This is a genomic window from Nocardiopsis sp. YSL2, from assembly GCF_030555055.1.
Taxonomy (GTDB): Bacteria; Actinomycetota; Actinomycetes; order Streptosporangiales; family Streptosporangiaceae; genus Nocardiopsis.
Genome location: NZ_JAMOAO010000001.1, coordinates 5,727,704 through 5,780,998, shown reverse-complemented (window position 1 = coordinate 5,780,998; position 53,295 = coordinate 5,727,704). Strand labels below are relative to the sequence as shown.

Here is a 53,295-nt window from a genome sequence, read left to right as displayed (position 1 = left end):
AGGAAGGGGTGAGCCCGGCCCACCAAAGACGCGGTCGACGCGGGGCACACCGGCATGTGCTCGATGCGCGCGCGGCCCGCGCACGAGGGCGCTCGCGAACACCCCGGAGGTGATCCGCACGCCTTCGACCCCACAGGGCCGCACCCCCGCGCGCTGCGGGCCGGCCGGGCGCACGCCGACGATCTCCCACGCGAGGGCCTCGGCCACACACGGCCCGCCGAACACACCAGGTGGCGTCGGCCCGCATCGCAGCGGAGTCCGCTGGTCCACCACCCGGGCGCTGACACAGACCAGGAGAGACAACGGGAGCCCCCGGGCTCCGGCTCCAGGGGCTCCACAGGACAACGGCGACCGGCCTACGCCGCACGCCGGAATCGGCACCGCGGCACTACTCCGGGCACGAGGTGTCCTCGGGTTCGAACTCCATCAGGTCCTGCACTGTCACGCCTTCAGGAAGGGCCTCATCGTGCTCCTTGAGTTCCTCGCCCTCGGGGATCTGGGCACTGGCCTGCGGTGCCTCGTCGGAGCTGCGCGGGTTCGCATGCGGCTCGGTGCGCGCCAGCTCGCGCGCCAGCGCCCCGACGGAGTTGCCCATCATCCGGCCCTCGAAGGTGCCCTCGCCCCGCAGCACCGGCTCGGATGAGCTGCGGCGCTCCTGGGCCGAGGCCACGCGCCCCCCGCTCTCGCCGTTGCCGACCACACCGTCATCGGCCGGGACCACCGAGTTGTTGTCCAGCCCCATCCACATGGCCGGTTGGGGTTCGTCGCCCGGCGTGCAGCGGGCCTCCTCCCAGTCGATGGCGATGACGTAGTCGTGGCCCACCTCCACGCGCGGCTCGTCCTGCGTTCCGATCGGCGTCAGGTTGTCCACGCCGCCGTTGAACACGAACCCCCACGCGGGGTACTCATACGTCTCCGGTGCCGGCCGCGCCGGGGCGGGCGCCGACCACAGGACCCGCTGCACGTCCAAGGAGACCGTGCGGCCGATCATTCCCTCCCCGCGCTCGACCTCGATCGGCTCCGGTTCGTGGATCTGTTCGTCCACGGCGCGCGCCAGGATCACATGGTCGGCGTTGGTCACCCAGTCCCGCGCGGTCTGGCCGGCCTTGCGGTAGGAGACGCTGGCGTTGGTCAGGGGGAGTTCGTCGGGGTCGGGCTCGTAGGTCGCGGCGTTGAAGGCGACGGTGGCCACACCCGCGCCCGCGGCGGTGAACACGCGGCTGCGCTTGCTGATACGGGGCATAGGGGGATCCTCCTGGCTGGTACGTGGTGTCGATCATGTCGCGGTTGTGCGCACCCGGCCCTGCTCCGCCGCCGATCTGCGCGCCTGGGCCCGGATCCAGGGCGGCCTTTGCACAGGAGCGCACGCGGCTCGGCAACAGCGGCGCCGAGCCGGGCCGGTCCACCGGGGTGAGCCTTCCGGCCCACGCGGTTCGGTGAGCACGTCCTGGAACACGAGGGTGTCGGCGCCGAGCGAGGACCCGTGCAAGGACCCGCAGGCGCAGCGCGGCCGACTCCACTTGCCGGCGACGTCGGGGCGAGATCTCCCCATCCCTGCGTCAAGGGGTCGCCGCGTTCGGAGATCAGCGCTTCTCATGACGGAGGCGTGGACCTAGCGTGCCGGGTATGACTGCTCATCTGTCCCATGGCGAACAACTCCTGGCGATCAACGGTGTCGAGCTGTGTGTGGAGACCTTCGGTGACCGTAAGGACCCGGCGATCGTACTGATCGCCGGGGCCTGTGCCTCGATGCTGTGGTGGGACGCCGACCTGTGCGAACGGATCGCCGCCCGGAACCGGTTCGTGGTCCGTTACGACCACCGCGACACCGGCCGCTCCACCTGCGACCCGCCGGGCCATCCGGGGTACTCGTTCACCGACCTGGTCCAGGACGTGCTCGGTATCCAGGACGCTCTGGGCATCGAGCGCGCCCATGTGGTCTGCCAGTCGATGTTCGGCCAGAGCGGGCTCATCCTCGGTGTGGACCACCCCGACCGGGTCGCGTCGCTGACGTTCGTCTCGAGTTCGACCGGCGCCGAGGGCCTGCCGCCGCCCTCCAGCGACCTGGCCATGCCAGCCCAACCGCGTTCCACCGACACCGCCGAGGTCGTGGAGTACGTGATCGCCGACGCCAGGGCCTGCGCGGGGGGATCGCCGTACTTCGACGAGGCCGCGATCCGGTCGTTGGTCGAACGTGACGTGGAGCGCGCCAGGAACTACGCTTCGACGCTGGCCAACCACTTCGCCATCGACCTCGGGGGGCCGTCCCGCGGCGGATTCGGCGACATCGCGGCGCCCACGCTCGTGGTCCACGGCGACCACGACCCGCTCCTGCCGCTGCCGCACGGCGAGGAACTGCGTGCGGCGGTGCCCGGGGCCGAGCTGCTGGTCCTGCGCGGGGCCGGTCACGACCTGCCCGAGCCGGTGTGGGGCGAGTTCGTCTCGGCCCTGGTCCGCCACACGCGGGGCGGACGTCCGTGAACCGGTTGCGGTCGGCGCTGTGGCTGCCGGAGCTCGAAGCGGGTGTAGGGCTGGACACGGTGCGCGGAGTGCTCCGCGAGGGCCCCGGGGTTCCCGATGGTGGGTGAGGTGTGCGGCTGCGCGGCCGATCCGGCCTGAGGTGGGGTCGTGGTGGCGGCGGCCCACGCGGCCTCCGGTCCGGGTGCGGACCGGAGGCCGGGGTGTGTCAGTCCAAGCAGAACTCGTTGCCCTCGGGGTCGGCCATCACGATGAATCCCGCGCTCAAGGGCGGGGCGGGTTCGTCGCGGCGCAGCCGCGACGCCCCCAGGGCCATGAGTCGTGTGCACTCGGCTTCCAGCGCCGCCATCCGCTCCTGGCCCTCCAGGCCCGGTGCCGCGCGCACGTCCAGGTGGAGGCGGTTCTTGACGACCTTGTCCTCGGGGACGTGCTGGAAGAAGATCCGCGGACCCTGCCCGTCGGGGTCCTCGATGGCCGACTTGGTGTTGCGCTGTTGCTGCGGTACTCCGATCCGGGCGAGGAAGTCGTCCCAGGCGGCCAGCGGGTCGTCTCCTTCGTGGATGAGGACGCCGGGCGGGCCCGGGTGGACGTAGCCCAGCGCGTCGCGCCAGAACGTGGACAGCGCCCTCGGGTCGTGGGCGTCGAAGGTGACCTGGATCTGGCGGCTCATCGGGCGGCTCCGTTCGCTGCGGTGTTCGTGTGCGGGCAGAGGTGCTGGTCGCAGTGGTCTGTGTCGGTGTCCATGGCTTCAATCTCCCCTTGAAACCGGACAGGATCGGTCCGCTATCGTTCCGAGGATGGGCGCTATGGACGCGGGGAGCGGTGAGGAGCGGGGGACCACCGAGCGGGTGCTGACCCTGCTGGGGTTGTTGCAGCGGCGCCGGGTGTGGACCGGCCCGGAGTTGGCCGACCGGCTCGGTGTCACCGCGCGCACGGTGCGGCGGGACGTGGAGCGGTTGCGTGCGCTGGGCTATCCGGTGCACGCGGACCAGGGGGTCGGGGGCGGCTACCGGCTCGGTCGGGGCCAGGACCTGCCGCCGTTGCTGTTGGACGATGAGGAGGCGATCTCCACGGCGGTCTCGCTGCTGGCCGGGGCCGGTGGTGCGGTGGCGGGGGCCGACGAGGCCGCGCTGCGGGCGCTGGCCAAGCTCGACCGGGTGTTGCCGTCCCGGTTGCGTGAGCAGGTGCGCACGCTCTCGGGGGCGGTGGAGTCCTTCGGGGGCGGCCGCACGCCGGTCGACGCCGCGGTGCTCATGACGCTGGCCCGGGCCTGTAGGGACCAGGTCGAGGCGGGCTTCGACTATCCGTGCGGGGAGGGGGTGCGGCGTCGGCGGGTGGAGCCCTACCGCCTGGTCGCCTCGGATCGGCGCTGGTACCTGTTGGCCTTCGATCTCGATCGTGATGACTGGCGCAGTTTCCGGGTCGATCGGATGAGCGGGGTGTCGGCCAGGACGTGGCGTTTTCGTCCGCGGACGGCGCCCGAGGCGGCGCCCTACGTGCAGGAGGGTGTGACGAGTCGGGTCTACCGGTACCAGGCGCGGTTCCTGGTGCATGCCGGGGCCGAGACGGTGCGCGCGCAGATTCCGGCGTCGGCGGCGGTCGTGCGGGGGCGGGGGAGTGGGCGCTGTGAGGTGGTCAGCGGTGCCGACGACCTGGACTTCGTCCTGATGCGCGTGGTCGTGTTGGGGCACGGTTTCGAGGTGCTGGATCCGCCGGAGCTGGCGCGGCGCTGCGATGTGCTGGCCGAGCGGTTGCGGGCGGCGGGTGCGTTGGGCGGGCCGCCGCGGGCGCACGAGTCGTGAGTCGTGCCCGCTCGGCCGGGGCGGGCGGTCGCGGTGGCGCGCGTCAGGCGGTGTGTGCGCGGGCCCGGGCGCGGTCGACGATCTGGGTGAGCCGGTGGTGGTGTGCGCCTGGCCAGTACACCCGACCGCAGGAGCGGCAGCGGGTGAAGGTGTCGTAGGTGGCGCGCGTGCCGGCTGCGAGTTCGCCCTGGACCTGCTGCTTGGTGGCCGGTTCGACCAGGCCGTTGCAGGCCAGGCAGCGGGTGAAGGGGGCCAGGGGCGGGTCGAAGCGGCGCAGGACCTCGTCGAGTTGGAGTTCGGGTTCGGTGTGGTGGACGTGGGCGCCCGCGGTTAGGCCGCGTCGGCACAGCAGTTCGCGGTCGCGGGTGAGCAGGACGCGTTGTTCCTCGTTGGCCAGGGTGACCAGGGCGTCGTCGTCGCGGTCGTTGTCGTAGGCGGTGTCCACGCCCAGCAGTCGCAGGCGGCGGGCGAGGGTGCCCAGGTGGACGTCGAGGAGGAACCGGGTGTGGTCGAAGGGTGTGTGCTGGGGGCGGGCGGGTGCGTCGATCTCGATGGTCTGGCCGTCGGTGGGGCGGTGGGCGGTGGTGACCTCGGTGCCGTCGGCGCGCAGGCGTCCGATCTCGGTGCGGGGCAGGCCCAGGGACTCGATGACGTGGCCGAGGGTGCTGGTGGCGTCGTGCTGGACGCGGACCTGGCTGCCGCGGTTGCGGGGCAGCAGGAAGAAGCGGAGTTCGGGTGCGAAGCGCAGTGTCAGGGTCACCTGATCCATCTCTTCAGGGTGCCATGGCGGGGGTGGGCGGGGCCAGCGAGGTCAGGGGCGTCCGGCGTCCTGCCAGGGGCCGATCTCGTCCGGGTCCGGTGCGGTGAGGTCGAGGGGGCGTCCAGGTCGTGGATCTCGTATTCGTGGTAGGGGATCCAGGTCGCTTCGGTGGGTGTGGTCTCGGTCGGCAGGCCCGGGGGTGTCCCCTTGGCTGTAGCGGGGAGAAGGAGCAGGGTTGGCTGGGCGGGCCGCCGCGGCCGCCGGGCCGGGGCGGTTCGGGTTCAGCGCGCCAGGAACTCGGCGAAGGTGGTGCTGCCGACCGTGCGGTCGGGGGCCAGGAGAGCGCCTTGGCGGCAGGCCGCCATGACCCGGCCCGGCGGCCGTACCGGGCGCACGCGCCGTGCCAGCCCCTGGGCGTCGAGGTAGGCGCGGGCCAGGTCCGGCAGGGTCTCCACCCGCGGTCCGCCCATGTCGGGGACCCGTCCGGCCGGAGGGCCCTGGGCGATCTGGGCCAGGCGCGCGGCGACTTCGCCGGTGTCGATGGGCTGGAGGGGGATGTCGGGGCAGGGTAGGACGGGCAGGCGGGCCATCCGGGAGCAGATCCCGTACACCAGGTCGTGGAACTGGGTGGTGCGCAGGACCGTCCAGCCCAGAGCGCCGGCTGCCAGGGCCTGCTCCACGGTGTGCTTGGTCCGGTAGTAGCCCAGCGGTACCCGGTCCACGCCCACGATCGAGATGTAGACCAGGTGGTCGACGCCCGCGCGGCGGGCGGCCCGGATCAGGTGGGCCGCCGCCTGGATGTCACCGCCCCTGGGCGAGGAGGCGCAGTGCACCACCGCTTCGGCGCCGTCCAGGGCCTCGGTGAGCCCGGTGCCCCGGCGCAGGTCGACGGCGTGGGCGCGGGGGTCGTCCGGGTCGGGGTGGCGGCTGAGGGTGCGGACGCGGTGTCCGGCCGCGCGCAGCCGTTCGACCACGGGACGGCCCAGTGTCCCTGTTCCGCCCGTGACGAGGATGCTCTTGGCCGCGGGAGCCGTGCGAGGTCCGTCGTCTGTCATGGGCCAACGCTAGCACCGGGTCCGTGGGCGGGCGTGGGCTCACACGCGGGCCAGGGGGACGTGCGGTCCGGGCGGTTGCCGCACGCGCACGGCCATGCCGGGTTCGACGGTGCCGCCGGCGCGGACGATGCCCATCACACCGCTGCGCCGTACCACGGTGCCCTGCTCGTCGCGGTAGGCGAGGTGCTTGAGCAGGCCGGGGGCGAAGGCGTCGATCTGGGTGCAGGGGTTGCGCAGCCCGGTCACCTCGATGACGGACTCGCCCGCACTGAGCAGGGTGCCGGTGGACAGGCCCAGCAGGTCGAGTCCGTGCGTGGTGATGTTCTCGCCGAGCTGTCCCGGGGCGAGGTCGTATCCGGCCTGGGCGAGGTCGTCGAAGAGTTCGACGTGGATGAGGTGGACCTGGCGCAGGTTGGGCCGGGTGGGGTCCTGGGCGACGCGGGAGCGGTGCTTGACCGTGGTGCCCATGTGCGCGTCACCCTCGACGCCCAGGCCGGTGAGCAGGCGGATGCTGGGCTGGGCGGGTTTGCTGAAGGTGTGGTGGGGGCCGGCGCTGACCGCGGTGACGAACGCCTGCATGGGCGGTGCTCCTGAGGGGCCGGGGACGGGCGCGGGGGTGCGGTGTGTGGCGGGGATCCAGCCTGCCAGGGCGGTGCGGTGCTCCTCGCCGCGGGGTCGGCCTCACAGCGACAGCAGGCGCGCCTTGGGGCGCTCGGTCCGGTGGGGGCGGCACCGCTCCGTATCCGCCGGAGTGAGGGGTGTGAGTCCGTCCGGGCCGGCCACGGCGATCCGGGGCGTGGGGGACCCCGCCGCCCCGTCGTGGAGCGCGCATACGGTGCGCGTCACCGGGCAGGGAACATGAGAACGCGGGCCACCAGCGCGTCCACCACCGTCCGGGGCGCGCCCGGAGACGGGACGTGGATCCAAGGCCCACTCCTGGGCACTGGTCGGGAGCGGTAGGGGCGCGGATGTGGCACCGGTGCATCAGTGGTGCCTGTGAAGCGATGACGAGGGGGAGCCATGGCTGGCACGCTCACCGGCCGCCGGGTCGCGATCCTGGCGGCGGACGGTGTGGAACAGGTCGAGCTCGTCGAGCCGAGGAAGGCGCTGGAGGGCGAGGGTGCGCGCACGGAGCTGGTCTCGCTGAACCGGGGCAGTATCCAGGCGATGAACGGCGACATCACTCCGGCCGACCGGTTCACCGTGGACCGGCGGGTGCTGGAGGCGCGGGTCGGCGATTACGACGCCCTGGTGGTGCCGGGCGGGACGGTCAACCCTGACCATCTGCGCAAGGACTCCGACGCGGTGGATTTCGTGCGCGGGTTCGTGGAGCAGGGCAAGCCGGTCGCCGCGATCTGCCACGGGCCCTGGGTGCTGGTGGAGGCGGACGTGGCGCGCGGGCGCACGCTGACCTCCTATCCGAGCCTGCGCACCGACCTGCGCAACGCCGGGGGCGTGGTGGTGGACGAGCAGGTGGTCACCGACCAGGGCGTGACCACCAGCCGCAGTCCCGACGACCTGCCGGCCTTCTGCGAGCGGATCGTGCGCGAGGTCGCCGACGCCTAGCGGGCGTGCGCGGCGGCGCGCGTCGCCGGTGTCCGCAACGCGTGTGGGGCGGCCGACACCGGGTGTCGGCCGCCCCACTTCGTGCGGTGCTCGGGGTGCTACTCCTGGTCGGGGTCCTCGGGGTGGGCGCGCAGGTTGAGCACGGCTGCGAGCAGGCCTCCCCACAGCACGACGATGAACACGATCATCATGGCGATGGCACTGGCGGACATCAGCGTCCCCCTTCCTCGTTCGTGGACGGGCCCGAAGCGGCCTCTTCGCGGGCGTCGCTCTCGGCCAGCTGGTCGGCGCGCTTCCAGGGGATGAGCGAGACGATGACACCGAAGACGATGGCGCCGATCACCACGCCCCATCCGGCGGTGAGCAGGAAGGGCATGCTGTAGCCCTCGTAGGGCTCGGCCAGTTCGGTGCGCAGGCTGTCCCACATCATGAAGCCCAGCAGCAGGGGCGTGATCACACCGAGGCACACGCGCCACCACAGCGCGAGCCGGATGGTGGAGGTGGCGTTGGCGTGGCGCTCGAAGTAGGGCAGCTTGCGCACGACCCAGCCGAAGACGATCACCATGACGAGTCCGGCCAGCGCGATGCCGTACTGGTTGATGAAGTGGTCGGCGGCGTCGAGCAGGTAGAGGCCCTCGTGGGTCGGGAAGAGCAGGACCGAGGCCAGGGCGGTGGCGCCGCCCACGGCGAGCACGGTCGGGACGCGGCCCAGACCGGTGCGGTCCTGCACGGCGGAGATGATCACCTGGACGATGCTGATCAGGGAGCTGAGCCCGGCCACCACGAGGGAGACGAAGAACAGCACGCCGAAGAGGCTGCCGGCCACCGGCAGGGTGGAGATGATCTGTGGGAAGGCGACGAAGGCCAGGCCGGGGCCGGCCTGGACGACGTCGTTGACGGCCACGTCGGCGGCGTTGGCCATGAAGCCCAGCGCGGCGAAGACACCGATGCCGGCCAGGAGCTCGAAGGAGCTGTTGGCCAGGCCCGCGGTGACGGCGGTGCCGGTCAGGTCGGCCTTGCGCTTGAGGTAGGACGCGTAGGTGACCATGATGGCGAAGCCGATGGACAGCGAGAAGAAGATCTGGCCGTAGGCCTGGATCCACACCTTTCCGCTGAGCATTTCGCTCCAGTCGGGGGTGAAGAGCGCGTTGAGGCCCTGGGCGGCTCCGTCGAGTGTCAGCGCCTGCACGACCATGATCAGGAACAGGACCACGAGCAGCGGGATGAAGATCTTGTTGGCCTTCTCCACGCCCTGGCGGATGCCCAGGGCCAGGATGGCCAGGACGATCACCCACACGCCCACCAGCGGCCAGGCCACTCCGGCGACGTAGCCGGAGACCATGCCGGGTGCGTCGCCGAGTTCCAGGAAGTCCCCGTAGAAGAACGCCTCGGGGTCCTCGCCCCACTGCTGTCCCACCGAGAAGAACGCGAAGCGCGCCGCCCAGGCGATGATGACCGCGTAGTAGACGGCGATGACGAAGCAGATGGCGACCTGCCACCAGCCGATGACCTCGGCGGGGCGGGTGATGCGCCGGTAGGACAGCGGTGCCGACGAGCGATAGCGATGCCCGATGGCGTATTCGAGGATGAGTAGAGGTATGCCCGCGGTCAGCAGGGCGATGAGGTAGGGCACGAGGAACGCGCCGCCGCCGTTGTCGTAGGCGATGTAGGGGAATCGCCAGATATTGCCCAGCCCGACGGCCGATCCGATGGCCGCCAGGAGGAATCCCGCGCGCGTCCCCCACTGCTCGCGAGGCTTATGGACCATGTTCAGGTCTCCTAAATCATCCCGTAGTTCGCGATCCGCACCGTAGCAGGAGTTGGCCTGAAGAGCATCGCTAGACTCGACGGGTTCGCAGGTTGACGCCTGGACGGAGGCTTTTCGCCTGTTGTGTCCAAGGCGGTGTGGTCGGGGCCGGATCAAGGCGGGCTTGGCGGGCGCCTTCAGCGGAGCTGCTCTCGGGCAGCGTGCGGGGGTTCCAGGCCTGCCCGCCGCGCGGGCGGGGACCGGGGCCGGGCCGCTGCCTACTCCCGGTGCCGCGGGCGGGGGCGCAGGCGGGCGTTGGGCAGTGCGGGGGCGGGCAGCGCCGGTCCCTCGTCACCGGTGACGGGGGAGAACCTGGGCGAGGTGCCCGGGGCGTGGCGGTCGCCCTCCCAGGCGGTGCGCGCGGCCACGATCTCGTCGTGGTCGCGGCCGACGAAGTTCCACCACATCACCAGGTCCTCGGCGAAGGGCTCTCCGCCGATCACCAGCAGGTGGGCGTCGTGGTCGGTGCGCAGCGCGATCGAGGCGGGCCCGGGGCCCAGGTAGAGCAGGGAGCCGGCCTCCACGCGGTGCCCGAGCGCGTGGACGGGGGCGTCCAGGGCCAGGACGCCGTGTTCGAAGGCGGGGTCCAGGGGGAGGTCGAGCCGGGTGCCCGCCGGGAGCATCACCTCGGCGCCCATGAGCGGGGTGTGGGTACGGGCGGGGGAGCGGCGGCCCCCGACCTCGCCGGCGATCACGGTGACCCGCGCGCCGTCCGCCTGCCACGCGGGCAGGTCGGCGTGGTGCTCGAAGCGGGGCGGGCCCTCGCGGTCGGCCTCGGGCAGGGCCACCCACAGTTGGGCGCCGTGCAGCCGCGGGGGCGCCTGGGCGGGGGTGCGCTCGGAGTGGGCGATGCCGTGTCCGGCGGTCATGAGGTTGAGCTGGCCGGGGCGGACCAGTTGGTCCGAGCCCAGCCCGTCCTGGTGGCGGACGTGGCCGTGGACCAGCCAGCTGACCGTCTGCAGGCCGATGTGGGGGTGGGGCGGGACCTGCATGCCGTGCTGGGCGCCGACGTCGGTGGGGCCGTAGACGTCGGCGAAGCACCACGCGCCGATCATGCGCCGGTTCTTGCCGGGCAGGGAGCGGCGGACGGTCATGGCTCGCGGTCCGCCCAGGGGGACCTCGCGCGGTCGGAGGAGTTCGGTGGCGGGGGCCGCCTCTTGCGGGCGGGCGGTGCACACGCGCTGTTCGGCGGGGTGGTCTTCGAGGTTGCTCACCCGGGTGACGCTACCCATGTGCCGCCGTGATCGGCGTCAGGGGCGCGCGGGGCGGGCTCGGGGGGAGCCGCACGCGCAGGTCCGAAGGTCCCTCTGGTGCGGAGGGGGTTGTTTGCCGTACGATGGAAAGCGCTTACCTACTGAGAGGCGGAAAAAACACATGCGTGATCACGTGCTTGGTGTCGCCATGAACGGCGTCACCGGACGCATGGGGTACCGGCAGCACCTGACCCGGTCGATCCTCGCCATCCGCGAGGCGGGCGGCGTCGCCCTGCCCGACGGTTCCCGGATCATCCCCGAGCCGGTCCTGGTGGGCCGCAACGAGCGCAAGCTGAGCGAGATCGCCGAGCGCCACGGCATCGAGCGCTGGACCACGGACCTGGACTCCGTCCTGTCCGACGACGGCATCTCCATCTACTTCGACGCGCAGATCACGCACGCCCGCGAGGCCGCCGTACGCGCCGCCATCGCCGCGGGCAAGCACGTCTACGTCGAAAAGCCCACGGCCGACAGCCTGAGCGCCGCCCTGGAACTGGCCAAGCTCGCGCGGGACGCGGGCGTCCGCAACGGCGTGGTCCAGGACAAGCTCTTCCTGCCCGGCCTGCTCAAACTGCGCCGCCTGATCGACTCCGGCTTCTTCGGTGAGATCCTGTCCATCCGCGGCGAGTTCGGCTACTGGGTCTTCGAGGGCGACTGGCAGCCCGGTCAGCGCCCCAGCTGGAACTACCGCGCCGAGGAGGGCGGCGGCATGGTGCTGGACATGTTCCCGCACTGGCACTACATCCTGGAGCACCTCTTCGGGTCGGTTCGCTCGGTCACCGCGAAGGTGGCCACGCACATCCCCCAGCGCTGGGACGAGAACGGCGAGCCCTACAAGGCCACCGCCGACGACTCCGCCTACGGCATCTTCGAACTCGAGGGCGGTGTCATCGCGCAGATCAACTCCTCCTGGAACGTGCGCGTGGCCCGCGACGAGCTCGTGGAGTTCCAGGTCGACGGCACCCACGGCAGCGCCGTGGCGGGGCTGCGCTCCTGCCGCGTCCAGCACCGCTCGGCCACCCCCAAGGCGGTCTGGAACCCCGACCTGGCCGACGACGGCCGCTACCGCGAGCAGTGGGAGCAGGTGCCCGACAACACCGAGTTCCCCAACGGGTTCCGCGCCCAGTGGGAGAACTTCCTCCAGCACGTGGTCACCGGCACCCCCTTCCCGCACGACCTGCTCTCGGGCGCCCGCGGCCTGCAGATGGCCGAGGCCGGCCTGCGCTCGGCCGCCGAGGGCCACACGGTGGAACTGGACGAGGTCACCCTGTCATGAACACCCTGAGACTGCCCACCGACGACGGGCGGATCGAGGCCTACACCCTGCGCGGTACGCCCGTGGCGGCCTCGCCCCTGCCCCCGTCCCGCACCCGTGCCGCCTACGCCGCGGCCCACGTGGTCGCCGACCCCGCGCGCCCCAACGCCCCCGGAGCCCCCGCGGCGGTGGACTGGGAGGCCACGCTCGCCTTCCGCCACCACCTGTGGGACCAGGGCCTGGGCGTGGCCGACGCCATGGACACCGCCCAGCGCGGCATGGGCCTGGACTGGACGGCCACAGCCGAGCTCATCCGCAGGTCCGGTGCGCAGGCCGCCGAGCGCGGCGCCGCCCTGGCGTGCGGGGTGGGCACCGACCAGATCGAATCTTCGCAGACCGACCTGGAAAGCGTTATCACGGCGTATCAGGAACAACTGGACGTCGTCCAGGGAGCCGGGGCCACCCCGGTCCTGATGGCCTCCCGCGCACTGGCCGCCTCCGCGCAGGGCCCCGACGACTACGCCCGCGTCTACGGCCGACTGCTCCAGCGGGCCGAGCGCCCGGTGATCCTGCACTGGCTGGGCACCGCGTTCGACCCGGCCCTGGCCGGCTACTGGGGCTACGCCGACCCGGCCGAGGCGATCGAGCCCGTCGCCGAGCTCATCGCCGAGCACGCCCAGGCCGTGGAGGGCATCAAGGTGTCCCTGCTGGACGCCTCCCTGGAGGTGCGCCTGCGCCGGCTGCTGCCCGAGGGCGTGCGCCTGTACACCGGCGACGACTTCAACTACCCGGACCTGATCCAGGGCGACGACCAGGGCTACTCCCACGCGCTGCTCGGCGTCTTCGCCGCCATCGCGCCCGCCGCCGCCCGGGCGCTGGCCGCACTGGACGAGGGGGACACCGGCCGCTACCGGGCCCTGATGGAGCCCACCGTCCCCCTGGCCCGGCACCTGTTCGCCGCCCCCACCTTCTACTACAAGGCCGGTATCGCCTTCCTGTCCTGGCTCAACGGCCACCAGAAGGGCTTCCACATGGTGGGGGGCCTGCACAGCGCCCGCGACCTGCCCCACCTGGCCCAGGTCGTACGCCTGGCCGACACGGCCGGGGCGCTCAGCGACCCCGAACTGGCTGTGGCGCGGATGCGGGCCCTGCTCGAGGTGTCGGGGGTGGACCAGTGACCGCGACCGCCCCGGGTTCGGGACCGATCACCCCCACCGCGGTGGACCTGCCCTCCGGCCGGCCCGCCGCGGTGCCCACACCGGTGCCCGGCGACCCCGCGCTGGCCCGGCTCTCCCTCAACCAGGCCACCGTCAAGTACTGGAACCTGGTCCAGGCGGTGGACGGCTGCCTGCGCGCGGGACTGCCCGCCATCGGTGTGTGGCGCGAACCGGTCGCCGAGATGGGGCTGGCCGCGGCGGCCCGCCTGGTCCGCCGGTCCGGTCTGCGCGTCTCGTCCTACTGCCGGGCCGGGTTCCTGACCCGTCCCGACCGCCGGGAGGCGCTGGAGGACAACCGACGCGCCATCGACGAGGCCGCCGAACTCGGCGCGCCCTGCCTGGTCATGGTGGTGGGCGGTCTGCCCGAGGGCGAGCGCGACCTGGTCGCGGTGCGCGAGCGCATGGTCGATGTGCTGGCCGAGCTGGTGCCCTACGCCCTCGATCGCGGTGTGCGCCTGGCCCTGGAGCCCCTGCACCCGATGTTCTGCGCCGACCGCGCGGTGCTCTCGACCCTGGGACAGGCCCTGGACATCGCCGAGCGGTTCGACGCCCGAGCGGTGGGCGTGGTCGTCGACGCCTACCACGTGTGGTGGGACCCGCAGGTGTACGCCCAGATCGCCCGGGCCGGCGCGGGCGGGCGCATCGCCTCCTTCCAGGCGTGCGACTGGGAGCTGCCGATCCCCTCCGACGCGCTGCTGGGCCGTGGCATGGTCGGGGACGGCCACGCCGACGTGCGCGGGCTGCGCCGGGCGGTGGACGCGGCGGGCTACACCGGTGACATCGAGGTGGAGATCTTCAACGAGCGCGTCTGGTCGTCCGACGGCGACGAGGTGATCGCGACGGTGGCCCGCCGACACGTGCAGTACGTCCTGTGAGAGGGCCGGGGGTGCATGCCCTCGGCCGACCCCCCGGGCCCGTCGAAGGGGCGGGCCCATGAACGAGGAGTGCCATGAACTTCGACGGAATCCTGTTCTTTCCGCTGACGCCCTTCGAGGGTGAGGGCCGGGTCAACGAGGACGTGCTGGCCGAGCACGTGGCCTCGGGGGTCGAGCACGGTGCGGGCGGTGTGTTCGCGGCGTGCGGGACCGGTGAGGTCCACGCCCTCTCGGCCGCCGAGCACGCGGCCGTGGTGCGCCGGTCGGTCCAGGTGACCGCCGGCCGGGTGCCGGTGGTGGCGGGTGCCGGCGGGAGCGTGGGCACGGCGGTCGAGCAGGCCGCCTCCGCCCGGGAGCTGGGCGCGGACGCCGTGCTGCTGCTGCCGCCCTACCTGGTGGGTGCCCCGCAGCGGGGCCTGGTGGAGTACGTGCGCACCGTGGCCTCGGCGGTGGACATCCCCGTGATCGTCTACCAGCGCGGGTCGATGGTGTTCACGCCCGAGAGCGCGGCCGAGCTGGCGGCGATCCCGGGCGTGGTGGGGATCAAGGACGGGACGGGCGACCTGGGGCGCATGCACCAGATCGTGCTGGCGGTGCGTGCGGTGCGCGGCGCGGAGTTCACGTTCTTCAACGGGCTGCCCACGGCGGAGTTGACCGTGCCGGCCTACAGCGCGGTGGGTGTTCCGCTCTACTCCTCGGCGGCGTTCGCGTTCGTGCCCGAGGTCGCCAACGCGTTCTTCACCGCGGTGCACTCCGGCGACCCGCTGGCCGAGACGCTCACACGCGAGTTCTTCGAGCCGTTGGTGCGTCTGCGCGACCGGGTGCCGGGGTATGCGGTCTCGCTGGTCAAGGCGGGCGCGCGGTTGCGCGGGGTGGACATGGGCGGGGTGCGGGCCCCGTTCGTGGACCCGACTCCGCAGGAGGAGACCGCCCTGGCCGGGCTCATCGAGACCGGTCTGTCACTGGTCAAGGAGGGCTGAGCGTGCGCGTCAGCGAGGTGCGGGCCCGTGCCTTCCGGCTGCCTCTGCATCGTGCCTGGGACGGGGGTGTGGACCGCAACGACCTGGTCGTGGTGCGGGTGCGTACCGACACCGGGCAGGTCGGGACAGGGTTCGCCTGGACTCCGCTGATCGGTGCGCGGGCGGTGGAGGCGCTGGTCAACGATGACTGTCCGGCGGCGCTGGTGGGCCGTGAGGCCCACCCGGCGCTGTGGGACGAGCTGTGCTGGCACCTGCGTGAGGCCGGCACGAGCGGTCTGACGCTGATGGCGGTGGCGGGGATCGACATCGCTCTGTGGGATCTGCGGGCCCGTGCGGCGGGGGAGAGCCTGGTCGAGGCGGTGGGGCGTCGGCGCGAGTCCGTGCCCGCCTACGGCAGCGGGGTGAACCTGGACTATCCGTTGGCGGATCTGGAGGACCAGGTGCGCCGGTGGGTGGCGGCCGGGCATACCGCGGTCAAGATCAAGGTCGGTTCCGCGGATCTGTCCCGTGACGTGGAGCGCGTGGGTGCCGTGCGGGAGCTGCTGGGGCCGGACGGCCTGTTGATGGTGGACGCCAACCAGCGCTGGGACGTGTCGGGGGCGGCGCGTGCGCTGTGCGCGTTGGCGGATTTCGACCCGTTCTTCATCGAGGAGCCGCTGCCCGCCCTGGATCTGGAGGCGCACGCGCGGTTGCGTGAGCGCACGCGGGTGCCGTTCGCGATCGGTGAGAACCTGCGGACGGTCCAGGAGTTCGAGCGGGCGGTGGAGCTGGGGGTGGTGGATGTGGCCCAGCCCAATGTGGTGCGGGTCGGGGGGATCACCCCGTTCCTGCGGATCGCGGAGTCGATGGCGCGCCGGGGGGTGCCGGTGGCTCCGCACCTGTTGCCCGAGCTGTCGGGTCAGTTGGCCCTGTGCCTGCCCCGGGTGGCGATGGTCGAGGAGATCGATCGCGCCTCCTTCGCCGAGCTGGGTGCGTTGGCCCGTCCCAGCGGGGTGGAGTTCGACCGGGGGCGGGTGCGGGCCGACACCGGGCCCGGCCACGGCCTGGTGTTCGCCGACACGCTCACACCGGTCGCCGACCACTTCCCCTAGCACTGGTGGTGCGGCCGGTTCGGGGCGTCCTCCTTTCGGGGGGCGCCCCGCTGCTGTTGTGGCGTGGGGCGGGTCAGTGCGGTGGTCGGTTCCGGCTGCGGTGTTCGTGGTGGTCCAGGAGGGTGGAGAGCAGGTCGGTCAGCTGCTCGCGTTCCTGGGGGGTGAGCGGGGCCAGCAGTGCGTTCTGGCTCTGGGCCAGCTGCCGTTCCAGGCGTCGTAGCCGTGTTCGTCCCGCGGTGGTCAGGGAGACGATGTTGCGCCGCCGGTCGGCGGGGTCGGGGGTGCGCTCGACGAGTGCGTCGTCGGCGAGTTCGTTGATCGTGGCGACCATGTCGCTGACGTGGATGCCGCTGCGGCGGCCCAGTTCGGCCTGGCTGGCCGGTCCGGACTCCTCCAGGGTCGCCAGGAGGCGGAAGTGGTATCCGCGGGCATGTACGGACGAGAACCCCTCGGTGACCAGGCGGTGCGCGTGGTGGGCGGTCTGGGTGAGCAGCCAGCTGGGTGTGCTCTCCCAGCCGGCGGGTGTCCTCTCGGGCGGGTTCTCCATGGGTGGAGTCTAGCGAATCGTTGGGTGGACTAACGGTCGTGATATCGTTTGGGCGACAAACGTTGGTCGCACTAACATTCATGCTCCACAGGAACCCCCGGGAGTTGGGACCATGATCACGCCGTTCCGCATCGACATCCCCCAGGCCGACCTCGACGACCTGGCCGACCGCCTCGCCCGCACCCGCTGGCCCAACGAGGTGGCCGACGCCGGGTGGGACTACGGATTCCCCCTGGCACGGCTCCGGGACCTGGCCGAGTACTGGCGCACCGGCTACGACTGGCGCGCGCACGAGGCGCGGCTCAACGAACTGCCGCACGCCACCACCGAGATCGACGGCCAGAACATCCACTTCGTCCACGTGCGGTCCGCGAAACCGGACGCGCTCGCGCTGATCCTGACCCACGGCTGGCCCGGCTCGTTCCTGGAGTTCCTCGGCGTGATCGAGCCGCTCTCACGCGACTTCCACCTGGTGATCCCCTCCATCCCCGGCTACGGGTTCTCCGGGCCCACCCACGAGCGCGGCTGGGACATCGTCCGCATCGCCCGGGCCTGGGCCGAACTGATGTCGCGTCTGGGCTACGAGCGCTACGGCGCGCAGGGCGGCGACTTCGGCTCGGGCATCTCCACGGCCCTCGGCGCGGTGGCGCCCGAGCGGGTCGTCGGGGTGCACGTCAACTACCTGCCGACCCGGCCCGACCCGGACTCCGGCCTCGCGCTGTCGGCCGCCGACGAGGCCCGCCTGGACAAGGTCCGGCACCTGATGGCCAACCGGCCGCCCTACCAGGCACTGCAGGCCGCCACCCCGCAGACGGTCGGCTACGCGCTGACCGACTCCCCCGTCGGCCAGCTGGCCTGGATCGCCGAACGCTTCGCACAGTGGACCGACCCCCGCACGCCGGTCGACGACGAGCGCGTGCTCACCGACGTCTCCCTGTACTGGCTGACCGCCACCGCGGCCTCCTCCGCGCGGCTGCACCACGACGCCTCGCGGCGCACCGAGCCCTGCCCGGTACCGCTCGGCGTCGCGGTGTTCGCGCACGACATCACCCAGTCGGTACGACCGCTGGCCGAACGGCTCTACGACATCCGGCACTGGTCGGAGTTCGACCGCGGGGGCCACTTCGCCGCGATGGAGGTGCCCGAGCTGCTCGCCGAGGACGTCCGGGACTTCTTCCTCACCCTCACCGAGGACGGCGCCCGGGCCTCCGGCTGAGTACGGGTACTCAGCCCGCCCTGGGTTCGTGTGCGGATGTGGCGGCACGGGCCCCGAGGCTAGTTTCGGCGCATGACCCACCTCCTCATCGGCCACGCGGCCATGGTCCTGCACTTCGCGTTCTTCGGCTACGTCGTCCTCGGCGGCTTCCTGGCCTGGCGGTGGCCCCGGGCGCTGTGGCCGCACGTGGGCGTGGCCGCCTACGCGCTGGGCATCGTCATCATCGACTGGCCGTGCGTGCTGACCGAGGCCGAGAACTGGTCGCGGGCGGCGACCGGGCGCACGGTGATGGAGGCGGGCTTCATCGACTTCCACATCACCGGCACCCTCTACCCGCCCGAGCACCTGATGGCCTCGCGCGTGGTGATCGCGTGCGTCATCGCGCTGTCCTGGGCGGGCGCTGCTCTGGTGCGCGGAGGCCGCGACGGCGGGGGCGTCCGCCGATCCGGCCCCGGACACGAGGCGGCCCCGGGCGCGCGGACGCACCCGGGGCCGGCAGCCGGGACCCGGATCAGCCGGCCTTGACCGGCCCCGTGCTCTCGCGCTCGACGACCTCGCCCCTGACCGTCACCACACGCGGCTGCTCGGCGGGCTCGCCGTCCAGCGCCAGCTGTGCGGCCATCTCGCCCATCTCCTCCAGCGGCAGACGGACCGTGGTCAGGGCCGGGGTCAGGTCGCGCAGGGTGGGGATGTCGTCGAACCCGGCCACGGACAGGTCCTGCGGCACCCGCATCCCCAGGTCGCGCAGGGCCGCCATCGCACCGGTGGCCATGACGTCGTTGACCGCGAACAGGCACGTGGCGTCGGTACCGACCGCCATCAGCCTCCGGGTGGACTCGTAGCCGCCGTCGCGGGTGAAGGCCCCGTGCACCACGTTGTGGTGGGCCAGCTCCAACCCCGCACCCGAGAGCGCGGAATGGAACCCGTCCAACCGCTCGCGCGCGGTCTGCAGGTCGGTGGGTCCGGCCAGGATCGCGAACTCCCGGTGCCCCTGGGCGATGAGGTGCCGCGCCAGGTCCGCCGACCCGGTGTGGTTGTCGGGGGTGACGGTGTCGGCGGGCAGGCCCTCCTGGGACACGCACGCCACCCGCCCGCCCTGGCGGCGGAACATGGTGATCTCCTCGGCCAGGCGCCGATTGCTCTCCTCGTCGGTGGAGCGCGAACCCACCAGCACCACCGCGCGCGCCCGGTGGGCGCGCAGGGTGGCCAGGATGCGGCCCTCGTTCTGGGGGGAGTGGCTGGTGGTACCCAGGACCAGGACCAGTCCCTGCGCCTCGGTCTGCCTGGTGACACCGGCCGCGATCGAGGAGAAGTAGGGGTCGGCGATGTCGTGGACGATCAGGCCCACCAGCGAGCTGCTGTTGCGGGCCAGGGTCTGCGCGGAGGCGTTGGCCAGGTAGCCCAGTTCCTGGGCGCTGGCCGTGACCTTGTCCCGGAGTTTCTGGCTCACCTGCCGGGTACTGCCGTTGATGACCCTCGAAGCCGTGGCCAGGGACACCCCGGCGTGTTCGGCGACCTGCTCCAACGTCACGTAACCGGAGTTCACGCCGCTTCCTCTCCTGCTGCGCGCCACTGGAAAACTCTTTCCTCTCTAGCGTAGCGGAGCACGCGTGTGGTCAGCGGCGTTCGAGCCGGTCCCGGACCTCGGCGGACACCTGTTCGCGCCAGGTGCGGGTGGGGTTCCAGCCCAGTGCCTCGCGGGCCGCGCGCGAGCTGAAGACGGCCCCGCCGTCGGCCAGCGCGGCGGCGTGCTCGGCCGTGGCGGGGTGGTACTTCGGCAGCAGCGCGTCCACCGGGCCCAGGGCCAGGGGGTCGGCGGCCATGGCGTTGAACACCTGGCCGCCGCTGACGCGGTCCGGGTTCTCGATCACCAGCGCGAACAGCTCGCCGGCGTCACGGGCGTCGACGTAGTTGAACAGGGAGGTGGCAGCCAGGGCTGGGTCGGCCAGCCGTTCGGCGATGGTGTGGCCCTGCTGGGTGAGCGCGCCCTGCCACTCCTCCGGTGCCACGACGTAGCCGGGGCGCAGGCACGTCATCGTGCAGGTCCGGGCGGTGCGCGCCAGAGCCGCCACGGTCTGCTCGATGAAGGCCTTGCTCAGCCCGTAGGCGTGCCAGGGCGTGACCGGGTGCTCCTCGTCCAGGGGCAGGTAGGCGGGCCGCCACGAGGGGGTGTTGTACCCGTAGACGGTCGGGCTGGAGGCGGCCACCGCGGACCGGGCGCCGTGGGCCTCGGCCGAGGACAGTACCGCCCAGGCCAGGCGGGCGTTGACGCTGATGGTGTCCAGGTCGGGGCTGGCGAAGGGGACGGCGATCCCGGCCAGGTGGACGACGGCCTCGGGGCGGGCGCGGGCGAAGACGTCCTCCCGTTCGGCCCTCACCAGCAGGTCGGCGGTCATCCCGTCGGTGCCGGGCGGCGGCGGGGCGGTGTCCACGGAGGTGACGGTGTGGCCGCGATCGGTGAGGGTGGCCACGACACTGCGGCCGAGCCTTCCCGAGCCGCCGGTGACGAGAACGCGCATGGAGTCGTCTTCCTAGTGCTGGTGGATGTGGTGGGGGACGGGGTGGGCGTCAGGCCAGTGACCGGGCGGCCTTGGCCAGGGCGGCGGGGTCGGCGGCGTGCCCGTCGTGGACCGCGGTGCGCAGGCCCCGGTGCAGCGCGGCGTCCGCGGGCAGGGGCAGGCGGGTGTCCCAGGCCAGGGCGGGGCCGACCCCGGGGTACTCCTGGACGCGCAGGAACCAGGGGTCGGTGTCGGGGCCGGTCTGGAGGAAGACCAGCGTCCAGGGGGCCGCGTCGGCGTTCCCGGCCAGGGCCAGCCACTCGGCGCGGGACCCGTGCAGGGCCTGCTCTCCTTCCAGCCCGTGGGGGCCGGTGCACACCGGCGGGGTGAGAGCGCGGGGCGCCCGCCAGAACAGGCCGCCGTACCCGGCTCCGGGGCGGCCGTTGGTGGCGGGGCTGCCCACGCTCAGGTCGCGGCCGGAGGTGTTGTGCAGCCGCACCGCCACCTCCAGTACCCAGGTGTGCTCGTCCAGGTCCAGCAGGCGCGTGGTGCGCTCCTCGCGCAGCAGTTCGGCGCCATCAGGGTCGGTCCACGACAGGACCTCGACCTGGCGGTCGTCCTCGCGGGCCAGCCACCGCACGTGTTCCTGGCGCCCGTGGTTGTCGAGCAGGACCGACCCGCGGTCGGGGGTGAAGGTGCGCCCGCCCCAGAAGCTGGTGCCGGACACGTCGGGCACGGCCACGCTCACACCGAAGTGGTGCAGGTGGTCGTCGGGCCGCTCCTCGGTGACCACGGTGCCGGACTTGGTGCGGACCGGGTGCAGGTAGGGGCGGGGGGACAGGACGGGTTCGATGTCGGTGCCGTCCTGGCGGCTGGCCAGGACGGTGCTGCCGAGTGCGAGGTCGACGGTACTCATGGGGTCGGGGTCCTCCGGGTGGCCGCGCTTCAGGAACCGGTGGCCGTCTGCGACCGTGCGGCGGGGTAGCGGGCGGGGTCGAGTTCGCTGAACAGGGACAGGGTCTGGGAGCTGCGGTGGATGAGGGCGTCGATGCCGTCGATGATCCGGCGCGTGCCCTCGGGGGTGCGGGTGACCTCCTGGTGGTCCTCGGGCAGCGGGGCGGGGTCGGGGGCGGTGCGGACCGCCTCCAGGACGTGCATGAACGCGCGGGTGGCCGCGGGCGGCACGATGAGCGGGGTGCCGTCGCGCAGGTGGTCGACCAGGTTCTCCAGCAGCGGGGTGCGCGGGTGGGTGGTGGTGGTCGGCGCCTGGCCGGGGCGGTGCACCGTGACGCGGTCCAGGGTGTAGTCCAGGTCGATCCGGCCGAGGTCGCCGTGCACGATCAGGCGCGGCGGCTCGCTGTGGGTGGCGCACAGGGTGACGGCCACCGTGATGGTGGTGCCGTCCGCGGTGCGCAGGCGCAGGCAGGAGGTGTCGTCGCTCTCGATGGGGTGGGCGTGGAACAGGTCCAGTTCCACGCTGCGCGGTGCCTGCTCCCCGGCCCCGGCCACGGCCAGGGCGGTGGCGACGGCGTGCGCGAAGGGGTTGGTCAGGGCCCCGTCGACCACGTCGCGGCCCGCGAGGCGGCGGCGTCCGGCCCAGGGGGCGCGGTCGTAGTAGGTGGAGGTGCGCACCCACGTGCCCTGTCCGCCGATGCCGCGCAGCCGGCCGATGGTGCCGTCGGCGATCATCCGCCGCACCTCGGCCACCGCCTGTGAACCCAGGCTCTGGAAGCCGATCTGGCAGGCCAGCCCCGAGTGCTCGGCGACCTGGGTGAGCTCCTCGAACTCGGCCAGGGTCGCGGTGGTGGGCTTCTCCAGGAGCACGTGGGAGCCGTGCTCCAGGGCCGTGCGCGCCAGCGGCAGGTGGGTGTGGATGGGCGTGACCAGGAGGGTGATCCGGGCACCGGTGGCGTCGATGGCCTCGCCCAGGTCGGTGTGGAAGGGCAGGGGGCCGTGTCCCTCGAGGTCGTCGTCGGGCTCGGGCGGGCGCTGGTCGCACACGCCGACCAGGCGGACCAGCCCGGCCGCCACCGATGCGCGCAGGGCGCGCAGGTGGTGGCGGCCGTGGCCGTGCAGCCCGACCAGGAGGACGGGGACGGGGGCTGGGGCGCTCATGCCTCTTCCTTGAGCAGGTCGGCGACGGTGACGGGGGCGCCGGAGGCGATGGAGGCGTTGGCGGCCAGGCCGGTGAGCAGGGCGTTGCCGCCGTCGGCGTGGTCCGGGCGCACGCCGTCGTCGGCTCCGGAGAACAGGGAGTCGAGCATGACCTGGTCGCCTCCTCCGTGCGGGCCCTCGCCGACGGCGACGGGGATCTCCTCCGGCGGCTGCCAGTGGCGGCGCAGCCACAGGCGGGCCTCGGAGTGGTCCTTGGGAGCGGGCATGCCGCGCACGGGGGTGTTCTCGTCCTGCTCGGGCGAGGTGTACTCGAACTCGGTCATGTCCAGCTCCAGGCGGCCGCGGCTGCCGGTGAAGGAGATGCGGTAGCCCTCCCAGGGCGCGTAGGCGACCAGGTGGTAGCTCAGCCGCGCGCCGGTGTCGTAGCCGACCAGCACCGACATGTCGTCCTCGATGGTGATACCCGGTCCGAACACGTTGAGGTCGCGCCGGTAGCCGTCCTCGTGTTCGGCGTCCAGGTACAGCGCGGTCAGGTCGGGGCTGTCGCTCATGTGCAGGGCGAAGGGGTCGCTCTCCGCGGCGGCGGCTTGGTGGCCGCGCTCGTACTGCGCGCCCAGTCCGTGGCGGCGGGCGTTGTCGGGGCCGTAGAAGAACAGGCCGCCCTGGGCGAAGACCTGGGTGGGGCGGGCGCCGATCCACCAGTTGACGAGGTCGAAGTGGTGGCTGGCCTTGTGGACGAGCAGACCGCCGGACTGGGACTTGTCGCGGTGCCAGCGGCGGAAGTAGTCGGCGCCGTGGCGCAGGTCGAGCAGCCACTCGAAGTGGACCGAGCCGATCTCGCCGATGGCTCCGGAGGACAACAGGTCGCGGACCTGGCGGTGGACGGGGTTGTAGCGGTAGTTGAAGCCCACCGTGACGCGGCGGCCGGTGCGGAGCTGGGCCTCGTTGATGCGGCGCAGCCCCTCCAGGTCGGCGGTCATGGGCTTCTCGGTGATCGCGTCGACGCCGGCGTCCAGGGCGGCCACGACGTAGTCGGCGTGGGTGCGGTCGACGGTGCACACGATGACCTCGTCCACGCGCTCCTCGCGCAGCATGCGGGAGAAGTCCTCGGCGGCGTAGGTGGGCACCGGGTCGAGGCCGGCGTCGGTGGCGATGCGGTTGTGCACGGCCATCCGAGTGCTGTTGGTGTCACACAGTGCGACGAGTCTTCCCTGGTCACGGTGGGTGCCGGTGAGGGCCCGGGTGTACATCCGAGCGCGGGACCCGGTTCCGACGATGGCGTACCTGCGTAGAGTGGTGTCGTTCACAACCAACATGGTAAACGCTTTCCTACTGCCAGGACAAGAGGACCCCCACCCCGTCGGGGCGGGCCGTCACCTGGCCATCCGATCCCCCTGAGTGTTTATAACGTGCCACAGGGTGACGATGACGTGAGGAATGGGCGCGTGGGGCTCGGATTCATCGGGATTCCCGCGCGGAAATCAGCGTCGCCCCGGTAACGATCCGGGGTGTAGATGGCATTCAGGGGGAAACGAGTCGTTGACACCCATGAAACCCGGTGCTAGAAACTGAACATCCTAGTACGTGGATAGCGCTTACCAAGTCGGTTGTCGCTGATCCGGCCCGTGTTCTCGGACACGTTCCACGCACTTCACCGTGTCCCTCCAGCGAGATTGGCGGTCTCCAGTCATGAAACCAGGCCCGAACGTGCTCGCCGCCACCGCGGCGGCCGCCCTCCGGGGTGGTGGAACGCCGTGAGCGCGCTGCTCCAGCGCAGGCCCAAGGCGGACCCCGTCGCGGCCGCGCCCGCCGCCAGGACCAAGCCCAGCGCCGGGAACCAGGGCGCCAAGCGGCGCGAGAACCTCGCGGCGTACGGCTTCCTGGCCCCGTGGTTCGTCGGACTGCTCTTCATCACCGCGGGCCCCCTGCTGGCCTCCCTGTACTTCTCCTTCACCGACTACAACCTCATCGGCGAGCACAGCTGGGTCGGCCTGGAGAACTACTCCCGCATGCTCGAGGACGAGCGGCTGCACAACTCCCTGCGGGTCACCTTCGTCTACGTCTTCGTCTCGGTGCCGCTCCAGCTGGCGCTCGCGCTGGCCCTGGCGATGGTCCTGGACCGGGGCGTACGCGGGCTGCCGCTGTACAGGTCGGTCTACTACCTGCCCTCCCTGCTGGGCGGCAGCGTCGCGATCGCCATCCTGTGGCGCCAGGTCTTCGGCGCCAACGGCCTGATCAACCAGGTCCTGGGCTTCTTCGGCATCCAGGGCGAGGGGTGGGTCTCCCACCCCGACTACGCCCTGGGCACCCTGATCGTGCTCAACGTGTGGACCTTCGGCGCGCCCATGGTCATCTTCCTGGCCGGCCTGCGCCAGATCCCGCGCATGTACTACGAGGCCGCCTCGGTCGACGGCGCCGGCCCGCTGTACAAGTTCTGGCACATCACGGTCCCGCTGCTCACGCCGATCATCTTCTTCAACCTGGTCCTGCAGATCATCAACGCGTTCCAGACGTTCACGCAGGCCTTCATCGTCAGCGGCGGTACCGGCGGCCCGTCCGACTCCACGATGTTCTACACGCTCTACCTCTACCAACGCGGCTTCGGGTCCTTCGAGATGGGCTACGCCTCGGCGATGGCCTGGCTGCTGCTCATGATCATCGGAGGATTCACCGCGGTGAACTTCCTCGCGTCCAAGTACTGGGTCTTCTATGGCGACTAAGACGACGGCCCCCGCGACCACGCAGGAGCGCTCCCGGGCCGCACGCACACGACGGCTGATCATCCACATCGGACTGATCGGGTTCGGGCTCATCATGCTCTACCCGCTGCTGTGGATGCTCGCCAGCTCCTTCAAGCCGACCGCGGAGATCTTCCGGGCCCCCGGCCTGATCCCCGAGACCTTCACCCCGGGCAACTACACCGAGGGCTGGACGGCACTGCAGTTCCCGTTCCACCACTACCTGCTCAACTCGGCGATCGTGGTGGCCGGGGCGATCGTGGGCAACCTCATCGGGTGCTCGATGGCGGCCTACGCCTTCGCGCGGCTGGAGTTCCGGGGCAAGCGGCTCTTCTTCGCCGTCATGCTGGCCACCATCATGCTGCCGATCCACGTCGTGATCGTGCCGCAGTACATCCTCTTCGCCGAGATCGGGTGGATCAACACCTTCCTCCCGCTGATCGTGCCCAAGCTCCTGGCCACCGACGGGTTCTTCATCTTCCTGATGGTCCAGTTCATCCGCGGCCTGCCCAAGGACCTGGACGAGGCGGCCCGCATCGACGGCTGCGGACACGTGCGGATCTTCTTCCGGATCATCCTGCCGCTGTCGCTGCCGGCCCTGGCCACCACCGCGATCTTCACCTTCATCTGGACCTGGAACGACTTCTTCAGCCAGTTGATCTTCCTCACCAGCCCGGACATGTACACCGTGCCCGTCGCGCTGCGCACCTTCGTGGACTCCAGCTCCCAGACGTCCTGGGGTCCGCTGTTCGCCATGTCGGTGATCGCCCTGGGGCCTGTGTTCGGCTTCTTCCTCGCCGGACAGAAGTACCTGGTCAAGGGCATCGCCACCACCGGAATCAAATAGTCGAAGGGACATTACGACCATGCGTGCAAACCCTGGCAGCGGGCGCCCCCAGGCCCGTGACCTCAGCTCTGACGGGCGCCTACGGCGCCGCCCCCTGCTCAAGATCGCGGCCGGCGTCGGTGCCGTGGTCCTGGCCGCCACCGCCTGCGGCGGCGGTTCCTCCTCCGAGGACGGCGTGGTCGAACTGCGCTTCTCCTGGTGGGGCGCGGACGACCGCCACGCGGTCACACAGCAGGTCATCGAGGAGTTCGAGGCCGCCAACCCCGACATCCGCATCGTCGGCGACTACACCGACTGGTCCTCCTACTGGGACCGCCTGGCCACGAGCACCGCGGCCGGTGACGCGCCCGACATCATCACGCAGGAGGAGCGGTACCTGCGTGAGTACGGGGACCGCGGTGCCCTGGCCGACCTGAGCCAGTTGGACTCGCTCGACCTGTCGAAGATCGACCCGCTGGTGGCCGAGAGCGGCGACATGGACGGCCAGACCTACGGTGTGGCCACCGGCGTGAACGCGTACACGATCATGGCCGACACCGAGGCCTTCGAGGCCGCGGGCGTCGAGATGCCCGACGACGACTCCTGGAGCTGGGACGACTACGTCGACCTGGCCACGGAGATCTCCGAGACCACCGACGGGGAGGTCGTCGGTACCCAGAGCATGGCCTACAACGAGGCGGGCTTCCAGATCTTCGCCCGCCAGAAGGGCGAGTCCCTCTACAACGAGGACGGCACGCTCGGCTACTCGCAGGAGACGCTGACCGAGTGGTTCTCGATCACCCAGCGCCTGCTGGAGGCCGAGGCCCAGCCCTCGGCGTCCGAGAGCGTGGAGATCGAGGCGCTGGGCCCGGACGGCTCGGTGCTGGCCACCAACTCCGGTGCCATGGCGCACTTCTGGACCAACCAGCTCGGCCAGCAGACCGAGACCTCCGGCCACGAGATCGAGCTGCTGCGCTACCCCGGTGAGAGCACCGAGGACCGGAGCGGCATGTACTTCAAGCCGGCCATGTTCTACTCCATCTCCGCCGGGTCCGAGCACCCGGAGGAGGCGGCCCGGTTCGTGGACTTCCTCGTCAACAGCAACGAGGCGGCCGAGTTGATCCTGGCCGACCGCGGCCTGCCCGCCAACATCGACGTGCGCGGGCACATCGTCAGCCAGCTGCCCGAGGCCGACGCCCGCAGCGCGGTGTTCCTGTCCGACATCGAGGGCACGATCGAGGACGGCAACCCGCCGCCGCCGATCGGCGCCGGTGAGGTCGTCAACATCATCAAGCGGGTCTCCGACGAGATGGGCTTCGGTGACCTGACGCCCGAGGAGGCCGCTGAGCAGTTCACCGAAGAGGTGGAGGCGGCCACGCAGGGAGGCTGATCCTTCGTACGCGACGGGCCCGGCGGGAGCTGACAGCGCTCCCGCCGGGCCCGTCGCCTGTGCGGTGGCCGGGGCCCCTCCGTGTGCTCACGCGGTGTCGGCGTGGGCGTCCAGGCGGAGCTGGGCCCACGCCACGTCGTGCCAGGCGCCGCTCTTGTGGCCGATCTCGCGCAGGACGCCGACGGGCTCGAAGCCCAGGGCCCGGTGCAGCCCCTGGCTGGCGTCGTTGGGCAGCGTCATGCCGGCCAGGGCGGTGTGCATCCCGCGCTCGGCCAACCGGGGGAGCAGGACCTCGTAGAGGGCGCGGCCCGCGCCCGTGCGGCGCCGGCCGTGTTCGAGGTAGACGCTGACCTCGCAGGACCACCGGTAGGCGGCGCGGGCGCGGAAGGGTGCTCCGTAGGCGTAGCCCACCACCCGCCCCCGGTCCTCAAGGACCAGCCAGGCGTGCTCGCGTTGGGCGTCGGCGATGCGCCGGGCCATCTCCTGGGCGGTGGGCGGCTCGTACTCGAAGGTGGTCGAGGTGTCGGTGACGTAGGGGGCGTAGATCGCCGCGCACGCCTGCGCGTCCGCGGCGGTGGCGTCCCGTACGTGGCCCTTGAGGAGTGTGGTGTCCATGCGTCCACCATAGTGGATGGTTTTTTGCACTATAGTCAACGTATGAGTGACGCACTGGGTTCGGCCCTGGCTACCACACTGCGCGGTCTGCGCAGATCGCGCGGCCTGTCCGGCGCCGCCCTCGCCGACCGCTCGGGGGTCTCGCGGGCGATGATCAGCAAGGTCGAGCGCGGCGAGACGCAGCCGACCGCGCAGCTGCTCGGACGGCTGTCCGCCGCGCTGGGCATGAGCCTGTCGGAGCTGGTGGCCAGGGCCGAGCAGGGGGAGCGGCGGCTGGCGCGCCGCTCGGAACAGCCGGTGTGGACCGACCCTGTGACCGGCTACCGGCGCCGGGCGGTCACCCCCACCGCGGGCGGAGCGCTGGAGCTGGTGGAGGTCGAGCTCCCCCCGGGGGCGGAGGTCTCCTACCCGGCCGACTCCTACCGCCACCTCCACCACCAGATCTGGGTGCTGGAGGGCCGGCTGGCCTTCCAGGAGGGAGACGACCTGCACGATCTCGGCCCGGGGGACTGCCTGCAGATCGGCGCACCGGTCCCGTGCGTGTACCGCAACGCCGGCGAGCACACGTGCCGCTACCTGGTGGCGCTGGCCCGACGGGAGACCTGAGTACCGCCCCGCCGTATGATCTGGTCCGGTCATCCCGTCTGGAGCCCCGGAGGTCGCCGTGTCCGTGGAACCCGTGCGCCACCGCGCCTCGGGACTGGCGTTCGCGCTGGCCGCAGCGCTGTTCTTCGGTGGGGCCGGGGTGGCCGCCCGCCCCCTGCTGGACGCCGGGATGGATCCGCTCCAGGTCACCTGGCTGCGCCTGGCCGGAGCCGCGCTGCTGCTGGCACCGCTGGCGCTCCTGCACTGGCGGCTCGTGGTGCGGCGGCCGCTGCTGGTCGTGGCCTACGGGGTGTTCCCGATGGCCGGTGTCCAGGCCCTGTACTTCGCGGCCGTGGACCGGATCCCGGTGGGCATCGCGCTGCTGATCGAGTTCCTGGGTCCCGTGCTGTTGCTGGTGTGGTTCCGCCTCGTGCGACGCACCCGGGTGGCCCCGGCCGCCGCGGTGGGCGTGTTCCTGGCGGTGCTCGGTCTCGGCCTGCTGTTGGAGGTCTGGGCGGGGATGAGCCTGGACCCCGTCGGCGTGGGGCTCGCGCTGGGCGCGGCCGCGGCGCAGGTGGGGTTCTTCCTGCTCTCGGACGCCGCGGGGGAGGACGCGGACCCGCTGGCCGTGATCGCCCTCGGGTCGCTGGTGGCGGCGGTGCTGCTCGCCGTCCTCGCGCGGCCGTGGACGATCCCGTGGGTGACGCTGGCCGACCCGCTGCCGATCGGCGGGGCTCAGGTGCCCGGCTGGGTGATCGCGCTGTGGCTGGCCCTGGTGTGCACGGCGATGGCCTACTTCGCCGGGGTGAGCGCGGTGCGTCGGCTCTCGCCGCAGGTCGCCGGGGGCGTGGCCTACCTGGAAGTGGTGACCGCGATCGTCCTGGCGTGGGTGCTGCTGGGCGAGGCGCTGGGCACCGCGCAGATCGTGGGAGCGGTCGTCATCGTGGCGGGCGCCTTCATCACCCAGACGGCGGTGCCGTCAGGGCCCGCACCGGGTGGTGGGAAGGAGCCCGGGCTCGTGGCGGCGGACGCGGACTGAGCGCCGGGGCAGGTGTCCGGCGCCGTCGTCACGCCCACCGCTGGAGCGGAGCTGTCCAGGGAGTGTCCGGTGCGCTGCGGCGGACCGCCGCGTAGGTGGGAAGCGGGAAGGCGCGTGGGTGGAGGGCATCCGGCCGAGGGCTGAGCGACCTGGGCGTGTAACGTCGACGAAACATACTTCGTCCCCTCCCCGGGGACACGACCGCACGCCACCGCACGGCCTCGTCGCGGCCCGCCCGGCCGGGACGACGGCTCCGAAAGGGGACCCTTCACGTATGTCCGCTGACATCGAGTCCGCTCTCGACAACCACCACCCGGGAGTGCGTTCGGCCTTCGAACACGTGGTACGCCGCAACCCGGACGAGCCCGAGTTCCAGCAGGCGGTTCTGGAGGTCCTGGACAGCCTGTCCCCGGCCCTGTCCCGGCACCCCGAGTACGCCCGCGAGCGGATCCTGGAGCGCCTGTGCGAGCCCGAGCGCCAGATCGTCTTCCGTGTCCCCTGGCGTGACGACCAGGGCCGTGTGCACGTCAACCGGGGCTTCCGGGTGGAGTTCAACAGCGCGCTGGGCCCCTTCAAGGGCGGTCTGCGCTTCCACCCCAGCGTCAACCTCGGCGTGGTCAAGTTCCTGGGCTTCGAGCAGATCTTCAAGAACGCGCTGACAGGGATGAGCATCGGCGGCGGCAAGGGCGGCAGCGACTTCGACCCCAAGGGGCGCTCGGACGCCGAGGTGGAGCGGTTCTGCCAGTCCTTCATGACCGAGCTCCACCGCCACCTGGGCGAGCACACCGACGTGCCCGCCGGGGACATCGGTGTCGGGGGCCGGGAGATCGGCTACCTGTTCGGGCAGTACCGGCGCCTGTCCAACCGGTGGGAGGCCGGCGTCATCACCGGCAAGGGCCTGGACTGGGGCGGCTCGCGGGTGCGCACCGAGGCCACCGGGTACGGGAACGTGCTGTTCACCCAGCGGATGCTGGAGCGCGTGGGCCGGAGCCTGGACGGCCAGCGCGTGGTGGTGTCGGGCTCGGGCAACGTGGCGATCTACTCGGTGGACAAGGCCCGCCAGCTCGGCGCGACCGTGGTCGCCTGCTCCGACTCCACCGGCTACGTCGTGGACGAGCACGGAATCGACCTCGACCTGCTCAGGCAGGTCAAGGAGGTGGAGCGGGAGCGGATCAGCGCCTACGCCGACCGGCGGCCGGGCGCGCGCTACGTGGAGGGCGGCAGCGTGTGGGACGTGCCCTGCACCGTCGCGCTGCCCTCGGCGACGCAGAACGAGCTGGACGCCGACGCGGCGCGGACCCTGGTCCAGGGCGGCGTCAAGGTGGTCTCCGAGGGTGCGAACATGCCCACCACCCCCGAGGCCGTGCGGGTGCTGCGGGAGGCCAAGGTGCTGTTCGCCCCGGGCAAGGCGGCCAACGCCGGCGGGGTGGCCACCAGCGTGCTGGAGATGCGGCAGAACGCGCGGCGCACCTCGTGGTCCTTCGAGCACACCGAGCAGGAGCTGGCCGAGGTGATGGCCGACATCCACGACCGCTGCGAGGAGGCGGCCGAACGCTACGGGGCGCCCGGCGACTACGTGCTGGGCGCGAACGTGGCGGGCTTCGAACGGGTGGCGGGCGCCATGCTCGCCCAGGGGCTGGTCTGACCGGTTCCGCATGCCCGCGGGCGCCGCTCGGGCGCGACCGGCCGGGGAGACGGGCGGGGCCGCCGCCCCGGTTCAGCGGCGGTCCAGGGCGGCGCCGAGTGCGTCGAGGTGGTCGCCGACCGGTCCCAGGGTGAGGACGCCGCTGCCCGCTCCGGCCAGTTCCGCCGAGGCCGGGGCGAGCGCGTCACGGGCGCGCCGCATCGCGGTGTGGTCGCCGAGCAGGAGGGCCGCCCGGCCGGTCAGGCACCACAGTGCCTCCATCAGCAGGTCCGCGGGCGGGTCCGGGACCCGGCGCAGCGCCGCGGCGGCCTCCGCGGTGCGGTCCTGGGCCAGCAGTACCAGGGGGCGTGCCCACGGCTCGTAGGGGCCCCAGTCGGTGGACTCGCCGGTCGGCGCGGGCAGGCCGTGCCGCTGGCGCAGGCATAGCAGTGCCAGGGCCGGCAGACCGGCGGCCAGGCCGGGCATGCCCGAGCCGTCCAGGTGCGCGGCGGCCTCCCGGAGGGCGGCCTCGGCCGTGTCGTAGGGCACCCGGTCGTCACCGGCCAGGCGCATCGCCCGGTACCACCGGGTGAACACGTCCGCCAGCGGTCGTTCGTGCCGCGCGGCCAGGCGGTCGACCTGTGCCGCGTGGGTGTCGGCCCCGGGCGGGTCGTTCAGTGCGGAGCGCGCCTGGAGGCGGATCAGGTGGCCCAGGACCTCGAATCCGGCCAGGCCGTGCCGGGTCGACAGCTCGATCAGCTCCGCGCCGACGGCGTCGCGCTCGGGAGCCCGGCCGGTGCGGTCGAAGCTCTGCATGAACACACCGTTGAGCGTGAAGGCCAGCAGGGCGGCGTCGCCCAGGCGGCGGGCGATCCGCTCGGCCTCGCGGGCGGCGTGGCGGGCGCGCGCGGAGCCGGTGCCGCGCGACTCCAGGGCGATGGTGGCCAGCAGGCGGGCGCGGACCGCCTCGTGGCCGTGTGCGGGCAGGGCGTGCAGTGCACGCTCGGCGGCGGCCACCACCCGGGCGGCCTGCGCGGGGTCGTCGGAACGGGTCCAGATCGCGGGTACGTCGTAGGCGCCGATGACGCGCGCGGTCAGTTCCGGGTCGCCCAGCTCCTCGGCGGCCGCGATGGCGGCGGTGCGCTGCCGACGGGCCTCCTCCAGGCCGTCGGCGCCGGTCACCGCGAGTTGGCGCAGCAGGCCCACGGTCGACTCCAGGCGTGCACGGGAGCCGGCGGCCACGGTGCGGTCGAAGGCGGCGCTGGCCCGGGCCCACACGTGCTCGGGCGCGGTGTCGGGGGAGAGGTGGTCGGCGTGGTGGAGCACGTCCTGCTCCAGGCGGCGCAAGCGCGGCCCCGGGTCCACGCCCAGCTGTTCGACCAGGAGCGTGCGCGCCCGCCGCAGCACCGCCAGCGCGTCGCCCTGGCGGCCGGACCGGTACAGGGCCAGGGCGAGCAGGCGCCAGGCGTCCTCCCGCCAGGGGTGCTCGGCGGTGTGGGCGTCCAGGTCGGCGACGGCCTCGGCGGCCCGCCCCAGGTCGAGCCGGGCCTGGCCGTACTGTTCGACGGCGTGCAGGCGCAGTTCCGTCAGGCGGGTGCGCTCGGCCCTGGTCCAGGGCTCGGCGGCGAAGTCGGCGTAGGCGGGGCCGCGCCACCGTTCCAGGGTCCGCCGCAGGTGTTCGAGCCGGGCGGGGGCGGGCAGCGCGTCGGCGTCGGCCACCTCCCGTTCGAAGCGCCAGGCGTCCACCGTGTCCGCGCCGGCGCGCAGGGCGTAGCCGGGACCCTCGGTCACGATCAGCCGGGCGGGTGCGCGCGGCTCACGCCGCGGCTCCAGTGCCCGTCGCAGGGCCGCCACGAAGGTGCGCACCGCCGAGACGGCGCCCGGGGGCGGGTCGTCCCACAGGTCGGCGACGAGGCGGTCGACGGGCACGACCCGGCGGCGGGCCAGCACGAGCCGGGCCAGGACCGCGCGGTGCCGCGGCCCCTTGAGCGCCACGGGTTCGCCCTGCCCGTCCCAGGCCGCGACCGGTCCCAGAACCCCGAACTCGACCTCCACGGTCCACCTTCCGTCTCGGACTCCGCCCCCGGTGGGGCGTGCTCATCGGTTGCTCATCCGTGACGGGCACGCTGCACGTACCGGTTCGTCGACGAAGGAGAAGAAGAACCATGATGCCTGCCGGATTCGGGTACCAGAGCGTCGGTGTCGCGGACGGGGTGTCGCTGCGTGCGGCCGTGGGCGGGGAGGGGCGCCCCGTGGTGCTGCTGCACGGCTTCCCTCAGACCCACCTGATGTGGCGGCATGTCGCCGCGGACCTGGCCGCCGACCACACGGTGATCTGCCCCGACCTGCGCGGCTACGGTGACAGCGACAAGCCCGCCGAGGACGGCGACGGCAGCGCCTACTCCAAGCGGACCATGGCCGCCGACGTCGTCGCCCTGGCCCGCGCGCTGGGGCATGAGCGCTTCGCGCTGGCCGGGCACGACCGCGGGGCGCTGGTGGCCCTGCGCGCCGGGCTCGACCACCCCGGGACCGTCACCCACCTGGCCTGCCTCGACGTCCTGCCGACCCTGGACATGTGGGAGGTGCTGCACGGTGCCGATGCCGCGGTGGCCTTCCACCTGTACCTGATGGCCCAGCCGCCGGGGCTGCCCGAACGGATGATCGCCGCCGACGCCGACGCGTTCTTCGGCCACTTCCTCGACCTGTGGGCGAACGACGCGGGGGCGATCCCCGGCGAGGTGCGCGCCGCCTACCTGGACGCCTGCCGAGCAGCGGTGCCCTCGATCGTGGCCGACTACCGGGCCTCGGCCGGTGTGGACATCGACCACGACCGCGCCGACCGGGACGCCGGACGCCGCCTGGAGATGCCGGTGAGCGTGCTCCAGCAGGACTGGGGCGCCGCTCTGGGCTACGACGCGGCGGCGGTGTGGGCGCGGTGGGCGTCGGACCTGCGCCACTCGACCGTGGCCAGCGGCCACTTCATGGCCGAGGAGGACCCGGCCGGGGTGGTCGAGGCTCTGCGCGAGCTGCTCGACCGCGAGGCTGTGTCAGTGCCGGTGTGAGAGCGTCACGGTGGCGATGAGCGCCTCGGCCGCGGCGTCCACGCGCGTGCGGTCACCTGAGACGAAGTAGTCGAGCGCGAGTCCCTTCAGTCCTGAGACGAGCGCGGTGGCACGGGCGGACGCCTCGGGGGCGGGAAGGCCGAGCTCCCGGGTGAGCGCGGTGGCGGCCGAGTCGATCCACTCGCGGTGGGCGTCGGCGGCCACCGCGCCGTAGTCCTCCGGCCGGTGTACGGCGAGCGCCATGACCTCGAGCATGAGGCGTACACGGGGGGCCTGGGCCCGGTCGTCGGTCATCTGCTCCCACAGGCCGCGAGCGAACTCGCTCAGCTCGTGGCCTCTGACGGAGGCGAACAGCGTGTCCAGGTCGGGGCGGCTCACGCGGAGTATCCGGGTGACCAGTTCGTCCTTCGAGCCGAAGTAGTGCATCAGCATGCGGTCGCTCGTTCCCAGGGCCCGGGCGAGCGGACGGAGTGAGAGGTTCGCGAGCCCGTGCTGGGCGGCGTAGTCGAAGGCGCCGGCGAGCAGCTCGTCTCGGCGCTGTTCATCACGTGGGCGGGACACGGAGGTAATTGTAGCACTCGCAACACTTATGGCATGATGACCGCATGAGTGAAGCGAGTGCTACAGAAACTGTCCGGTACTGCGCGGTCGTCCGCCTGACCGCCCTGGCGCCATGGCTTCGACTGACCGCCGCCGAACGGGGAGCGGTGGTCGCCGACAAGGTGGTGCCGCTCCTGGCGGCACATCCGGGCGTGCGGCTGCGCTGGATCGATGTCGAGTCGTTCACCGCCGACTGCTCGGACATCGTCATCGCCGAGTGCGCCGACCCGCGCGCCTGGAACCGCTGCTTCGAGGATCTGCGCGACACCGTGCTGTTCACGGTGCCCTACTTCCGGCTCGACGGCCTCCACGTCGGTATCGAAGAGGGGCACCGCGACGCGGCGGGGGAGGCGGCCTGATGCCGGAGTCCCGCCGTATGGCGACACGGGGCGCGCGGATCCTCGTCACGGGAGGCACCAGCGGGTACGGGCGGGCCCTGGCGATGGAGTTCGCCGGGCGCGGCGCCGAGGTCATGGTCGTCGGCCGCGACGCGGAACGCCTGGCATCGGCGCAAGGCGCGGGGCTGGCCGCGGTACGGGCCGACCTCACCGTGCCCGCCGACCGGCGCACCGTCCTCGAGGCCGTGCGCGACCGGTTCGGCGGGCTCGACGCGGTGGTGCACAGCGCCGCCGTGCAGACGCCCATCGACCTGGTGACGGACACCCCGCAGAACGCGCGTCACCTCATCGAGAGAGAAATCGACGCCGATCTCATCGCGCCCCTGGCGTTCACCGTCGAGGCGCTGCCGCTGCTCGGGCAGGGGCAGGGCGGCCGAGTCGTGTTCGTCACGAGCACGCTCGCGTTCGCTCCGAAGCGCAGTGCACCCGCCTACTGCGCGGCGAAGGCCGGGCTGACCGCGTTCGCCCTCTCACTGCGGTCCCAGCTGCGCAACGACGCTCCGCGGCTCCGCTCGGCCGTGGTCACCCTGCCGCTCGTGGACACCCCGATGACCGAGGGCCGCGCTCAGCGCACCATGCCGGCCCCGGAAGCGGCCCGGCGTACCGTACGTGCGCTGGAGCGCGGCGCGGAGGACATCGACATCGGGGTGGCCCGCGTGTTCCGCCTGCTGCACCGGATCGTGCCCCGAACGGCCATGCGCATCACACGCGACTCATGAACCTCAGGTCACCACAGGTGGTGGACCTGGGGGCGGATGAGATCGTCGTAGACCTCGCGCACGCGTGCGAGGGTGGCCTCGTCCAGCGGAGGCAGCTGCTCGGCGGCCGCGTTGCCGTGGGCCTGGGCGGCGTTGCGGGCACCGGGGATGACCACGCTGACACCCTCCTGGTCCAGGATCCAGCGCAGCGCGAACTGGGCCATGGTGGCGCCCTCGGGCACCAGGGGGCGCAGCCGCTCGACGGCGGCCAGCCCGGTCGCGAAGTCGACGCCGGAGAAGGTCTCGCCCTTGTCGAAGGCCTCGCCCTGGCGGTTGAAGGTGCGGTGGTCGTCGGAGCCGAACGTGGTGTCGGCGGTGTAGCGGCCGCTGAGCAGTCCGCTCGCCAGGGGCACGCGCGCGATGATGCCCACCCCGGCCTCGCGGGCGGCGGGCAGGACCTGCTCCAGGGGCTTGAGGCGGAAGGCGTTGAGGATGATCTGGACGGTGGCCACGTTGGGACGGGCGATGGCGGCGAGCGCCTCCTCGCAGGTCTCCACCGACACCCCGTAGGCCTTCATCCTGCCCTCCTCGACCATGCCGTCCAGGTCGTCGAAGACGGCGTCGGTGGCGATGACCGCCGGGGGCGGGCAGTGCAGCTGGACGAGGTCGAGTGTGTCCACGCCGAGGTTGCGGCGGGAGTCGTCGTTCCAGGCGCGGAAGTTGCCGGGGTTGTAGTTGCCGGTCTCCTGGGGCAGGCGGCGGCCCATCTTGGTGGCCACGGTCAGGTGCGGGTACTCCTTGAGGAGCCGTCCGACGAGCTGCTCGCTGCGCCCGTCGCCGTAGACGTCGGCGGTGTCGACGAAGGTCACACCGTCCTCCACCGCGGCGTGCAGGGCGGCCATGGCGTCGTTCTCGCTGACCTCGCCCCAGGCGGATCCGATCTGCCAGGCGCCGAAGCCGACGGCACCGACGGGTGTGCGTGTACGGCCGAGTTCGCGTGTCTCCATGACCGATGATCCTATGCCCGGTGGGAGCGCTCCACCGACACCGGACCTGGCCATGGGCCCGGCCGGCCCCGGTGCGCGCTGACGGGGCGCCACGGCGACCCGCCCCGGACGTGTGCGGTGGATGCTGCCCGTCTCGCGCGGCGCCGGGCACGACGGCGGGCGCGTGGTCTTCGACGGCACGCCCGCCGACCCGGTGGCGGACGGTGACACCCTGACCGCCCGCCACCTGCGCGCCCACCTGGGCGTGCAGGTAGCGGGCGTGTCAGCGCGGGTCCTGTTCCAACAGGGCCTTGAGCCGGCCCAGCCGGTCCTTCCACACCGCCTTGGACCGCGCGGCCCGTTCGGCGTCGGCGAGCCGGGAGTGCTCCACGGCGACCACGGTCTTGCCTCCGCCCTTGGCCGTGAACTCGAAGGCCAGCCGGGTGCCGGCGTCGAAGTCCGCGCGCAGCCGCTTGGGGGCGGTGGCCGTGCGCACCGAGAAGCCGTGGCCCTCCAGCCAGCGCGCGCGCTCGGCCTCCTCCGCCACGGCCGCGAAGGCCCGTTCGGCGGGAACGTCGATGGTCCTGCTCGCACCGCAGGCGAACCCGTCCTTCTTCTGGCCGGGTACGCGCAGTCCGCGGGCCTGCTCGTAGGCGACGGTGACGGTCTGGGCCCACCAGCCGCCGACGCCGTGCTCCCGGACGAGCCACGCGGCCATCTCGGCGTGGGTGTACCGGGTGGCGCCCCAGGCGTCGAGGAGGTCGAACCACTGTCGGTAGTCGCGCCCGGTGCCGCGGCGCAGGGCCTCGTCCGAGACGCGGCTGCTGATCGCCGCGGTCGTGGACTCCGGCGCGGCCGGGCGTTCGGTGGAGGGTTCGGCGGACGCGGGCGCGGGCTCCGGGGCGGGGGTCTCCTCGCCGCGGCCGACGAGGTGGGAGCGTGCGGTGGTGTAGCTCTCCCCGGTCTTGTCCATCCGGGTGCGCACGGCCTGCTTGAAGGACTTCTGCCTGGTCATGACGGCTCCTCGGCGACAGCGACGAAAGCCCACGCCCTCCTCGCCCGCCGGTGGGCACCTCATGCCGGCGTCCCGAGGACCCGAAGTCCCCTTTGCCCCCGTCGGTGCCGACGGCGTGGGCGTCGAAGCCGGAGGTTGGGCGCGGGACCGCGCCGTTCACCAGATTACCCCGTCGGCGCCCTGGGCTCCAGCGCCTCGCGGATCACCCCAGCAGGGCCAGCCCGGTGATCCAGCCCAGGGCCGCGGCGGCCAGGCCCGCCACGACGGTCAGCCCCACGTTGAGGACGGCGTAGGCGCGGGCTCCGGACTCGGTGAGGCGGAGGGTCTCGTAGCTGAGCGTGCTGAAGGTGGTCAGCGCTCCGCAGAAGCCGGTGCCCAGTGCGGCGGTCGCCGCGCCCGGCAGGGCGCCCGACGCCGCGGCGGACAGCACGAGGCCGAGGACCAGGGAGCCGGTGGTGTTGACGGTGAAGGTGCCCCAGGGCAGGACCGACGGGCCCAGGGACTGGATGTACCGGTCGACGAGGTAGCGGCCGACGGCGCCCAGGGCCGAGCCCGCCGCCACGGCCACCGCGATCGCCGCGCTCACCGCTCGGCGTCCCGGGGGCGCACGATCTCGACCTCGTCCAGCGTGACCAGGCCTGCGGTGACCAGGCCGTCCAGCTCGGGCAGGAAGGCGCGCACGCGTTCGGCCGCGTCGACGACGACCACCGCCACGGGCAGGTCCTCCGACAGCGACAGGATCCTGGTGGTGTGGACGCGGTGGGTGGCGCCGAAGCCCTCGATGCCGTGGAAGACGCTGGCGCCGGCCAGTCCGGCGGCGTGCGCGCGGCGCACGACCTCGGTGGACAGGGGCTTGCCGCGCCAGGTGTCGCTGTCACCGACGTAGACGGTCAGCCGCAGGGCCGTGCTGGTCATCGGGTGTCCTTCCTCGATGGACGGGCGGAGCGTGCCCGGCGCCGGGCGGCCAGGGCGCGTGTCAGTGCCATACCCGCCCAGACCGCCGCCAGAGCGCAGGCCGGCGTGGCGAGCAGGTAGGCCAGGGCGGTGCCGGGGGCACCGGCCCCGACCAGGCCGACGATGTCGACGGCGTAGGTGGAGAAGGTGGTGAAGCCGCCCAGGACGCCCACGCCGAGGAAGGGGCGCAGCAACCGGTGGGGCCGGGCGACCTCGGTGACGAGCACGACCAGGGCGCCCATGGCGAAGGAGCCGACGACGTTCTCCGCGAAGGTCGACCAGGGGAACGCGGCTCCGTCGTGGGGCATCAGGACAAGCAGGGCGTAGCGGGCGCTGCCGCCCAGGGCGCCGCCCGCGGCGACGGCCAGCAGGGTGTCCCCGGTACCGCGCCATCTCGGACGGCCGGTCAATGCGCTCTCCCTCCCAGGCGCGCGGCGGCGCCGGGAACGAACATGGTCGACCGCCAGCATGCCACCGGTCGACCCGAAAGCGCCGCAGGCCCCCACACGGCCGTCCCCCCGGTGTGGCGCCACCAGGGGGACGGGGATCGTGGGATCAGCTCACGGTGACGGGCTCGGGGTCGCCGGTGGCGAACTGGGTCCGGTACAGCTGCGCGTAGCGGCCGTCCCGGGCGAGCAGCTCTGTGTGCGTGCCGCGCTCGACGATCCGTCCGGCCTCGACCACGAGGATGGCGTCGGCGGCGCGGACCGTGGACAGCCGGTGGGCGATGACCAGGGCCGTGCGCCCGTGCAGGGCCTCGGTGAGTGCGGCCTGGACCGCGGCCTCGGAAGTGGAGTCCAGTGCGGAGGTCGCCTCGTCGAGGATGACCACCTCGGGGCCGGTGATCAGCAGGCGGGCGATGGTCAGCCGCTGGCGTTCGCCGCCGGAGAAGCGGTAGCCGCGCTCGCCGACGACGGTGTCCAGGCCGTCGGGCAGGGCGGCGACGAGCTCCTCCAGGCGGGCGCGGCTCAGGGCGTCCCAGATCTCGTCGTCGCCGGCGTCGGGGCGGCCCAGGCTCAGGTTGGCGCGGATGCTCTCGTGGAAGAGGTGGCCGTCCTGGGTGACCATGCCCAGGGTCGCGCGGATGGAGTCGAAGTTCAGGTCGCGCACGTCCAGGCCGCCCAGGCGCACGGTTCCGGCGTCGACGTCGTACAGGCGGGGGGCCAGTTGGGCGATGGTGGACTTGCCCGCGCCGGAGGATCCGACCAGCGCGACGGTCTGGCCGGGTTCGACGCGGAAGGACACGTCGCGCAGGACGGGGCCGTGGTCGGCTGTGTCCAGGGTGGCGACCTCCTCCAGGGAGGCGAGGGAGACCCTGTCGGCGGTGGGGTAGGAGAAGTCCACGTGCTCGAATTCCAGGGCGGCGGGGCCCTCGGGCACGGAGCGCGCGCCGGGCCTTTCGTCCACGAGCGGTTCGAGGTCCAGGACCTCGAAGACCCGGCTGAAGCTGACCAGGGCGCTCATCACCTCGACGCGGGCTCCGGCCAGGGCGGTCAGGGGTGCGTACAGGCGGGTCAGGAGCATACCCATGGACACGACGGTGCCCGCGTCGAGCTGTCCGCGCAGCGCGTAGAAGCCGCCCAAGCCGTAGACCAGGGCCAGGGCGAGCGCGGAGACCAGGGTCAGGGCGGTGAAGAAGACCTCTTGGACCATCGCGGTGCGCACGCCGATGTCGCGGACGCGGTCGGCCCGGCGGGCGAACTCGGCGGACTCCTCCTGGGGGCGGCCGAAGAGCTTGACCAGGGTGGCGCCGGGGGCGGAGAAGCGCTCGGTCATCTGGGTGCCCATGGCGGCGTTGTGGACGGTGCGTTCGCGTTCGATCTTGGCGAGCCGGGCGCCCATGCGGCGGGCGGGCAGGACGAAGACGGGCAGGAGGAGGAGCGCCAAGAGGGTGACCTGCCAGGACAGCGCGATCATGACGGCCAGGGCCAGGACGAGGGTGACCAGGTTGCTGATCACGCCGGAGAGCACGTCGCTGAAGGCGCGCTGGGCGCCGATGACGTCGTTGTTGAGGCGGCTGACCAGGGCGCCGGTCCGGGTACGGGTGAAGAAGGCGACCGGCATGCGCTGGACGTGGTCGTAGACGGTGGTGCGCAGGTCCAGGATGAGGCCCTCGCCGACACGGGCCGAGAGCCACCGGATGAGGAGGCCGAGTCCGGCCTCGGCGACGGCCACGGCGGCGATGAGACCGGCCAGGAGGAGGACGGGGCGCAGCGCACCACCGTCGATGATGGTGTTGACGACCCGCCCGGCCAGGAGCGGGGAGGCCACGGCCAGGACGGCACTCGCCACGCTCAGTGCCAAGAACCAGACCAGGGGGCGTGCGTGGGGTCGGGCGAAGGCGGCGATCCGCCGAAGGACGGGGAGGGAGAAGGGGCGCTGGTCCTCCCGGGCGTGCATCGCGTGGTAGATGGAGTTCCACGCGGCCATTTCCATGCTCATGTTCGACCACCGGACGGGTTGGGGCTGTTGCCGAGAACCCTAGAACCTCAACCAATATTGAGGTCAATCGGTGGAACGGCGGCCCGCGTCCCGGCCCGGCGCCGGAGCGCTCGCGGCCCTGGTCCGGCGCGGTGCCGCGGAGAGCACGCTGACCGCATTGGCCCCCACGATGGCCGCCACCGCCAGCCACTCGACCGCGGCCAACACCTGACCCAGGACCACCAGCCCCACCAGTGAGGCCAGAACGGGGTGCACGCTCATGAACAGGCCGAAGAACCGCGCCGGGACGCGGCGCAGCGCCAGCAGGTCGACCAGGAAGGGCACCGCCGAGGAGAGCACGCCGGCCGCGGCGGCACAGGCCAGCGCGTCCGCGGTCGGAGGGTGGTGGACGAACACCACGGCGCCGATCGGTACGAACAGCAGACCGGAGACGAGCGCGGCCGCCGCCGAGCCCTCCACCCCCGGCAGCCGCCGCCCGACCGCCCGGTTCAGCAGAATGTAGGCCGCCCAGCACACCGCGGCCGTCAGGCCCAGGGCGATCCCGATGTGGTCGGTGGTGGGCTGGGGGCGCATCAGCACGGCCACGGCCCCGGCCGCCGACAGCGCGCACAGCAGGTCGGTCGACCGGCGGGAGGCCGCCAGGGCGACCGCCAGCGGCCCCAGGAACTCCAGGGTCACCGCCAACCCCAGGCCGATGCGGTCGATCGACAGGTAAAGCGTGAGGTTCATCGTCGCGAACACGGCCGCCAGTCCCAGGACCGGCCACCACTGGGCCCGGGTGAACGACGCCAGGCGCGGCCGTCCCACCGAGCACAGCACGATCGCCGCGACCCACTGGCGTACCGCGACCACTCCGGTCGGACCGATCACCCCGAAGGCCAGCGCGCCGGTGGCGGCGCCGACCTGGTTGGACAGTCCACCGACCAGCATCAGTGCCACGGCGGTCGGGCGGCTCGAACGTCGTGTCGAAGTCTCCATGTCAGCGAGCATGCGCCCCGCACTCGGATGCGCAAAATGCATACTTGCGCCCATCCATACGCTGGAGTCATGGATATCGAGCTACGCCACCTGCGCTGCCTGGTCGCCGTCGTGGACGCGGGCACCTTCACCGACGCCGCGCTCGACCTCGGTGTCTCCCAGGCGGCGGTCTCGCGCAACGTGGCGGCCCTGGAGCGGGTCCTGGGCGTGCGCCTGCTGCACCGCACCAGCCGGGAGGTCTCCCCGACCACGGCGGGTGTGCAGGTCCTGGCCCGTGCCCGGCACCTGTTGGCCGGGGTCGACGATCTCGTGCGCGAGGCGGTCACCGGACACACCCGGCTGCGCATGGGACACGCGTGGTCGGCGATGGGGCGCCACACCGCCCGGTTCCAGCGCCGGTGGGCCGAGCGCTACCCCGACATCGACCTGCAACTGGTCCGCACCAACTCCCCGACCGGGGGGCTGGTCGAGGGTCTGTGCGACGTCGCGGTCGTGCGTGCCCCGGTGGACGACCGCCGGCTGGAGGGGGCCATCGTCGGCCACGAGAGGCGTTACTGTGCTCTGGCCGCCGACGACCCCTGGGCCCGGCGGCGCTCGCTGACCCTGGCGCACGTCGCCGAGCGGGTCCTGCTGGTCGACCGCCGTACCGGGACGACCACCCTGGACCTGTGGCCCGAGGGCGAACGCCCTGCGGTGGAGCACACCGGGGACATCGACGACTGGCTGTCCGCGATCACGGCGGGGCGCGGTGTGGGCATGACGCCGGAGAGCACGGTCACGCAGTACAGGCGCGACGGTGTCGTCTTCCGCCTGGTGCGCGACGCCCCCTCCGTTCCGGTGCGCCTGCTGTGGCGGCGGCACGATCCCCATCCGGACACCCACGGGGCGGTCGCCCTGCTCACCGAGCTGTACCGGGGGCGCTGACGCGGGCCGGAGCCCCAGACCACACCGGGCACGCGCGGCGGGCTCGGTGGACTCGGCGAGCCCGGCCAGGACCGCGGCGAAGGAGACCACGGCCAGGGGGCAGCCCAACAGCACGTAGCGGGTCTCGACGGCGACGCGGGTGAACGGGGTGTCGGTCGTGTCCATGGCACCGAAACGACGCTCGCGGGACCCGAAAGTCGGGGCCGTACACACGAGGAGCGGGGGTGGAGCCAGCACCACTGCGAACCGGAACCCGCGGCACGGGGCTGGGGCGGCCCGCCGCGCACGGACGCCTCCGGTGTGGCCGATACTGGATCGCGACACACCGACGGCGCAGGAGGACAGCGTGACGAACAGCCACCACGACCAGCACAGGCCGGCTCCGGCCTACCGCGATGCCACCCCCGCCGACGTTCCCGCTCTGGTGGACCTGGTCAACTCCTGCTATCGCGGCGACTCCTCCAAGCAGGGCTGGACGACCGAGGCGGACCTGCTCGACGGCCAGCGCGTGGACGCCGACGGCATGGGCGCACTGCTGGACCGCTCGGACACCCGGCTGCTGGTCGCCGAGGCCGACGGTGACCTCGTGGCCTGCTGTGAGCTGCGCCGCGACGGGGAGGACGCCTACTTCGGCATGTTCTCGGTCCGCCCCGGACGACAGGGCGGGGGCCTGGGCAGGATCGTGCTCGCCGAGGCCGAGCGGTCCGCCGTGGCCGACTGGGGCAGCCGGCGCATGCGGATGATGGTGATCCGCCAGCGCACCGAGCTCATCGCCTGGTACGAGCGGCGCGGCTACAAGGCCACCGGCAACACCGAGCCCTTCCCCTACGGCGATGAGGCCTTCGGCCTGCCCAAGCGCTCCGACCTGGAGTTCGTCGAACTGGTCAAGGACCTGCCGGTCGGTGGTGCCTGAGCGCCTCCCCGCCCGACGGGAGATCAGCCCTGCTCGAGGTTGGCCGCCATCCGCTCCAGGACGTCGACGGTGGCCCGGTACTCCTCGGCGCTGATGCCCTGGGCCAGGCGGCGGCGCGCGCCCTGCACCTTCTCGAACAGCACGTCGTGCGCGGCCTCGCCCTGGGCCGACAGGGACAGGGCGACCAGGCCGTCGATCCAGCCTCGCCCGCGCAGTTCGTCCACGACCGGGGCGACCGAGGGTTCGTCCTCCTCCAGGAAGGCGGCCAGCCTGCGGTCCAGGTCGGCGACCGTGCCCGGTTCGGAGTGCAGGGAGTTGAGCACCTGCCAGTGACGCCGTCCCAGGTCCTCGGCGGCCAGGGTGCGGTCGAGGTCGTTCTCGATGAGCCGGTCCAGGTGTTTGAGCCAGTAGCCGATCGGCAGGTCGGACAAGGTACCTCCAGCGGGAACGGCGGTATCCGCACGGTAGTCGACGATATCCCCGCGCGGGTCGGCCCGCCAGGGACACGCGCGGTGTCGTGGCCACCGGCTAGTGTGCCCGCATGCCCCCTTCGTCCACTGGCGCGACGCCGCCGGGCCTGCGTTTCGTGCGCGGCGACGCCACCAGTCCACAGGCCGCCGGACCCAAGGTCATCGCCCACGTGTGCAACAACCGCGGCGGCTGGGGCAAGGGCTTCGTCCTGGCCCCGTCCAGGCGCTGGCCCGAGCCCGAGCGCGACTACCGGGCCTGGCACCGCCGACGGGCCGCGAACGACTTCGGCCTGGGCGCGGTGCGCCTGGTCCAGGTCGGGCCCGACGTGTGAGTGGCGAACATGGTGGCCCAGCACGGCACTCGGCCCGGCAGCGGCGGCCCGCCCGTACGCTACGAGGCGATCGCCGCCTGCCTGCGCGCCCTGGCCCCGCGGGTTCTGGAACTGGGGGCCACCGTGCACATGCCCCGGATCGGCTGCGGGTTGGCGGGCGGGAAGTGGGAGCGGGTCCAGCCCCTCATCGAGGCCGAACTGCTGGCCCGCCGGATCCGGGTGACCGTCTACGACGCGGGCGCCTGACTAGGGTGCCTCTCCGGACGAGCGCTTGGCCCTGGGCCGGGCGCGCAGGTGGGCGCGCTCGCCCTGGCGGCCGAACAGGCTGAGGACCTCGACCGAGTCCTCGTCGACGGTACCGAACCAGTGGGGCACGCGGGTGTCGAACTCGGCCGCCTCGCCCGGGCCGAGCACCAGGTCGTGCTCGCCCAGGATGACCCGCAGGCGCCCGTTGAGGACGTAGAGCCACTCGTAGCCCTCATGGGTCTGGAGATCGGGTTCGGAACGGGCGCCCCCGCCCGGCAGGACCACCTTGTAGGCCTGGATACCGCCCGCCCGACGGGTCAGCGGGATCATCGTCATGCCGTTGTTCGTGACCGGGCGCAGGTGCACGCGCGGGTCGCCCGTGGGCGGGGCGTCCACGAGTTCGTCGAGTGAGACGCCGTGCGCCTTGGCCAGGGGGAGCAGGAGTTCCAGCGTGGGGCGCCGGTCACCGGTCTCCAGGCGGGACAGTGTGCTCACCGAGATGCCGGTCGCCGCGGACAGGTCGGTCAGGGTGGTCTCGCGCTGTCGCCGCAGGGTCCGCAGCCGGGGTCCGACACTGTCGAGGGCCCGATCGAGTTCGTGGTCCATGCACCCACTTTGCCAGACCGGCAAGAAGGTTTGTTGGTCTTCGGGGCAGGGCCGCAGAGTGGTCGCGGAGGTGGTCGAGATGACCGATCGTCTGGAAGACGACTACGACGTGGTGGTGGTCGGCGGCGGTGCCGCCGGCTTGAACGGGGCCCTGATGCTGGCCCGGTCGCGCCGTTCGGTGGTGGTGATCGACGCGGGAGCCCCGCGCAACGCCCCGGCCGGGGGTGTCCACGGACTGCTGGCCCTGGACGGCACTCCGCCCGCGGAACTGCTCGAACGCGGCCGGGCGGAGGTACGCGGCTACGGGGGGCACGTGGTGAGCGGCGAGGTCGCCTCCGCGGCACGGGAGGGGGCCGGGTTCTCCGTGGCACTGGCCGACGGACGCGCGGTGCGCACGCGGCGGCTGCTGGTGACGACGGGGCTGGTCGACGATCTGCCGTCCGTGCCCGGGCTCGGGGAGTTGTGGGGAGCCGACGTCCTGCACTGCCCGTACTGCCACGGATGGGAGGTGCGGGACCAGGCCGTCGGCGTGCTCGCCACGGGTCCGATGTCGGTGCACCAGGCGCTGCTCTTCCGCCAGCTCAGCGATGACGTCGTGTACTTCACCCACACCGCGGAGCCGCTGAGCGCGGAGGACGCGCGGAAGCTGGCCGCGCGGGGCATCGCCGTGGTGCCCGGCGGGGTCGCCGCGCTGGAGACCAAGGAGGGGCGCCTGTCGGGGGTCCGTCTGGACGACGGCACGGTGGTCGGACGCCAGGCCCTGGCGGTGGCGCCGCGGATGGTGGCCCGGACGGGCTTCCTGTCCGAGCTGGGGCTGCGCCCGAGCGCGCACCCCTCGGGCATGGGCGAGCACATCGCCGTCGACGCCGGCGGTGCCACGGACGTGCCCGGTGTGTGGGCGGCGGGCAACGTCACCGACCTGTCCGCACAGGTGGGCGCCTCGGCGTCGGCGGGCGCCCTCGCCGGGGCCCGGATCAACGCGGACCTGGTCGCCGAGGAGGTCGAGCGCGCGGTCGCGGTGTACGAGGACCCGTTCTCACCCGCGTCGGAGTCGAGGGTGAGCGAGCGGGTCCTGGGCGATCGGCGCCACGGACGGTGAAGCGCGGAGAGGGGATCGAGATGCCCGAGGAGTTCAGCCGCGCCTACTGGGAGCAGCGCTACCAGGGTCACGGCCACGGCCATGTCTCCCAGGGGAGGCCGCCCAACCCGCAGTTGGTGGCCGAGACGGGGGAGCTCGCCCCCGGCACGGCCTTGGACGCGGGGGCGGGAGAAGGGGCCGAGGCCGTTTGGCTGGCCTCCCACGGCTGGCGTGTGACCGCGGTGGACATCGCCGCGGGCGCACTGGAGCGTGCGCGCCGCAACGCAGCGCATCTGGACGGCGACGTCACCGACCGGATCGACTGGGTCCAGGCCGACCTGACGGAGTGGACGCCGCAGGAGCGGTTCGACCTGGTGTGCACGCACTACGCGCACCCGCAGGGTCCGCCTCAGGAGCTGTACCGCCGGCTGGGATCGCTGGTCGTGCCGGGCGGAACACTGGTGGTGGTCGGCCACCATCCGTCGGACCGGCACTCCGAGGCCCCGCACGCCGGGGTGACCGGCGCCCACGTCACGGCCGAGGAGATGGCGGACGCGCTGGACCCGGAGGAGTGGGAGGTGGTCACCGCCGCGGCCAGGCCGCGCACGGTCACCGTCGCGGACGGACGGGAGATCGCCATGCGCGACGCCGTCCTGCGCGCCCGTAGGCGCGGCTGAACCCGTGGGGCCTCCCCGCACAGGAGGCCCCACCCCCTCAGAGGCGGCACACGACCGCGCCGCGCGGTACCGCGAACACACCGTCGGGGTCGTTGCTCCAGGTGGTCCACCCGGCCGAGATGCGCTCCAGGTCCTCGCGGGTGGCGAAGCCCTCGGCGACGGCCTGGCGGCCCATGTCCGACTCCAGGATGCGCTTGGCCCACATCTGCCCCCACCAGGCCCGGCGGTCCGGAGCGGAGTGGCTCCACACCTCCAACGTGTAGGTCACGTCGGTGAAACCGGCCTGGCGGGCCCAGGCGACCATGCGGCGGCCGGCGTCGGGCTCCCCGCCGTTGGCACGGGCGACCCTCTGGTACAGGTCCATCCACTCCTGGATCTCCGGCAGCAGCGGGTACCAGTACATGGCCGAGTAGTCGCTGTCGCAGGCGGCGACGATCCCGCCGGGGGCCGCGACCCTGCGCATCTCGGTCAGCGCCCGCACCGGATCGGCCACGTGCTGCAGGACCTGGTGGGCGTGCACGATGTCGAAGGTGTCGTCGGGCAGGTCCAGGTCGTGCACGTCGGCGACCCGGAAGTCGATGGCGCCGTTGCCCGCCTGCCGGGCGGTCTCGCGGGCCAGCTCGACGGCCTCGGGGGAGGCGTCCACCGCCGTGACGGGGCCGGGGGCCACACGGGCGGCCAGGTCGGCGGTGATACTGCCGGGGCCGCAGCCCACATCGAGCAGGGAACGGCCGGGCACCATCTCGTCCAGCACGTAGGCGGCGGAGTTCTCCGCGTTGCGCCAGCGGTAGGAATCGGTCACCGATCGGTGCTGGCCGTGCGTGTACCGGGACATGGGGTCCGTCCTCGTCGTTGGGGGTCGCGTCTTCCGACGTCTGCGACGATACACCCTTGTCTCTCTTTCTGAGATTCGATTCTCATAATGTGAGACGCATTCTCGCCGTGCCGGACGCTGCGCCCCGGCCCCCGGATCCGTCCGGCGAGGGTGTCCACGGATGACCGAGAGAACGGGCTGTCGGCCGGACCAAGGGGTCGGCGCCCGGTGCCCCGCTCAGTCCCGCAGAGCGCAGTCGCCGCACAGGCCGCCACCGGGCAACCGGTAGTACAGGCAGCACGTGGTGCGCCGGAACACCGCGAGCCCTTCGGCGTCCACGCCCCGGTAGCCGGCGGTGCCCGCCAGGGCGGGCCGGGAGAGCAGGTCGCGGGCCACCGACTCGGCGGCCGCCCGTACCCCGGGGCGGGCCGAACCCAGGGCTCGGACCGCCCCGGCCAGCGCCGCGGCCGCGTTCCCCCACAGCAGTCCCGGTGCCACCCGTCCGGCCTCGGCCAGTGCCTCCGCCACGCGGGCCGCCGCCCCCGTGACCACGCTCTCCTGGATCCAGTCCGCCACACCCGCCGCGCCCCCGCTCACACGCGCGGCCCTCCGCTGCCCGGTCGAGAGCTCGGCCCCGTCCGTGCGCCAGTCGAAGGCGCGCGCGTCGACCAGGACGCCGTGGCACAGCCCGGCGGCCAGCACCGGCGACAGCAGCCGGGTGACCAGACCCTGGTGGAACAGCGAGGCGGCCACCCGCCACTCGACAACGGCGGGATCACCGCCCGCCACCCGGGCCAGGCGTCCGCGCACGTCCGCCACCCGCCTGCCCGCCTCCTCCGCGGTGCAACCGTCCACCGGGCGCCACCCGGGCTCCCCGGCCCGGGTGGCCACCACGTGGAAGAACGGGTTGATCCGGCCCACATCGTCCAGGACCGGCCGCACCGGCACTCCCGCCGCCTCCATGGCCGCCACCTCCCTCGTTCCCGCACGCCAGGACCCGGTAGTGCTCGCACCACCACGACTTCTCGTGTTGATGGCCTCGTTCCGCGGGGCCGAGAAATCCTAGATTGGACGCGTGACCGAACAGAACACCGGAGACGGCGTGCGGGGCGCGGGGGGAAGGTTCCTCCCGCGGCTCGTCTCCGGCCTGCCCCGGGTGACCATGGACCATGGTCCCACGTGGAAGGCGCGCTCGATCGAGGTGCTGCACCTCATGACCTCCCTGGCCCTGGCACTGTTCTACCTGGTGCCGGGCCTCGTCCTGGTGGTGTCGGCGACGTGGGTCGGCCTCACGATCGTCACGCCCTGGCAGGAGGTCACGCCCGCCCGAGAGTGGTACGAGCTCCTGGTGGACGCGGTCGTCTTCGTCATCCTCCTGCCGCCGCTGGCCACCCTGTTGGCCAGGCTGGGCTGCACGGTGCAGCGCAGACGGCTGGGCACGGTGTTCGGCATCGTGGAGAGCGGCGCACCCGACCCCCTGGCCGACGACACCCCGCTGCTGCGCGCCTGGCGGTTCGTGTTCGGCCGCGACGCCTGGTCCATGGTCGCCTACACCACGATCGCGGGCCTGCACGGCCTCCTGGCCGGCGGCCTGGTCGTGGTGCTGGTCGTGTGCGGTGCGGCGTCCGCCGCCGCGGCCCTGTTCGGCATCGCGTTCGTCCTCCTCCTGGGCAGCCCGGCCGACCTCGCCGGCCCGCTGGGCCTGGTCGTGGCTGGCGTGCTCGCCGCCCTGGTGGGGCTGCGCCTGACGCCGTACCTGGTCGCCACCGAGGTCCTGCTCCACCGGGTGCTGCTGTTCGACGCGCCCGAGGTACGCGTGCGCCGCCGCCTGATGCACCTCCAGAGCAGCCGGCTGCGGATGGTCGACGCCGCCGAGGCCGAGCGCACCCGAATCGAGCGCGACCTCCACGACGGCGCACAACAGCGCCTGCTGGCCCTGTCCATGACGTTGACCCGGGCCCGCGCACGCGTGGCCTCCGACCCCGACCGGGCACTGGAGCTGATCACCGAGGCGCAGCAGGAGTCCAAGGAGGTCATGGACGAACTGCGCCAGGTCGCACGCGGCCTGCACCCCCGGGTCCTGACCGACCACGGGCTGGCCTCGGCCCTGCCGGTGGCGGCCGGGCGCGCACCCGTCCCCGTGCGGGTCGACATCGACCTGCAGGAGCGGCCCTCCCCGCGCGCCGAGGCCGTCGCCTACTACGCCGTGTGCGAGGCGCTCAACAACGTCGCCAAGCACGCGCGGGCCGAAGAGGTGACCGTCGCCGTCGAGCGGGTGCGCGGTTCCGCCCGCGGGAGCCGTGACCTGCTGCGCCTCACCGTCACCGACGACGGTGTGGGCGGCGCCGACCCCGAGACGGGCACCGGCCTGTACGGGCTGTGGGACCGTCTCGACGCCGTCGACGGCACCCTGAGGGTCCATAGCCCGGCGGGCGGCGGAACCGTCCTGACCGCAGACATCCCATGGGAGGCATGACCGTGCACAGCGTGTCGAGCACGCAGGAGGACGCGGCCGGACCGCGCGTCATCATCGCCGAGGACTCGGTCCTGCTGCGCAGCGGCATGGCGCGGCTGCTGGAGGACTCGGGGGTCGAGATCGTCGACCAGGTCGGCGACGCCGACGCCCTGCTGAAGTCCGTGGAGGAGCACCCCGACGTCGACCTGTGCCTGGTCGACATCCGGATGCCGCCCACGTTCTCCGAGGAGGGCATCCAGGCGGGCGTGCGGATCCGCCGGGAGCACCCCGAGGTGGCCGTCCTGCTGCTGTCCCAGCACGTGGTGAGCCGCTACGCCGCCGAACTGCTGGGCGGGGGGTCCACGAAGGTCGGCTACCTGCTCAAGGACCGCGTGGCCGACATCGACGAGTTCCTGGCCGTGCTCAAGCGGGTGGCCGGAGGCGGCGCCGCGATCGACCCCGAGGTGGTCACGCAGCTGCTCAGCCGCCGCCGCGACAGCGCCCTGGAGCGGCTCTCGCCCCGCGAGGCCGAAGTCCTGGAGGTCATGGCCGAAGGGCTGAACAACGCGGGCATCGCGGCGCGGCTCACGGTCACCGAACGGGCCGTGGAGAAGCACATCCGCTCCATCTTCACCAAGCTCGACCTCGGCCAGGACGACCACGACCACCGCAGGGTCCAGGCGGTCCTGCGCTATCTGCGCGGCTCCGACCAGCCGTGACCGACGACCAGTCAGGAGGCGCGAGCCTTCGGGAGAGGAACGACGTGACTTTCAAGGCACGGGGCCTGTACGCCTCGTCGAGCAAGGAGCCCCGCCGCTCGCGCGTGGGGCTGTGGCTGGTCCTGGGGCTGGTCCTCGTGGCCGCCGTGGGCGTGATGACGGCCGTCTCGGTCCTGGGCCGGGTGGGCCTGGACCGCGGGAGCCAGGTCGAGACCTTCGACGCGCCCTCCGCGGTGGAGATCGAGAACGAGACCGACGGCGCGGTGGAGGTCACCGGCGGGGCCGGCCCGGAGATGGTCCTGGAACGGCAGATGCACGGCTCTCCCCTGAAGGAGCCCGTGGACGAGGTGGAGGAGGACGAGGGGAGGGTGAACGTGCAGGCCCACTGCGAGGGGGTCCCGTTCATCGGCCAGTGCGAGGTGGACTACACGATCGCGATCCCCGAGGGCACGGCCGTCTCCGTCGAGACCCGCAGCGGACCGATCACCGTCAGCAACGTCGACGGCGTACTCGACCTGTCCACCACCAGCGGGAACGTGAACGTGGACGGCAATGCCGGGGACGTGACGGTGGAGTCGACCGCCGGCGCGGTGGACCTGGCCGGTGTGGAGGGGGCGGTGGACGTCGAGACCACCAGCGGGTCCGTCACCGCCGAGGGCTCCGGCGCGAGCCTGGACGTGTCCACGGTCTCGGGCAGGCTCGACCTGTCGGAGTTCAGCGCGGACGTGGTCGAGGCCGAGTCCACGAGCGGCTCCGTGTCCGTGGGCGGGGGATTCACGACGGCGGAGGTGTCCACGACCTCGGGAAGCATCGCGGTCACCACCGAGGACGCCTTCGACCTGCTCTCCTTGGAGACCGTCAGCGGCAGCAGCGACGTGGAGGTCCCCGACGGCACGTACCGGATCACCGGCGAGTCCGTCTCCGGCGACCGCTCCCTCGGAGTGGACACCTCACCTGACGCGGCATCGCACATCGACGCGAACTCCGTCAGCGGTTCCCTCACGGTGGACTGACGGCCACCGTGGCGGGGCACTCGGATCCGAATCGCTGTGGGGCCGTCTCCGGACGGCCCCACACCGGTGTTCTCCAGATCCTCGCTGTGGGGCCGTCTCCGGACGGCCCCACACCGGTGTTCTCCAGATCCGCACGACGCCGGGCCGCAGGGGACCGGCGACGGGCTTCGTTCTCGCTGCGGTGCCATGGGCGATGGGTTCGCGGATGGACACTCGGGCGTGGCCGATCGGCCCCGGGCGGCGTCCCGGAACCCGCAGCCGCGGATCACGCTTCAGCCGCGCTCGAAGCGCAGTGCCGCCCAGTCCGAGTCGATCGGTACCTGGACGGTGCTGCGCCAGCCGGCGTCGACGAGCAGGTCCCAGCCCTTGTCCGCGGCCAGGTCGGTGATGATGGTGCCGCCGCGCTGGGGGTAGCAGATCCACAGACGGGTGCGCGGGCCCATGATCTCCCACACGCGAGGGGTCTCGCGGTCGACCGTCCCCCGGTCCAGGGCGAACAGGTGGATGTCGTCGTACTCGGCGCCCTCGATGGGGCCGAGGTCGATGTGGATGTCGGCCGGAGGGTCGAGCAGCCGCAGGTAGC

57 protein-coding genes (1 of these 57 running past the window's edge) are annotated in these 53,295 nt (G+C 72.5%); 28 read left to right on the top strand and 29 right to left on the bottom strand.

Annotated elements, in window-relative coordinates; all coding sequences use genetic code 11:
• Window positions 1–388: 388 nt before the first annotated feature.
• Entirely contained in the window at window positions 389–1,243 is an 855-nt protein-coding gene (locus M1P99_RS25580) for a hypothetical protein (RefSeq protein WP_304455137.1), read from the bottom strand.
• Window positions 1,244–1,626: 383 nt separating this feature from the next.
• Here M1P99_RS25580 and M1P99_RS25575 point away from each other — a divergent pair, with 383 nt between their 5' ends.
• Entirely contained in the window at window positions 1,627–2,481 is an 855-nt protein-coding gene (locus M1P99_RS25575) for an alpha/beta fold hydrolase (RefSeq protein WP_304455136.1), read from the top strand.
• Window positions 2,482–2,686: 205 nt separating this feature from the next.
• Here the strand turns inward: M1P99_RS25575 and M1P99_RS25570 are convergent, their stop codons facing one another.
• A complete protein-coding gene (locus M1P99_RS25570; RefSeq protein WP_304455135.1) occupies window positions 2,687–3,148 on the bottom strand; it encodes a VOC family protein in 462 nt (153 codons plus the stop codon).
• A 136-nt stretch (window positions 3,149–3,284) separates the two neighbouring features.
• Between M1P99_RS25570 and M1P99_RS25565 the strand changes: the two genes are divergently transcribed.
• Window positions 3,285–4,280 carry a helix-turn-helix transcriptional regulator gene (locus M1P99_RS25565; protein ID WP_369696588.1) on the top strand — a complete coding sequence of 332 codons (996 nt, stop codon included), beginning with the start codon at window positions 3,285–3,287 and terminating at the stop codon, window positions 4,278–4,280.
• A 43-nt stretch (window positions 4,281–4,323) separates the two neighbouring features.
• Here the strand turns inward: M1P99_RS25565 and M1P99_RS25560 are convergent, their stop codons facing one another.
• The 3 genes from M1P99_RS25560 to M1P99_RS25550 all read right to left on the bottom strand — a co-directional run bounded on the left by M1P99_RS25560 (window position 4,324) and on the right by M1P99_RS25550 (window position 6,674).
• The gene (locus M1P99_RS25560; RefSeq protein ID WP_304455133.1) at window positions 4,324–5,049 is read right to left on the bottom strand and encodes a Mut7-C RNAse domain-containing protein; all 726 of its coding nucleotides are present in this window, start codon (window positions 5,047–5,049) and stop codon (window positions 4,324–4,326) included.
• 272 nt (window positions 5,050–5,321) lie between these two features.
• Window positions 5,322–6,095 (bottom strand): SDR family oxidoreductase, encoded by a 774-nt coding sequence (locus tag M1P99_RS25555; protein ID WP_304455132.1) that lies wholly within the window; start codon window positions 6,093–6,095, stop codon window positions 5,322–5,324.
• 39 nt (window positions 6,096–6,134) lie between these two features.
• A complete protein-coding gene (locus tag M1P99_RS25550; RefSeq protein WP_304455131.1) occupies window positions 6,135–6,674 on the bottom strand; it encodes an MOSC domain-containing protein in 540 nt (179 codons plus the stop codon).
• A gap of 441 nt (window positions 6,675–7,115) precedes the next feature.
• Between M1P99_RS25550 and M1P99_RS25545 the strand changes: the two genes are divergently transcribed.
• Window positions 7,116–7,661, top strand: coding sequence for a type 1 glutamine amidotransferase domain-containing protein (locus M1P99_RS25545; RefSeq protein ID WP_304455130.1), 546 nt, complete (start codon window positions 7,116–7,118; stop codon window positions 7,659–7,661).
• A 98-nt stretch (window positions 7,662–7,759) separates the two neighbouring features.
• Here M1P99_RS25545 and M1P99_RS25540 read toward each other — a convergent pair whose 3' ends face one another.
• The 3 genes from M1P99_RS25540 to M1P99_RS25530 all read right to left on the bottom strand — a co-directional run bounded on the left by M1P99_RS25540 (window position 7,760) and on the right by M1P99_RS25530 (window position 10,682).
• Complete coding sequence (locus tag M1P99_RS25540; protein WP_304455129.1) at window positions 7,760–7,873, bottom strand: methionine/alanine import family NSS transporter small subunit; 114 nt, start codon at window positions 7,871–7,873, stop codon at window positions 7,760–7,762.
• Entirely contained in the window at window positions 7,873–9,429 is a 1,557-nt protein-coding gene (locus M1P99_RS25535) for a sodium-dependent transporter (RefSeq protein WP_304455128.1), read from the bottom strand. The genes M1P99_RS25540 and M1P99_RS25535 overlap by 1 nt, the downstream gene beginning before the upstream one ends.
• Before the next feature lie 257 nt (window positions 9,430–9,686).
• Window positions 9,687–10,682, bottom strand: a complete 996-nt coding sequence (locus M1P99_RS25530) for a pirin family protein (protein WP_304455127.1) — start codon at window positions 10,680–10,682, stop codon at window positions 9,687–9,689.
• 160 nt (window positions 10,683–10,842) lie between these two features.
• Here M1P99_RS25530 and M1P99_RS25525 point away from each other — a divergent pair, with 160 nt between their 5' ends.
• The 5 genes from M1P99_RS25525 (at window position 10,843) to M1P99_RS25505 (ending at window position 16,139) form a co-directional block, all read left to right on the top strand.
• A complete protein-coding gene (locus M1P99_RS25525; RefSeq protein ID WP_304455126.1) occupies window positions 10,843–11,997 on the top strand; it encodes a Gfo/Idh/MocA family protein in 1,155 nt (384 codons plus the stop codon).
• Window positions 11,994–13,154 carry a dihydrodipicolinate synthase family protein gene (locus tag M1P99_RS25520; protein ID WP_304455125.1) on the top strand — a complete coding sequence of 387 codons (1,161 nt, stop codon included), beginning with the start codon at window positions 11,994–11,996 and terminating at the stop codon, window positions 13,152–13,154. The genes M1P99_RS25525 and M1P99_RS25520 overlap by 4 nt, the downstream gene beginning before the upstream one ends.
• A 26-nt stretch (window positions 13,155–13,180) precedes the next feature.
• Complete coding sequence (locus M1P99_RS25515; RefSeq protein ID WP_304455829.1) at window positions 13,181–14,068, top strand: sugar phosphate isomerase/epimerase; 888 nt, start codon at window positions 13,181–13,183, stop codon at window positions 14,066–14,068.
• A 74-nt stretch (window positions 14,069–14,142) separates the two neighbouring features.
• Window positions 14,143–15,048, top strand: coding sequence for a 5-dehydro-4-deoxyglucarate dehydratase (locus tag M1P99_RS25510; protein ID WP_304455124.1), 906 nt, complete (start codon window positions 14,143–14,145; stop codon window positions 15,046–15,048).
• A 2-nt stretch (window positions 15,049–15,050) separates the two neighbouring features.
• The gene (locus M1P99_RS25505) at window positions 15,051–16,139 is read left to right on the top strand and encodes a mandelate racemase/muconate lactonizing enzyme family protein (protein WP_304455123.1); all 1,089 of its coding nucleotides are present in this window, start codon (window positions 15,051–15,053) and stop codon (window positions 16,137–16,139) included.
• Between the two features lie 73 nt (window positions 16,140–16,212).
• On the opposite strand, the gene M1P99_RS25500 is transcribed toward M1P99_RS25505, so the two are convergent.
• Complete coding sequence (locus M1P99_RS25500) at window positions 16,213–16,686, bottom strand: MarR family winged helix-turn-helix transcriptional regulator (RefSeq protein WP_304455122.1); 474 nt, start codon at window positions 16,684–16,686, stop codon at window positions 16,213–16,215.
• 112 nt (window positions 16,687–16,798) lie between these two features.
• Between M1P99_RS25500 and M1P99_RS25495 the strand changes: the two genes are divergently transcribed.
• On the top strand, window positions 16,799–17,902 hold the full coding sequence (locus tag M1P99_RS25495; protein ID WP_304455121.1) for an epoxide hydrolase family protein: 1,104 nt from the start codon (window positions 16,799–16,801) through the stop codon (window positions 17,900–17,902).
• Window positions 17,903–17,974: 72 nt separating this feature from the next.
• Window positions 17,975–18,427 (top strand): DUF2784 domain-containing protein, encoded by a 453-nt coding sequence (locus M1P99_RS25490; protein WP_304455120.1) that lies wholly within the window; start codon window positions 17,975–17,977, stop codon window positions 18,425–18,427.
• Here the strand turns inward: M1P99_RS25490 and M1P99_RS25485 are convergent.
• The 5 genes from M1P99_RS25485 to M1P99_RS25465 all read right to left on the bottom strand — a co-directional run bounded on the left by M1P99_RS25485 (window position 18,414) and on the right by M1P99_RS25465 (window position 23,822).
• The gene (locus M1P99_RS25485) at window positions 18,414–19,448 is read right to left on the bottom strand and encodes a LacI family DNA-binding transcriptional regulator (protein ID WP_304455119.1); all 1,035 of its coding nucleotides are present in this window, start codon (window positions 19,446–19,448) and stop codon (window positions 18,414–18,416) included. The two genes, M1P99_RS25490 and M1P99_RS25485, sit on opposite strands and share 14 nt — an antisense overlap.
• A gap of 70 nt (window positions 19,449–19,518) precedes the next feature.
• Window positions 19,519–20,421: an NAD(P)-dependent oxidoreductase gene (locus M1P99_RS25480; protein WP_304455118.1), complete on the bottom strand. Its 903-nt coding sequence runs from the start codon at window positions 20,419–20,421 to the stop codon at window positions 19,519–19,521.
• Between the two features lie 49 nt (window positions 20,422–20,470).
• Window positions 20,471–21,316, bottom strand: a complete 846-nt coding sequence (locus M1P99_RS25475; protein WP_304455117.1) for a PmoA family protein — start codon at window positions 21,314–21,316, stop codon at window positions 20,471–20,473.
• A gap of 29 nt (window positions 21,317–21,345) precedes the next feature.
• Entirely contained in the window at window positions 21,346–22,515 is a 1,170-nt protein-coding gene (locus M1P99_RS25470) for a Gfo/Idh/MocA family protein (RefSeq protein ID WP_304455116.1), read from the bottom strand.
• On the bottom strand, window positions 22,512–23,822 hold the full coding sequence (locus M1P99_RS25465) for a Gfo/Idh/MocA family protein (protein ID WP_304455115.1): 1,311 nt from the start codon (window positions 23,820–23,822) through the stop codon (window positions 22,512–22,514). The genes M1P99_RS25470 and M1P99_RS25465 overlap by 4 nt, the downstream gene beginning before the upstream one ends.
• Before the next feature lie 447 nt (window positions 23,823–24,269).
• On the opposite strand from M1P99_RS25465, the gene M1P99_RS25460 reads away from it, so the two are divergent.
• Genes M1P99_RS25460 through M1P99_RS25450 form a run of 3 tightly spaced genes read left to right on the top strand, consistent with a single transcriptional unit; the run spans window position 24,270 to window position 27,469 of the window.
• Window positions 24,270–25,235 (top strand): carbohydrate ABC transporter permease, encoded by a 966-nt coding sequence (locus M1P99_RS25460; protein ID WP_304455114.1) that lies wholly within the window; start codon window positions 24,270–24,272, stop codon window positions 25,233–25,235.
• The gene (locus M1P99_RS25455; protein ID WP_304455113.1) at window positions 25,225–26,100 is read left to right on the top strand and encodes a carbohydrate ABC transporter permease; all 876 of its coding nucleotides are present in this window, start codon (window positions 25,225–25,227) and stop codon (window positions 26,098–26,100) included. Before M1P99_RS25460 ends, M1P99_RS25455 begins: the two co-directional genes overlap by 11 nt.
• A 19-nt stretch (window positions 26,101–26,119) precedes the next feature.
• A complete protein-coding gene (locus M1P99_RS25450; RefSeq protein WP_304455112.1) occupies window positions 26,120–27,469 on the top strand; it encodes an ABC transporter substrate-binding protein in 1,350 nt (449 codons plus the stop codon).
• Between the two features lie 87 nt (window positions 27,470–27,556).
• Here M1P99_RS25450 and M1P99_RS25445 read toward each other — a convergent pair whose 3' ends face one another.
• Window positions 27,557–28,084 carry a GNAT family N-acetyltransferase gene (locus M1P99_RS25445; RefSeq protein ID WP_304455111.1) on the bottom strand — a complete coding sequence of 176 codons (528 nt, stop codon included), beginning with the start codon at window positions 28,082–28,084 and terminating at the stop codon, window positions 27,557–27,559.
• Window positions 28,085–28,126: 42 nt separating this feature from the next.
• On the opposite strand from M1P99_RS25445, the gene M1P99_RS25440 reads away from it, so the two are divergent.
• The 3 genes from M1P99_RS25440 to gdhA all read left to right on the top strand — a co-directional run bounded on the left by M1P99_RS25440 (window position 28,127) and on the right by gdhA (window position 31,353).
• Window positions 28,127–28,690, top strand: coding sequence for an XRE family transcriptional regulator (locus tag M1P99_RS25440; protein WP_304455110.1), 564 nt, complete (start codon window positions 28,127–28,129; stop codon window positions 28,688–28,690).
• A gap of 58 nt (window positions 28,691–28,748) precedes the next feature.
• A complete protein-coding gene (locus M1P99_RS25435; RefSeq protein WP_304455109.1) occupies window positions 28,749–29,708 on the top strand; it encodes a DMT family transporter in 960 nt (319 codons plus the stop codon).
• Window positions 29,709–29,982: 274 nt separating this feature from the next.
• The gene (gdhA, locus tag M1P99_RS25430) at window positions 29,983–31,353 is read left to right on the top strand and encodes an NADP-specific glutamate dehydrogenase (protein ID WP_304455108.1); all 1,371 of its coding nucleotides are present in this window, start codon (window positions 29,983–29,985) and stop codon (window positions 31,351–31,353) included.
• 72 nt (window positions 31,354–31,425) lie between these two features.
• Here gdhA and M1P99_RS25425 read toward each other — a convergent pair whose 3' ends face one another.
• Window positions 31,426–33,387: an AfsR/SARP family transcriptional regulator gene (locus M1P99_RS25425; protein WP_304455107.1), complete on the bottom strand. Its 1,962-nt coding sequence runs from the start codon at window positions 33,385–33,387 to the stop codon at window positions 31,426–31,428.
• 110 nt (window positions 33,388–33,497) lie between these two features.
• On the opposite strand from M1P99_RS25425, the gene M1P99_RS25420 reads away from it, so the two are divergent.
• A complete protein-coding gene (locus tag M1P99_RS25420) occupies window positions 33,498–34,394 on the top strand; it encodes an alpha/beta fold hydrolase (RefSeq protein ID WP_304455106.1) in 897 nt (298 codons plus the stop codon).
• Here M1P99_RS25420 and M1P99_RS25415 read toward each other — a convergent pair.
• Window positions 34,380–34,955 carry a TetR/AcrR family transcriptional regulator gene (locus M1P99_RS25415; RefSeq protein WP_304455105.1) on the bottom strand — a complete coding sequence of 192 codons (576 nt, stop codon included), beginning with the start codon at window positions 34,953–34,955 and terminating at the stop codon, window positions 34,380–34,382. The genes M1P99_RS25420 and M1P99_RS25415 overlap by 15 nt on opposite strands.
• A 44-nt stretch (window positions 34,956–34,999) precedes the next feature.
• Between M1P99_RS25415 and M1P99_RS25410 the strand changes: the two genes are divergently transcribed.
• Both M1P99_RS25410 and M1P99_RS25405 read left to right on the top strand, forming a co-directional pair.
• On the top strand, window positions 35,000–35,353 hold the full coding sequence (locus tag M1P99_RS25410) for a darcynin family protein (RefSeq protein ID WP_304455104.1): 354 nt from the start codon (window positions 35,000–35,002) through the stop codon (window positions 35,351–35,353).
• A complete protein-coding gene (locus tag M1P99_RS25405; RefSeq protein WP_304455103.1) occupies window positions 35,353–36,111 on the top strand; it encodes an SDR family NAD(P)-dependent oxidoreductase in 759 nt (252 codons plus the stop codon). The genes M1P99_RS25410 and M1P99_RS25405 overlap by 1 nt, the downstream gene beginning before the upstream one ends.
• Before the next feature lie 8 nt (window positions 36,112–36,119).
• Here the strand turns inward: M1P99_RS25405 and M1P99_RS25400 are convergent, their stop codons facing one another.
• The 7 genes from M1P99_RS25400 to M1P99_RS25370 all read right to left on the bottom strand — a co-directional run bounded on the left by M1P99_RS25400 (window position 36,120) and on the right by M1P99_RS25370 (window position 42,465).
• Entirely contained in the window at window positions 36,120–37,097 is a 978-nt protein-coding gene (locus tag M1P99_RS25400; protein ID WP_304455102.1) for an aldo/keto reductase, read from the bottom strand.
• 262 nt (window positions 37,098–37,359) lie between these two features.
• Window positions 37,360–38,091, bottom strand: coding sequence for a DUF4287 domain-containing protein (locus M1P99_RS25395; protein WP_304455101.1), 732 nt, complete (start codon window positions 38,089–38,091; stop codon window positions 37,360–37,362).
• A 202-nt stretch (window positions 38,092–38,293) separates the two neighbouring features.
• Window positions 38,294–38,677, bottom strand: a complete 384-nt coding sequence (crcB, locus tag M1P99_RS25390) for a fluoride efflux transporter CrcB (protein WP_304455100.1) — start codon at window positions 38,675–38,677, stop codon at window positions 38,294–38,296.
• Entirely contained in the window at window positions 38,674–39,006 is a 333-nt protein-coding gene (locus M1P99_RS25385; RefSeq protein WP_304455099.1) for a DUF190 domain-containing protein, read from the bottom strand. Before M1P99_RS25385 ends, crcB begins: the two co-directional genes overlap by 4 nt.
• Window positions 39,003–39,455 (bottom strand): CrcB family protein, encoded by a 453-nt coding sequence (locus M1P99_RS25380; RefSeq protein ID WP_304455098.1) that lies wholly within the window; start codon window positions 39,453–39,455, stop codon window positions 39,003–39,005. The genes M1P99_RS25385 and M1P99_RS25380 overlap by 4 nt, the downstream gene beginning before the upstream one ends.
• A gap of 145 nt (window positions 39,456–39,600) precedes the next feature.
• Window positions 39,601–41,487: an ABC transporter ATP-binding protein gene (locus M1P99_RS25375; protein WP_304455097.1), complete on the bottom strand. Its 1,887-nt coding sequence runs from the start codon at window positions 41,485–41,487 to the stop codon at window positions 39,601–39,603.
• A gap of 63 nt (window positions 41,488–41,550) precedes the next feature.
• On the bottom strand, window positions 41,551–42,465 hold the full coding sequence (locus tag M1P99_RS25370) for a DMT family transporter (RefSeq protein WP_304455096.1): 915 nt from the start codon (window positions 42,463–42,465) through the stop codon (window positions 41,551–41,553).
• A gap of 69 nt (window positions 42,466–42,534) precedes the next feature.
• On the opposite strand from M1P99_RS25370, the gene M1P99_RS25365 reads away from it, so the two are divergent.
• Together M1P99_RS25365 and M1P99_RS25360 are read left to right on the top strand one after the other, a co-directional pair.
• Complete coding sequence (locus tag M1P99_RS25365) at window positions 42,535–43,389, top strand: LysR family transcriptional regulator (RefSeq protein ID WP_304455095.1); 855 nt, start codon at window positions 42,535–42,537, stop codon at window positions 43,387–43,389.
• A 346-nt stretch (window positions 43,390–43,735) separates the two neighbouring features.
• Window positions 43,736–44,302 carry a GNAT family N-acetyltransferase gene (locus M1P99_RS25360; protein WP_304455094.1) on the top strand — a complete coding sequence of 189 codons (567 nt, stop codon included), beginning with the start codon at window positions 43,736–43,738 and terminating at the stop codon, window positions 44,300–44,302.
• A 23-nt stretch (window positions 44,303–44,325) separates the two neighbouring features.
• On the opposite strand, the gene M1P99_RS25355 is transcribed toward M1P99_RS25360, so the two are convergent.
• Window positions 44,326–44,733 (bottom strand): MarR family winged helix-turn-helix transcriptional regulator, encoded by a 408-nt coding sequence (locus tag M1P99_RS25355; protein ID WP_304455093.1) that lies wholly within the window; start codon window positions 44,731–44,733, stop codon window positions 44,326–44,328.
• Window positions 44,734–44,843: 110 nt separating this feature from the next.
• Between M1P99_RS25355 and M1P99_RS25350 the strand changes: the two genes are divergently transcribed.
• Together M1P99_RS25350 and M1P99_RS25345 are read left to right on the top strand one after the other, a co-directional pair.
• Window positions 44,844–45,104, top strand: coding sequence for a hypothetical protein (locus M1P99_RS25350; RefSeq protein ID WP_304455092.1), 261 nt, complete (start codon window positions 44,844–44,846; stop codon window positions 45,102–45,104).
• Window positions 45,105–45,113: 9 nt separating this feature from the next.
• On the top strand, window positions 45,114–45,350 hold the full coding sequence (locus M1P99_RS25345) for a hypothetical protein (protein WP_304455091.1): 237 nt from the start codon (window positions 45,114–45,116) through the stop codon (window positions 45,348–45,350).
• Here the strand turns inward: M1P99_RS25345 and M1P99_RS25340 are convergent, their stop codons facing one another.
• Window positions 45,351–45,956, bottom strand: coding sequence for a helix-turn-helix domain-containing protein (locus M1P99_RS25340; protein WP_304455090.1), 606 nt, complete (start codon window positions 45,954–45,956; stop codon window positions 45,351–45,353). It abuts the gene before it with no gap.
• A 79-nt stretch (window positions 45,957–46,035) separates the two neighbouring features.
• Between M1P99_RS25340 and M1P99_RS25335 the strand changes: the two genes are divergently transcribed.
• Complete coding sequence (locus M1P99_RS25335) at window positions 46,036–47,055, top strand: NAD(P)/FAD-dependent oxidoreductase (RefSeq protein WP_304455089.1); 1,020 nt, start codon at window positions 46,036–46,038, stop codon at window positions 47,053–47,055.
• Between the two features lie 20 nt (window positions 47,056–47,075).
• Window positions 47,076–47,711: a bifunctional 2-polyprenyl-6-hydroxyphenol methylase/3-demethylubiquinol 3-O-methyltransferase UbiG gene (locus tag M1P99_RS25330; protein ID WP_304455088.1), complete on the top strand. Its 636-nt coding sequence runs from the start codon at window positions 47,076–47,078 to the stop codon at window positions 47,709–47,711.
• A gap of 37 nt (window positions 47,712–47,748) precedes the next feature.
• On the opposite strand, the gene M1P99_RS25325 is transcribed toward M1P99_RS25330, so the two are convergent.
• Both M1P99_RS25325 and M1P99_RS25320 read right to left on the bottom strand, forming a co-directional pair.
• Window positions 47,749–48,546: a class I SAM-dependent methyltransferase gene (locus tag M1P99_RS25325; RefSeq protein ID WP_304455087.1), complete on the bottom strand. Its 798-nt coding sequence runs from the start codon at window positions 48,544–48,546 to the stop codon at window positions 47,749–47,751.
• A 216-nt stretch (window positions 48,547–48,762) separates the two neighbouring features.
• Entirely contained in the window at window positions 48,763–49,488 is a 726-nt protein-coding gene (locus M1P99_RS25320; RefSeq protein ID WP_304455086.1) for a (2Fe-2S)-binding protein, read from the bottom strand.
• A gap of 199 nt (window positions 49,489–49,687) precedes the next feature.
• On the opposite strand from M1P99_RS25320, the gene M1P99_RS25315 reads away from it, so the two are divergent.
• Genes M1P99_RS25315 through M1P99_RS25305 form a run of 3 tightly spaced genes read left to right on the top strand, consistent with a single transcriptional unit; the run spans window position 49,688 to window position 52,712 of the window.
• Entirely contained in the window at window positions 49,688–51,001 is a 1,314-nt protein-coding gene (locus M1P99_RS25315) for a sensor histidine kinase (RefSeq protein WP_304455828.1), read from the top strand.
• A complete protein-coding gene (locus M1P99_RS25310) occupies window positions 50,989–51,699 on the top strand; it encodes a response regulator transcription factor (RefSeq protein WP_304455085.1) in 711 nt (236 codons plus the stop codon). Before M1P99_RS25315 ends, M1P99_RS25310 begins: the two co-directional genes overlap by 13 nt.
• 44 nt (window positions 51,700–51,743) lie before the next feature.
• On the top strand, window positions 51,744–52,712 hold the full coding sequence (locus M1P99_RS25305) for a DUF4097 family beta strand repeat-containing protein (protein ID WP_304455084.1): 969 nt from the start codon (window positions 51,744–51,746) through the stop codon (window positions 52,710–52,712).
• Between the two features lie 272 nt (window positions 52,713–52,984).
• Here the strand turns inward: M1P99_RS25305 and M1P99_RS25300 are convergent, their stop codons facing one another.
• Window positions 52,985–53,295: the 3' portion of a hypothetical protein gene (locus tag M1P99_RS25300; RefSeq protein WP_304455083.1), read on the bottom strand. The gene runs 73 nt beyond the window's last position; only the last 311 of its 384 coding nucleotides appear in the window; its start codon lies beyond the right edge, outside the window; it ends in the stop codon at window positions 52,985–52,987.

Excerpts from the sequence above, each read along its gene's own strand:
- M1P99_RS25580 (WP_304455137.1), bottom strand. The coding sequence starts at position 1,243 with ATGCCCCGTATCAGCAAGCGCAGCCGCGTGTTCACCGCCGCGGGCGCG.
- M1P99_RS25575 (WP_304455136.1), top strand. The coding sequence starts at position 1,627 with ATGACTGCTCATCTGTCCCATGGCGAACAACTCCTGGCGATCAACGGT.
- M1P99_RS25570 (WP_304455135.1), bottom strand. The coding sequence starts at position 3,148 with ATGAGCCGCCAGATCCAGGTCACCTTCGACGCCCACGACCCGAGGGCG.
- M1P99_RS25565 (WP_369696588.1), top strand. The coding sequence starts at position 3,285 with ATGGACGCGGGGAGCGGTGAGGAGCGGGGGACCACCGAGCGGGTGCTG.
- M1P99_RS25560 (WP_304455133.1), bottom strand. The coding sequence starts at position 5,049 with ATGGATCAGGTGACCCTGACACTGCGCTTCGCACCCGAACTCCGCTTC.
- M1P99_RS25555 (WP_304455132.1), bottom strand. The coding sequence starts at position 6,095 with ATGACAGACGACGGACCTCGCACGGCTCCCGCGGCCAAGAGCATCCTC.
- M1P99_RS25550 (WP_304455131.1), bottom strand. The coding sequence starts at position 6,674 with ATGCAGGCGTTCGTCACCGCGGTCAGCGCCGGCCCCCACCACACCTTC.
- M1P99_RS25545 (WP_304455130.1), top strand. The coding sequence starts at position 7,116 with ATGGCTGGCACGCTCACCGGCCGCCGGGTCGCGATCCTGGCGGCGGAC.
- M1P99_RS25540 (WP_304455129.1), bottom strand. The coding sequence starts at position 7,873 with ATGTCCGCCAGTGCCATCGCCATGATGATCGTGTTCATCGTCGTGCTG.
- M1P99_RS25535 (WP_304455128.1), bottom strand. The coding sequence starts at position 9,429 with ATGGTCCATAAGCCTCGCGAGCAGTGGGGGACGCGCGCGGGATTCCTC.
- M1P99_RS25525 (WP_304455126.1), top strand. The coding sequence starts at position 10,843 with ATGCGTGATCACGTGCTTGGTGTCGCCATGAACGGCGTCACCGGACGC.
- M1P99_RS25520 (WP_304455125.1), top strand. The coding sequence starts at position 11,994 with ATGAACACCCTGAGACTGCCCACCGACGACGGGCGGATCGAGGCCTAC.
- M1P99_RS25510 (WP_304455124.1), top strand. The coding sequence starts at position 14,143 with ATGAACTTCGACGGAATCCTGTTCTTTCCGCTGACGCCCTTCGAGGGT.
- M1P99_RS25500 (WP_304455122.1), bottom strand. The coding sequence starts at position 16,686 with ATGGAGAACCCGCCCGAGAGGACACCCGCCGGCTGGGAGAGCACACCC.
- M1P99_RS25495 (WP_304455121.1), top strand. The coding sequence starts at position 16,799 with ATGATCACGCCGTTCCGCATCGACATCCCCCAGGCCGACCTCGACGAC.
- M1P99_RS25490 (WP_304455120.1), top strand. The coding sequence starts at position 17,975 with ATGACCCACCTCCTCATCGGCCACGCGGCCATGGTCCTGCACTTCGCG.
- M1P99_RS25480 (WP_304455118.1), bottom strand. The coding sequence starts at position 20,421 with ATGCGCGTTCTCGTCACCGGCGGCTCGGGAAGGCTCGGCCGCAGTGTC.
- M1P99_RS25475 (WP_304455117.1), bottom strand. The coding sequence starts at position 21,316 with ATGAGTACCGTCGACCTCGCACTCGGCAGCACCGTCCTGGCCAGCCGC.
- M1P99_RS25470 (WP_304455116.1), bottom strand. The coding sequence starts at position 22,515 with ATGAGCGCCCCAGCCCCCGTCCCCGTCCTCCTGGTCGGGCTGCACGGC.
- M1P99_RS25455 (WP_304455113.1), top strand. The coding sequence starts at position 25,225 with ATGGCGACTAAGACGACGGCCCCCGCGACCACGCAGGAGCGCTCCCGG.
- M1P99_RS25450 (WP_304455112.1), top strand. The coding sequence starts at position 26,120 with ATGCGTGCAAACCCTGGCAGCGGGCGCCCCCAGGCCCGTGACCTCAGC.
- M1P99_RS25445 (WP_304455111.1), bottom strand. The coding sequence starts at position 28,084 with ATGGACACCACACTCCTCAAGGGCCACGTACGGGACGCCACCGCCGCG.
- M1P99_RS25440 (WP_304455110.1), top strand. The coding sequence starts at position 28,127 with ATGAGTGACGCACTGGGTTCGGCCCTGGCTACCACACTGCGCGGTCTG.
- gdhA (WP_304455108.1), top strand. The coding sequence starts at position 29,983 with ATGTCCGCTGACATCGAGTCCGCTCTCGACAACCACCACCCGGGAGTG.
- M1P99_RS25420 (WP_304455106.1), top strand. The coding sequence starts at position 33,498 with ATGATGCCTGCCGGATTCGGGTACCAGAGCGTCGGTGTCGCGGACGGG.
- M1P99_RS25410 (WP_304455104.1), top strand. The coding sequence starts at position 35,000 with ATGAGTGAAGCGAGTGCTACAGAAACTGTCCGGTACTGCGCGGTCGTC.
- M1P99_RS25405 (WP_304455103.1), top strand. The coding sequence starts at position 35,353 with ATGCCGGAGTCCCGCCGTATGGCGACACGGGGCGCGCGGATCCTCGTC.
- M1P99_RS25400 (WP_304455102.1), bottom strand. The coding sequence starts at position 37,097 with ATGGAGACACGCGAACTCGGCCGTACACGCACACCCGTCGGTGCCGTC.
- M1P99_RS25395 (WP_304455101.1), bottom strand. The coding sequence starts at position 38,091 with ATGACCAGGCAGAAGTCCTTCAAGCAGGCCGTGCGCACCCGGATGGAC.
- M1P99_RS25385 (WP_304455099.1), bottom strand. The coding sequence starts at position 39,006 with ATGACCAGCACGGCCCTGCGGCTGACCGTCTACGTCGGTGACAGCGAC.
- M1P99_RS25375 (WP_304455097.1), bottom strand. The coding sequence starts at position 41,487 with ATGAGCATGGAAATGGCCGCGTGGAACTCCATCTACCACGCGATGCAC.
- M1P99_RS25370 (WP_304455096.1), bottom strand. The coding sequence starts at position 42,465 with ATGGAGACTTCGACACGACGTTCGAGCCGCCCGACCGCCGTGGCACTG.
- M1P99_RS25365 (WP_304455095.1), top strand. The coding sequence starts at position 42,535 with ATGGATATCGAGCTACGCCACCTGCGCTGCCTGGTCGCCGTCGTGGAC.
- M1P99_RS25350 (WP_304455092.1), top strand. The coding sequence starts at position 44,844 with ATGCCCCCTTCGTCCACTGGCGCGACGCCGCCGGGCCTGCGTTTCGTG.
- M1P99_RS25345 (WP_304455091.1), top strand. The coding sequence starts at position 45,114 with ATGGTGGCCCAGCACGGCACTCGGCCCGGCAGCGGCGGCCCGCCCGTA.
- M1P99_RS25340 (WP_304455090.1), bottom strand. The coding sequence starts at position 45,956 with ATGGACCACGAACTCGATCGGGCCCTCGACAGTGTCGGACCCCGGCTG.
- M1P99_RS25335 (WP_304455089.1), top strand. The coding sequence starts at position 46,036 with ATGACCGATCGTCTGGAAGACGACTACGACGTGGTGGTGGTCGGCGGC.
- M1P99_RS25330 (WP_304455088.1), top strand. The coding sequence starts at position 47,076 with ATGCCCGAGGAGTTCAGCCGCGCCTACTGGGAGCAGCGCTACCAGGGT.
- M1P99_RS25325 (WP_304455087.1), bottom strand. The coding sequence starts at position 48,546 with ATGTCCCGGTACACGCACGGCCAGCACCGATCGGTGACCGATTCCTAC.
- M1P99_RS25320 (WP_304455086.1), bottom strand. The coding sequence starts at position 49,488 with ATGGAGGCGGCGGGAGTGCCGGTGCGGCCGGTCCTGGACGATGTGGGC.
- M1P99_RS25315 (WP_304455828.1), top strand. The coding sequence starts at position 49,688 with ATGGACCATGGTCCCACGTGGAAGGCGCGCTCGATCGAGGTGCTGCAC.
- M1P99_RS25310 (WP_304455085.1), top strand. The coding sequence starts at position 50,989 with ATGGGAGGCATGACCGTGCACAGCGTGTCGAGCACGCAGGAGGACGCG.